Below are 56,343 nucleotides of genomic sequence, written 5' to 3' on the forward strand. Positions count from 1 at the left end.
CGTACAGCACCGAGGTGATCAGCAGGTGCTTGTAGACGTACTCGCCCACGTAGATCACGTCTACCGCGATCCACAGCCACCACGAAGCGACGTGCCGCTTCGCCTGCCACCACTGCGCGACCAGACTGAAGGCGGTCAGCGCCGCGTCCAGCCAGGGCAGCGCGGCGTCGGTGCGGTAGTGCATGAACGCGCCCAGCGCCAGCGCGCCGAGGCCGCCGATGGCCAGGTGCGCGACGGCCTGCCGCCGCGGCAGGGCGGCCACTTCCACACGACCGTCCCCGCCCATGTGCTGCAGCCAGCGCCACCAGCCGTAGCCGATCAGCAGCGCGAAGGCCAGCTGCAGCAGCGCATCGGAGTACAGCTTGGCGTGGACGAACACCCACGCGTAGACCAGCACCGAGACCAGTCCCACCGGCCAGCACCACGGGCGGCGGCGGGTGGTGAGCCAGACGGCCCAGGCGCTGACCAGTGCGGCGGCGAGTTCGATCCGTACCATGCGCCGGCGCTCAGAATGCCACGGTCAGCGAGAGCCGGGCCAGCCGCGGCGCACCCGGGAACAGGTAGCGGTCGCCGCCGGTGCTGCCGGTATCGCGCCAGTAGAAGCGGTCGAACACGTTGTCGACGTTCAGCCGCCAGGTCAGCGAGTGGTCGCGCCACCGGCTCTCGTAGCGCAGTCCGGCGTCGAACACGTGGTAGGCCTGCACCTTGACCGTGCCCTCGGGCGTGGCGGGATTGCTGCCGGCGTAGCGCCAGCCGCCGAGCAGGCTCAGCTGCGGGGCGAACGGCAGGCGGTAATCCAGATAGACGGCCGAACGCAGACGCGGCACGTTGATGACCTGGTGGCCTTCGTAGGCGGGCGTGCCGGTGTCCTGCGTGCGGGCACGGATCAGGTTGATGCTGGCAGTAAGGCGCAGGTCGTCGCTGATGCGGCCGGCGGCGCCGAGCTCCAGCCCGCTGTGCACCTCGCTGCCGCGCTGCACGAAGGTGAAGCCTTCAGGGGTGCTGTCCGGTTGCGCGAACTGGTAGGCCTGACGGATGCGGTACAGCGCGGCATTGAGGCTGAGCGCGTCGCTCCAGTCGTACTTCACGCCGGCCTCAAGCTGGCGCGACAGCATCGGCGCCAGCGTGGTGCCGCCGTTGGAGGTCCAGTACGGCGCCTGCGCGCCCAGCGACAGGCCCTTGCTGTAGCTGAGGTAGGTGGTCAGCGGCGCGATCGGCTGCCACATCAGCGCCGTCTGCGGCAGGAACTTGCTCAGCCGGGTGTCGCGCTGGAGCAGCCCGCTGCCGTCGTAATCGCGTTCGTGCAGGCGCACGAAGCGGCCGCCGCCGAGCAGCTGCCAGTGCTCGCCCAGGTGCAGGCGGTCCAGCGCGAACAGCGAATGCTGCCAACTGGTCAGCGTGCGCGCGGACGGCCCCGGCTGGCTCGGCGAGGGGGCGAAATAGGGCGGGTTGGCCTCGTCGATGTTGGCCGTGCCCACGTAGTCGTAGACATACGGCCGCTGATCGAGGGTGCGGCGGAACGCGCTGGCGCCAAGGCTGATCTCGTGGCCGATGGCGCCGGTGTCGACGCTGCCCTTGAGCACGGCGCGCACCTCGTCGTTGACGCGGGTGTCGCCGGGGCTGCGGAAATCGTAGACGTCGTAGTCGCCGTTCGGCGCGAAGAAATAGCCCGGCGTGGCGCCGCTGGCGCAGGCCGGCGCATAGAAGCAGCCGTAGGCGAAGGCGACGTTGTCGTTGATCCGGCTGCGGCTGTGGCCGGCCGAGAGCTGCACGCTCCAGGCGTCGCCGAAGCGATGGTCGAGGCGCGCGGTGCTGTTGCTGGCCGCGATGCCCACTGGCTGCTGCCACGGCTGGAAGCCGAGCATGCGTGTGCGGCTGGGGTGGGGCGGCAGGGCCGTGCCGCCCAGCAGCTGGTAGCCGGAGACCGAGCGCTGGCCGCTGGTCTGGTAGTCGGTGTCAAGCTGCAGTGTGGTGTCCGCGCTGATCTTCCAGTCCGCCGCCAGCGAGAGGAAGTTGCGCCGGCCGTCGGCGTGCTCGACCCAGGAATGCATGTCCTCGTGCGCGGCGTTCACCCGCACGCCGAAGGCGGGCGACAGCCAGCCGCCGACGTCCACCGCGACGTAGCGCGAGCCGTGCGAGTCGGTGCCGACGGTGGCGCTGCGCACGTCGGCGGGGCGTTTGCTGACGTAGTTGACCAGGCCGCCCGGCGCGACCACGCCGGCTTCGAGTCCGCCCAGGCCCTTGAGGATCTCCACCCGCTGCTTGTCCTCCAGCGGGGTCAGCTGCTCGCCGCTGATGGTCATGTCGTTGAGCCGGTAGCCGGTGGCCAGATCCAGCGTGAAGCCGCGGATGGCGAGGTCCTGGTAGTAGCCGACCGGCGCGTAGTTGTCGCCGAGCGCCGCGTCGGAACGGGCCAGCTCGCTCAGCGTGCGCGGCTGGCGGTCGTCGATCTGGTCGCGGGTGATCACGCTGATCGCGGCCGGCGTGTCGTGCAGCGGCGCGCTGCCGAAGCTGCCAAAGGTGTCGATCTGCGAGCTGTCGGCGCGGTAGCCCTTGGCGCGGTCGGCTTCCACGCGGACGGGCGCCAGCTGCGTCGCTTGCGGCTTGTCGGCGCTGTCGTTGGCGTGGGCGGGCGCGACCGCCGCGAGCAGGGCGAGCAGCAGGGGAGTGCGGGAAAGTGGCATGGTCATCGTCGTCGTCGGTGGGTACGGACGAAGCGACGGCGACCCGGCTGTCGCGAGGACATGCCGGATCTGCAAGCTCCCTACGCCGGTACTAACCGGGTCAGGTTCCAAGGGACTCTCTCAGCCCGGCTACGCCGGGCACCCCCGCTTCAAGAAGCGCCTATTGAACCACGATTCGCCGCAGCATGCTCAGCCGGCGGCGCGGATGGCCTGCAGCAGGGCTTGCCCGGCCGACGTGTGGAACCACGCCGCGTGGCCGCGCAGGAAGGTGTCGTAGGCCACGTCGGCGTTCGCGCGCGAGTGCGTGATGGCGTGGAAGTACTCCACCTCGGACAAGGCGAAATCCACATGCACCAGCGGCAGCAGGTCGGCCAGCAGGTGCAGTTCGGCCGCGCCCAGCGGGCGTTGCCGGCGATAGCCCTCGATCAGCGCACGGGCGATGTCGGGATGGGCGGCATCAAGGCCGCTGTCGAGCGCGAGCCAGGCGATCGCGTTGCGCTCGATCGCGGTGGCGAGGTCGAACAGCGCGACGTTGGCGGCGGCGAGGCCGAAATCGAGCACGGCGCTGATCCGCGCGTCGCTGCCGCCGTCACTCCAGCACAGGTTGGAGACGTGCCAGTCGCCGTGCGTCCACAGTGGCGCCTGCTGCGCCAGTCGTGGCTGGGCGGCGGCGTGCCACGGAGCGAGCAGTTCGGCGAAGTCGCGCGGCCAGTCGCGATCGCGCAGGTAGTCGGCCAGGCCCGCGCGCTGCGGCAGCTGCGCGCGCAGCGCGGCGACGGGATCGGGCGCGGCGATCAGCTCGCTGCGCGCGACCAGGATGTGGGTGTCGCGCTGGGGCGCGCGGTAGTCCGCGGCGGCGTCGTGCAACGTGGCCAGCATGCGGCCGGCGGTGTGGGCATGGTCGAGATCCGGCAGCGGTTCCCACGAGATCGCTTCGCGGTACAGGTCGATGCCGGCGGCCTGTTCGTGCACCTCGTAAACCCAGTCGCCGGATGCCACCGCGGTTTGTCCGTGCGCATCGCGCAACACCGCCGGGAGCGGCATGCCACGGTCGCGCAGGTGTGCGATGAAGCGATGCTCCTCGGCGAGCGTGGCGGCCGAGCGCACGCGGCGGTGATGGCGCTTGACGAAGACGGTGGCGTGCGCCGTCTCGACCAGGCACGCCGCGGACAGCGGGCGTGGGCTGTGCCAGGCGATACCGGTCGGCGCGCCGAGTGGCGGGTAGCTGCGCAGCAGTGCCTCGACCTCGACGATGGCCAGTGGCGGCCAGTCCGGCGGCGTGTTGTCGCCGGCCAGCCCGTGGGCAAGGTGGAGCGGGTCGTTCATGGAATGGCGGGGCGTCCGCAGGCAGGGCAGGCCGTGGATTATCCCCGAAAGGAGCAGGCCTCGCGTCCAGCCGCCGCCGGCATGCGAGATGCCGTCCCTATAATGGCCGACTTTCCCCGCGGTGCCCCGTTCCATGAGCGCGATGTTGCTGCTGTTCGTCTGCCTGATCCTCGGTGCCCTGGTGGCGCGTTATGCGAAATCACCGGCGGGGATCGTGCCGGGCATCAACTGGTGGGTGCTCAACGTGGCGCTGCCGGCGCTGGTGCTGGAACTGATCCCGAAGCTGAAGTTCGATCCGCAGCTGTGGTTTCCGGTGGCGGCGATGTGGCTCACCTTCGGCGGCGCGTGGCTGCTGTTCGGCCTGCTCGGGCCGCGGCTGGGCTGGTCGCGGCAGCGCACGGGGGCGTTGATCCTGGTCTGCGGGCTGGGCAATACGGCGTACATGGGCTATCCGATGATCGAGGCCTTGCACGGCAAGGCGGGCCTGGCGCTGGCGGTGGTGGCCGATCAGATCGGGGCGTTTCCGGTGCTGGCCTCGGCCGGCATCGTGGTGGCTTCGGTCTATTCGGGGCGCACGCTGCAGCTACGCCTGATCGTCCGGCGCATCGTCACGTTTCCGGCGTTCATCGCGCTAGTGGTGGGCATCGTCGCCGGCTTGTGCGGTGGCTGGCCCGCGCTGCTGGATGGCGTGTTCGCGCCGATCGGCGCCACGCTGACGCCGCTGGCGCTGTTCTCGGTCGGCCTGCAGTTCAAGTTCCATCCGGGCCAGCGGCAACTCGGCGCAGCGGGCTGGGGGCTGGGCTGGAAGCTGCTGCTGGCGCCGCTGCTGTGCTGGGCGCTGGGCACCGCCACCGGTGTCGACGGGCTGGTGCTGACCGTCGGCGTGCTGCAGGCGGCGATGGCGCCGATGGTATCGGCGACGATCCTGGCCGACGAGTACGGCCTGGAGCCGGCGCTGGCCAATACCGTGCTGGGTGCCGGCATCGTGCTGTCGTTGCTTACCGTCCCGCTGGGCAACTGGCTGCTGGGCGGCTAGGAACCCTTGCACCGGGCACCCGCTGCACCGAGACTAGCGCAGTCTCATGGGCGGGGGGAGCTCGTGTCATGGCAGGTTTCGAACTGATCAAGCGCATGTTCGGCGATCACGGCGAGCGCCGCGCGGCGCCGCGCAGCGGCGAGCCGAAGGAAGCCTGCATCCTGGTGGTGGACGACTCGCCGACCATCCGCGCGGTACTCGGCAAGATGCTGGCGCAGAACCGTCACGTGGTGCTGAAGGCGGCCGATGGCGAAAGCGCGCTGGAGATCGCGCGCACCGAACGCCCCGACCTGGTCTTCCTCGACATCGTGATGCCCGGCATGAGCGGCTTCGCGGTCCTGCGCGCCTTGCGCCACGACCTGCTGACCCGCGACATTCCGATCGTGATGATCAGCGGCAACCTGCAGGCGACCGAGCAGTTCTACGTGCAGCGTTTCGGCGCCGACGATTTCATGAAGAAGCCGTTCGGCCGCAGCGAAGTATTCGCGCGCATCGACAACCTCACGCGCAGCGGGCGCCTGGTGGTGCGCCAGCGGGCGGAGACGGAAAGGATCCCGGCCGAGCCCGAACCCAGCGCGGCCGAGCACGCCGCCATTCCGGACATCGCGATGCCGGACCCGCACGACATGGTGATGCCACCTGCCGGGCAGGACTGAACGGCGCGCGATCGCGCGATAATCCGCGCGATGAGCCAAGTTTCCGCCCCTCCGACGAATGGCGTGCGCGTCGACGTGTGGCTGTGGGCCGCGCGCTTCTTCAAGACCCGCAGTCTCGCCAGGCAGGCGATCGACGGCGGCCGCATCGACGTCAACGGCGCCGGCTGCAAGCCGGCGAAGACCCTGCACGCCGGCGACCGGCTGAGGATCAGCCGCGGCGAGGAGCGGCTGGAGGTCGGCGTGCTGGCGCTGTCCGAGCGGCGTGGCCCGGCCAGCGTGGCGCAGGCGCTGTACGCTGAGACCGAAGCCAGTCGCGTCGCACGGGAGGCGGTGCGCGAGCAGCACCGCCTGGTCGGTGCAAGCGGTCCGCCGAAGCGCCCGGACAAGCAGGCGCGGCGCGAATTGCGACGGCTCAGAGACAGGCGCTGAGCAGTGCATCGCAGAATGTCGGCCGGATCTGCGGGAATATGCATGCCAATCCAAAGGGTTGGCGCCGCCGACCGACAAGCCCGGGGGCTCGCATGGACGGACATGCACTGATGAATGGCTTCGGTTTCTTCAAGCGCCTGCTGGGTAGCCAGGCGGCTGCCGAACATTGCGTGGAGCCGCAGGCCGCGCTGGGCGCGCGCATGCTGGTGGTGGACGACTCGCCCACGATCTGCGCCGTGCTCGGCAAGATGCTGCGTCAGGACGGCTACGCCGTGCTCAAGGCCACCGACGGCAAGGAGGCGATCGAGCTGGCCCGCAGCGAACGGCCGGCGCTGATCTTCCTGGACATCGTGATGCCGGGGATGAACGGGTTCGCGGTGCTGCGCGCGCTGCGCCACGACCCGCTGACCCGCGACATCCCGATCGTGATGATCAGCGGCAACCCGCAGGCGACCGAGCAGTTCTACGTGCAACGCTTCGGCGCCGACGACTTCATGCAGAAGCCCTTCGACCGCGACGAGGTCTACCTGCGTATCGGCCAGCTAGTAGGCTCCGGACGTCTGGACGGCCGGCTGCCTTCGGCGCCGGTACCCGTCGAGGCGCTGCCGGCGCTGGCCGCGGAACTGTCGGCCGACGAGCTGGCCGACATTCCCGACATCGCAATGCCCGATGCCGAGGTCGCGCCACCCCTGGCCGGCGTGGCCCCGCTGCAGGTGGTTCACGGCATCGGCTGAGCGCCTGCCTCAGAGCGTCATGCCCAGCGCCCTGGCCACGCCCGCCGCGTAGGCCGGATCGGCCTTGGCGAAATGGCCGAGTTGGCGACGGATGATGTTCTCCGGCACGCCCTGCATCGCCGCAGCGATGTTGTCGAACAGCTGCTGTTGCTGCTGCTCGCTCATCAGGCGGAACAGGTCGCCGGGTTGCCGGTAATCGTCGTTGCCGGCGCGGTGGTCGTAGCGATCGGCGTCGCCGGAGATCCGCAGCGGCGGCTCCTTCACCGACGGATCCTCGACCGGGCCGCCGAACGAGTTCGGCTCGTAGTTCACGCTGCCGCCGCCGTTGTCGCCATGGCGCATCGACCCGTCGCGGGCGTAGTTGTGCACCGAGCAGCGCGGCTGGTTCACCGGCAGCTGGTCGTGGTTCGCGCCGAGCCGGTAGCGCGCCGCATCGGCGTAGGAGAACAGGCGGAACTGCAGCACCTTGTCCGGCGAGAAGCCGATGCCGGGCACCACGTTGGCCGGCGAGAAGCTGGACTGCTCGACCTGGGCGAAGTAGTTGTCCGGGTTGCGGTTCAATTCCATCACGCCGACCTCGATCAGCGGATAGTCCTTGTGCGGCCACACCTTGGTCAGGTCGAACGGGTTGTACCAGGTATTCTCCGCATCGGCCTCGGGCATGATCTGCACGTACAGCGTCCACTGCGGGAAATCCTTGCGCTCGATCGCCTCGTACAGGTCGCGCTGGTGCGATTCGCGGTCGTTGCCGATCAGCGTCGCCGCTTCGGCATGGGTGAGGTTCTTGATGCCTTGCCGGGTCTTGAAATGGAACTTCACCCAGTAGCGCTCGCCGGCCTCGTTCCAGAAACTGTAAGTGTGGCTGCCGAAGCCGTGCATGTGGCGCAGCGTGGCCGGGATGCCGCGGTCGCTCATCAGCGTGGTGACCTGGTGCAGCGACTCGGGCGACAGCGACCAGTAGTCCCACATCGCGGTGGGGCTGCGCAGGTTGGTGCGCGGGTCGCGCTTCTGCGTGTGGATGAAGTCGGGGAACTTGTACGGGTCGCGGATGAAGAACACCGGCGTGTTGTTGCCGACCAGGTCCCAGTTGCCTTCTTCCGTGTAGAACTTCAGCGCGAAGCCGCGCACGTCGCGCTCGGCGTCGGCCGCGCCGCGCTCGCCGGCCACGGTGGAGAAGCGCGCCAGCATCGGCGTCTGCGCACCCGGTTTGAATACCTTGGCGCGGGTGTACTTCGTGATGTCGTGGGTGATCGTCAGCGTGCCGAACGCGGCCGAGGCCTTGGCATGGACCACGCGCTCGGGGATGCGCTCGCGGTTGAAGTGCGCGTGTTTCTCGAACAGCGCCACGTCCTGCACCAGCAGCGGGCCGCGCGAGCCGGCGGTGAGGCTGTTCTGGTTGTCGGCCAGCGGTGCACCGGCATCGGTGGTCAGCATCTTGCGGTCCTGGCTCATGGTGGGCTCCTGGAGGGACTTGGGTGTTCGGCCAAACTACGCAGGCATGACGATCAATGGAATTCGAATGTTCCGATGTGGGCGATAGTCCATGGCTATGGATGGGTGGCTGCTGCCTCACTTGGCAGGCCAGCATCGCCGAGGAGGCGTGAGCGCAAGGTGGTGGCCGGCGGCGTTGCACGCCGGCGGAGTCAGCTCGATCGTTTCAGGCGGTACAGCACTTCCAGCGCTTCGCGCGGGCTCAGCGCATCCGGGTCGATCGCTTCCAGCATCCGTTCGGCGGCGGAAGGTTGCGCAGGGGCGAACAGGCCCAGTTGTGGCGAGGACTCGGCGGTCGGCGCGTACGCGCCGGCGTGCTGGTGCATGCCGCGCTCGAGTTCGGCCAGGGTGCGTTTCGCGTCGGCGATCACCGATTTCGGCAGGCCGGCCAGTGCAGCCACCTGCAGGCCGAAGCTGCGGTTCGCCGGGCCTTCCTTCACCGCGTGCATGAACACAAGCTGCTCGCCCTGCTTCTTGTCGTGATATTCCACGGCGTCCAGATGCACGTTGGCGATCGCCGCGAACTCGTTGGCCAGTTCGGTGAGCTCGAAGTAGTGGGTGGCAAACAGCGTGTAGGCACGGCTGTGGCGCGCCAGATGCACGGCGGCGGCGCGGGCCAGCGACAGGCCGTCGTAGGTGCTGGTGCCACGGCCGACCTCGTCCATCAGCACCAGGCTGTCGGCGGTGGCGTTGTGCAGGATGTTGGCCGTCTCGCTCATTTCCACCATGAAGGTGGACTGGCCGCGCGAGAGGTCGTCGCCGGCGCCGATGCGGGTGAAGATGCGGTCGATCGGGCCGATCACCGCGCGCGACGCCGGTACGTAGCTGCCGATGTGCGCGAGCAGCACGATCAGCGCGTTCTGGCGCATGTAGGTGGACTTGCCGCCCATGTTCGGGCCGGTGATCACCAGCATGCGGCGGGTGTCGTCGAGCTTCAGGTCGTTCGGCTCGAACGGCTCGTCACGGACTTTCTCGACCACTGGATGACGGCCGCGCTCGATCGCGATGCCGGGCTCGTCGGTGAGTTGCGGGGCGTTCCAGTCGAGCGCCTCGGCGCGCTCGGCCAGGGTGGCCAGCACGTCCAGCTCGGCCATCGCGGCGGCGGCGGCCTTCAGTGGTTCGAGTTTCTCGGTCAGCGTGTCCAGCAGCGCCTCATACAGCGCGCGCTCGCGCATCAGCGAGCGCTCCTTCGCCGACAGCACCTTGTCCTCGAACGCCTTCAGTTCCTCGGTAATGTAGCGCTCGGCGTTCTTCGTGGTCTGCCGGCGCGTGTAATGCGTGGGCGCCTTGTCCGATTGCGCCTTGGTGATCTCGATGTAGTAGCCGTGCACGCGGTTGTAGCCGACCTTCAGCGTGGTGATGCCGCTGGCGGCCTTCTCGCGTTCCTCCAGCTCGACCAGGTACTGGTCGGCGTGGGTGGACAGGCGGCGCAATTCGTCGAGTTCGGCATCGTAGCCGTCGGCGACCACGCCGCCGTCGCGCTGCAGCACCGGCGGCTGTTCGACCACGGCACGGGCGAGCAAGGCCGCCGTATCCGCGTGGTTGCCGATGCGTTCGACCAGTGCGTGCAGCAATGGGCCGAGGCTTTCTTGAAGAGTGCGGCCATGGATGGCCGCTTTTTGATTTCCGCGATCAGGGATGATCGCACTGGCAACTCCCGCTTCTTGATTTTCGCGATCAGGGACGAGCGCACGAGTGAGCTCAGGGGCGGCCAGCAGGCCGTCCCTGAGCGTAGACAGGTCGCGCGGCCGCGCCGAGCGCAGCGCGACGCGGGCGAGAATGCGCTCCAGGTCGCCGATGCCGCGCAGCGTTTCGCGCAGCATCTCGCCGCGGCGGCTGTCGATCAGCATGCCGATCGCCTGGTGGCGCTGGCGCAGCACCTCGCGCGAGCGCAGTGGCCGGGTCAGCCAGCGCCGCAACGCTCGCGCGCCCATCGGCGTCACCGTCTCGTCGAGCACGCCGAGCAGGGTATGTTCGGTGCGGCCGCTGGGGTGGGTGTCCAGTTCCAGGTTGCGGCGGGTGGCCGCGTCCAGCGCGATCGTCTCGCTGGCGCTTTCCACCGCCATGCCGGTGAGGTGCGGCAGCGCGCTTTTCTGGGTTTCCTCGACGTAGCCGAGCAGGCAACCGGCGGCAGCGACCGCCAGCGGCAGCTTGTCCACGCCGAAGCCGCCGAGGTCGCGGGTGCCGAAGAAGCGGTTCAACCCGCGTTTTGCGGCATCGCCGTCGAAGTGCCACGGCGGGCGCTTGCGCAGGCCGGGCAGGGCACTGACCAGTTTCGGCCACGCCACGTCCTCGCCGACCAGGGTCTCGGCCGGCTGCAGCCGCGCCAGCTCGGCGGCCAGCGCCTCGGCGTTGGGCACTTCGCTGAGCAGGAAACGGCCGCTGGACAGGTCGACCCAGGCCAGCCCGTAGGCGCCGTGCGCACCGGTGGCGATCGCCAGCAGCAGGTTGTCGCGGCGTTCCTCCAGCAGCGCGGCGTCGGTCACCGTGCCGGGCGTGACCACGCGCACCACCTTGCGCTCGACGATGCCCTTGGCCAGCGCCGGGTCGCCCATCTGTTCGCAGATCGCCACCGATTCGCCGAGGCGCACCAGCCGCGCCAGATAATTTTCCGCCGCGTGATACGGCACCCCGGCCATCGGGATTGGCGCGCCGCCCGACTGCCCGCGCTGGGTCAGCGTGATGTCGAGCAGCCGCGCTGCCTTGCGCGCGTCGTCGTAGAACAGCTCGTAGAAATCGCCCATGCGGAAGAACAGCAGCACGTCCGGGTGCGCGGCCTTGGCCGACAGGTACTGCCTCATGGCGGGAGAGTGGGTGGCTAACCGATCAGCGTGCGCCTCTTTGTCATTTTTGTCAATCATTTCAAGATTTTGGCTCTTGCTATTTATGTACTGTTTTGGCGGATTTACATGCTAATAGCATGCTGGGGGCCTGATGGGGTGCGAAATGACGTCCAAGTACCGTCCAAGTCCTCGATTCAAAACCTACTAGACGTCCAAGTTCTTTCCTACGAGAAATCAATGAGATACCTTGAATCATCCGAATTTTCGGAATCGCGCTCAATCTGGGGACATTGAACCATGGAAAAGTTGGGCAACATGGGATGATCAGAGTGGTTGGCTCCGTGCACATCGGATTTCGATCGACCTGGCGGGGCGCTCCATCCCACCTGCCCACCATACGGCGCCACCGACGCGCCCAACCACCGCCCAACCCCGGCGCAAACAGCCATTAGCCCCGTGCGATATCCAAGCAGGGGATAAATCGGCATAGATTGGCGGCGTGAAGAACCCACGTCCTCAGTGTCTCAACACGGCCTGCGCGGCCCACCACGACCCGCTGCCGAACTCCTATCGGAAGAAAGGCTACCGGCGCCCCAAGCACACCCCTCGCGTCGCAGGTCATGCTCAGGTCGTGGTGGCTTGACGGTCTCGATTGACACGCACTGCGAACTCCGGTGACGGCTGCCCCTTCGATTTGGACCGTCGTCCGCGGACTCTGATATAGCGCTTGGGCGAGCTGGCTTCAGCCCTGATGTGGTCTACTGCATTGCGACGGCGCACGTAGTGCGCTGAACGGCGTCCGATTGCGTCAGGCCGGAGAGGCGTTGCATCGCTGCATCATCGGTGTTGATGACTGAAGCGTCCATGGCTTTTGCGAGGGTCCGCGCTTGGCTGCCATGCCCTTGATCGACCAGCACGCAGCCGCGCACCAGGGCGACTTTATCTTGAAGCGGAGTGCGCGTTTCGGTAGGTAGCGGTTTGATCTTAGCGTCGAAGACGTCCAGCAGATGCACGGCTTGGTTCCTGTCGCCCGTGATGCGTGCGATGTCTGCGTACTGCATACCAATCATTATTGTTTCCGGATCGGTACTACGCTCATGCGAGCTCATGCTGGTATAGGCTTTGGCGTAGAACGGAAGCGCTTTGTTGTTGAGGTTCTGGTTCAAATAGATCCAGCCTTGGTAATAGTCGAGATGATTGCTCATGGGGTTGTCCGTTCCCAACACGCGAGCGGAGTCGCGGCGCAGGGAGTCGAGATCACTCTGAGCATCGGCATAATGGTTTGCGGCTATTTCGGCACCAATCAGTGAGTCGCGCACATTCAGGTTCGCCGGATACGCATCGCCGTACTGAGTAGCGACCTGTTTGCGCAGGTTGTTCAGCGCGGTCACGGCCTCGTTGTGTCGACCGGCCAGACTGAGAGCTTGCCCAAGTTCCGCATCAACCTGAATCTTCATGCCCAATTCGGCCTTGGGTTGTCCGGGCAAGTGAAGCTTTTGAACTGCATCATGGGCCTTATTCAGCAGATGAATTGAGTGGGTATATTCGCCCGCCATCATTGCTCGCTCTGCGGCATAGTAATAAGTGCGTGTCTGTAGACCGGGTTCGGATAATTGACCATCGTCTGCCTGCTTGAGCAGCGGCGTTATCACAGCGTCAAATTCCTTCAATCGGCCGAGATAGAGCAGGCCCTGCGATTTCATGATGAGTGCTCGTGTTTTCTCAAACGCAAGCGTGGTGTCGTGTGGATGAGCATCAACCAGTGCGATGATTTTGTCGTTCTGATCGAGGGCATGTTTCCAATTACCTCGTGCTCCATCCACATTGATCAAGGTATTGCGTACGTCGATTTCAAGATCCGGATGTTGAACAAAACTTGAGTGGATCTTCGGTTCGGCTTGGTCCAATGCCTGTTGCAGAGTCAGGGTTTGACTACCGCTTTGCATGGGGTTGCTGGCACCGAGAATGTTGTGCACCAGGAATGCGTTGATGGCTGTGGCTTTGGCGTCCGCTTTTTGAGCCTTGGCCGCCTCGATCTTGGCCTCGTTGGTCGCGGCCAAGGCATGTTTCGTTTCTTGACGCGACCGATGTGCATAGAACAGCGAAACCGCCGTACCAGCGACCAGTACCAGCATGGCGGCGGCGATCCACGGCCGCCGGGCACGCGCCAGTGCGGCGCGTCGCTCGGCCACGGCAATGCGATCCCGCACGCTGGCTTCGAGCGCCGCCTTCTGCCGGCGTTGCTCCAGATGGCGGATGCCTTCAGCCAGCATCGCCACCGACTCCGGACGCCGCGCGGGATCTCCATTGGCCGCCGCCGCGATGTCGGCGCGCAGCAAGGGGTCGGGGATGTCGCTCTCCCATCCGGCGGCGAGTGGTCGGCGGAAGTCGCCCACAATGAGTTGGTACAAGGTGACGCCGAGTGCGTAGATGTCGCTCCTGATGGTGGGCACCTGTCCCGCCATGACTTCCGGTGCCAGGTACAGCGGAGTACCGGTGTCCGACGACAATGCCTGGGTCTGCGTGAGCCCCAGTCGGGTAATGCCCAGATTATCCAGCAGTCCTGGATCGAATACTCGGCTGCTGCCGAAGTCCGCCACGCGCAGGTGCCAATCGCTCGGCTCACCGTAGACCAACAGGTTGGCCGGCTTCAGATCCTTGTGCAACACGCCGACGCCATGCGCGGCCGCCACGGTGTTGGCAGCCTCCACGAAGAGCGCCAGGCGCGTTTCCAGCGGCAGGGCTTCGATCCCACTCCCGCCTTCTTGCCAAGTATCCAGGCTGACGCCGCCATATTCGAATTCAATGAAGTACGGTGCCTGCTCGAAATCCCAGTCGATGACATGGACGAGATCCGGGCGTTTGCCCAACGCCTGCTCCAGCAGCCGCCCAACCGTGACCTCGCGTTTGAGACCGGTCAGGCGAAACCCGTCCAGACTGAACTTGAAGACGCGGGTTTGTCCGGTCTTGGTATGCCGGGCCAGCCACACCTCGCCGTCGCCGCGGCGGGCCAGCGCTTGCTCCAGACGCCAGTTGCCCCGACGGGGAACAAGATCGCCCACCGACAGCCGGCTCGCCTCCGGCACATGCTCGACCACGCGGCGGCTGACCTTGGCGTCCAGGCGATAACCAACCTTGGGCAAGGTGAGTATGAGTTCCTGTTCTTCGTCCCGCAGCGCCTTGCGCAGCTTGCCGATGGCGTTGGTCAACACGGCCTCGACCACGATCCGGCCTTCCCACACCGTGGCCAGCAGTTCCTCCTTGGTCACTGCCTCGCCGGCGTGGCGCAGCAAGTACTGGAGTACATCGAGCGGCTTGCGCTCCAGCTCGACAACCACCCCCTCCATGCTCAGCTGCCAGCGCCCCTCGTCAAATTCCGTCTTGCCGAACGACCACCGGTAAAGCGACGGTGCTTCCGGAACCGCGTGACTCAATGTCATTCCCAACCCCTGTTTCGACAGCACCAACAAAAAACAATTTACAAATCAGCTAGATAAATTTCATTTGAACTTCGTTTGAAAGGCGTGAGGACGTCCGGCGAACAGTCCACGGACTATCGGCGCCACCAGAGACTGCTGGTGCCAACCGACCAAGAGGATTCCCCATGCGAGGAAAGATCATCCACTACAACGGCAACGATGGCAAAGGCCTGATCCTGGCTGGCGAACGCCAGTTCGCCTTCGACATCAGTCAGTGGCGCAGCGACAGCGCCCCCACCGTGAACCAGACCGTGGAGCTTGGGATAGGGGGTGACCAACTTCAGTCCGTGACGCGCGTTACCGATGACGTACTGCTGAAAGAGAAGGCCAGCGTGCTGGCTGGCAAACTGGGCAGCGCGGGTGGCGCAGCCCTGCAGTCGTTGAAGGAAGGCACCCCTGCGGTAGGAGCCAGCGCTTGGCTGACCCGACTGGGCAAACCACTGTTGATCGCACAGGGTCTGTTCGCCATCGGTGCGCTGTTCCTGTCGTATCTGGAAATCAAACTCCCAGGCACAGGCATTAGCAGGGGCTTTTCGCTGACCAGTCTGGCCGGGGCAACTGAAAGCCTGGGTGGGTCAGCCGGCAGCAGCTTCTGGCCCTGGCTGGGCATCCTGTCGATCGGGTTGCCGCTGTTCTGGCGCAACCGCTGGGCCTGGCTGGCGCTGCTGCTGCCACTACTGGCCACGCTCAAGCCGTTGTTCGACATCCGTAGCGCGATAAGCCAGGCCGGCAGCGCGGGGGGCAGCTTGTTGGGCAGCGGCTATGCCCAACAGATGAGCGACCAGATCAGCAACATGCTCAGCCCCGGTGCCGGAGCGGTGCTGTGCCTGCTGGCCGCACTGTTTATCGCCGCCATCGGCCTCAAGCGCGCGCTGTTGTCACCGGCGGGCTAAAGCCCCTGGCGAATGAGAATGAGCGGATCAATTTTGGCCCGAATGGCCAGATCGTTTTTACCATGCTAATGAGGATGGCAATGAACAAGACAACGATCCAAAGCACAGCCCTCGTGGCCGCCATGTTTGTGCTGGCTGCATGTTCGGGCAAGCAGAATGACAGCGCAGCACCGGCCACCAAACCCGCCGTCAGCGATTTGCTGTCACCCGCGGTGCTCCAGAAGGCGGCGGCTCAGGCCAAGCAGAACAGCTTGCCCAAACCGGACTACATCACTCCGGACAGCGCCTACGTGGAAATCACCAAGGGCAACCAGCTGATGTTCCTGTATGCGGCGTTCTCCGGGTTGCCACCCGATTACGACAAAATGGCCAGTGCATTCTCGAGTGAATTCCGCAATACATCGGATGAATTCAAGAAACACGACCTGATGGCGGCCATCAAACCGAAGCTGGATGCCGAAATTGCCAACGCGAAAGCACATCCTTACGTTCTGCTGACCGACGACAACCCCGGCCTGTCCCATTACGACTTCGACAAGAAATCGTTCCAGATAGGCACGGCGGAGTTTCAAAGCGGAGGGTATTTCAGATATTACGACAACGGCAACTATGTCATCACACTGACCAACGGCGAAGCGTTCCAGCAATTGCCCGTTGCAGACGAAGCAAAAGCCAAGACCATTGAATCACTGGTCAGCAAATACCAGTCGATCCACATGAAGATCTTTGCTTTCGTCCAGTCGACGGACGACAGCGGTACGCCAACCGTCCAAGCCACGATCACCAAAATCCAACTTCTCGATTCGCACGGGCAAGTGCTGCTCGAAGTGGCGGGAAAGTAGGGCGAGAGAGTGGTGTGGATGCGCGCAGGCGCGTACACGTTCAGTGGGATCAAACGTATCGGCGATAGCCGATTCATCAAGGGGAATACCATGAAAACCAAGGGCATGATATTGGCCGTCGCCGTGGCGATGCTTGCGGGCTGCTCCAACGCGCCGCCGAGCAACATCGAGATAGGACAAGCGATCTATGAGCAGTATAGCTCTACGCTGACCAATCTCTCGTGCTCCGAGAATACTGATGGAACCAAAGTTTTGAGGAAGTTTTTGAGTATGCCAACAGAAGCGCAGTCACGTGAATACGGCATCAGTGGAATCAAAGCGTTTTTGGGTGGCGGCACTATAGATCAGATTTGGGTGATGACCTGTAGCGACGGTTACAACAAAGACGAATGGGGGTTTTTAGGTGTAGGCAGGGGATCCGACGGAAAGATACACGTATGGCAAGTGCCGCATGCCAAAGGGCGAGTTCAATTCTGAAGTGCACCACCCCAAGCGGTAGAGCGACACGGACGTGTGCACTTCGTAGTTGAATCCGCCAGGCCAAACCATCACAGGGAACAACACCATGAGCACCGCTTTTCAACTGCGGGTGGGGGTACTTGCCCTCGCTTTCACTCTCGCCGGAACCGCCACCGCACAAGATCAACCAGCTCACGCCGGCACCGCCGCCCAACCGTCCACTGGCAGCAAGATTGGCGGTTTCTTCAAGCAGTTCGGACACAGCGTAGGACGGGCAGCCACTCAGATCGGTGGGTCGACGATTCAGTCGATCACGCACACAAATGGCAGGATGCCCCTCTTTGGTAGCGGTGCCGCCAGCACTGCTGCCCGAGGTAATGATGGAATCCATGGAGATGAGCTGGACGGTGGCATGGGCTGGAATCACTTGGTCTTCGACCCGCCGGAGATCGACGGGTACACCCACATCCGCTGGGGCTCAAGCGCCCAGTCGCGCTACAACGTCCGGGGCACATCCGGGGAGGCTACCTGCGATCCCGAGTACATCGGGCTGGCCGTGACGGGCCGCACCATGCCCACCACGCCTAAATCGCTCACCTACTGCCTGGGGCAGGAGCAGATGCTGGATTCATCCGCGACCGAGGACACAGTGCGTAAGCGCATCGCCCAATTGGGAGCCACTCGCAAATATTATTATCGCGGACAAATAGTCGGAATGTTCTGGAACACGCCCGGTCAGCCTCGCCTGACGCCCACCGACCAGGACATCATCATCCAGCTGCTGGGAGGGACGGTGACGGGAATGGTGCAGGGTGACTTTGGACTGAGCTTCAACATTTTTGGTCCCCACTGGTCTTCGGGCGACATGAGGTCGGGACTCTACCCCCATTTACCCGCCCCGACACCTCCAAACGTGATTCCTGAAGCAGCTACTTACAAGCTGGTGGTTGACATTGATCACACCAAGGTCGCCCCTTACCAACTGACCTCGCTGAGTTACATCTTCTTTTCCGTTGGAACCCCGCGGCTACGCTTCAAAGATCGAACGGAAACGATTTACGACCTGCCGGTGCGTATCGACAAGATCGTGTTTGTGGGTGATGGATTCAAGTCAGAGTACGACGAGAAGGAACCCATGCCATGACGTGGATACGCGAAAGCAGAAATAAGGTGTGAAGACAGTGGCGGAGTGAACTTTAATTTGGTGCGGGTCATAGAAAATCGACCCAGGTTTTGGACTTGGATTCGGCTGTCTGACTTTCATCACCTAAACATACATAAAGGAGTGACGAGCCGTGGGATTCTTCATTTTGTTGATCGTGGTCGTGGTGATCATCGTAGTCGTGAAAAAGGGCAAGGGCTGGAGGGACTCCATGCCTGCGCCGCCGGGGTTCAACCCGACTTTCCAATACAAAAACATCATTGCCATCGACGTGAACCAAGAAGTGCTCATGGCCAAGGACGCGTTATCAGGCCGGGTCACTTATACGAAGAAGGCCGACATCCTGCGCTGGAACTCCGTGACTGGGGGCGGGGGTACGGATCAAGCTGCCTTGCAAATCCACGTACGCGACTTGCACAACCCTATGATCCACGTCAGCTTCGGCAGCTTCAGCCCTAAGCAGGGCGAAATTCAGAGGCAGTGGGCTTCCCGCTTGTCCACGTGGGTCAACAACTCCTGACCACCCAGCGTTGGGCGCGTCTCGTCCAAACCAGCCCTGTTCCCGGTGTGGTTGGGGCGGCTTGCAAGTGGACTCGGCCCTGCCTACTCGCCTCCGCTCCTTTCGCCGATGGCCTAACCAGGTGAGGCCATCGTTTCACGGGGCATACTGACAACATCGCCGTCCGTCGTTACTTCCAATCACCGCCCAATGACACCGGGGCCCAGCATGGCCGATCTTCTCTTTCTCGACACCGAGTGGAACAACGATGCCGTGCGTGAGCTGGTCAGCTTGGCCCTGGTCAACGCGGATGCCACCCAATGCTTCTACGCCGAGCGGGCTCCACGCCCCGGAGCGCCGTCATCCTTCGTCAGCAAGGTGGTCTATCCGCTCCTGGACGGTGGCGATGCAGCGCTTTCGGATGAGAGCTTCGGTGAGCAACTGCGGGTGTTCGTGGCATCCTTCGACCATCCACGCATTCACTTCGACGGGGCGATCGACAAGAGGCAGTTGGCGAGGGCGCTGACGGGGTTTGGTGCGTGGAGCGGTGAGGTGCCGGCGTGGGAGCCGGTGCTCGTCACACGCCAAGACGTCCTGGGTGAACTGGAGATCTATTTCGGCTGCAGACCCGAGAGGGCGGCGCGCCGACATCACGCCGCCGTGGACGCTGAGGCATTGCGCGCCGCTTACATCACGATATTTGGTTTGTGAGGTCTTTCCTCTCACGACCAGCGTGAAACCCGGGCTTGGGCGACGCCCAGGTTCTGATTAGCCCGAACTTGGCCCAGCGATCCACCAGCCAACCAACCTTTTCTGGTCAATTCGCACCGCACCGTGGGCCTTGTTCCCGGTGTGGTGGTACGCCATCAGCGCTCCAGCTGTTCTGGATTGCTTGCCCGTCTCAGGTGCAGGCGGCCACGTCGACCCCTAACGCGCCCGTGGACCACTTCACTCCGTTCTCGTCGCGACCAGCGCTGGTCGTCATCTCGGTCCGTTTGTCCGGGACCTTTTGGCTGGTTAATTCCAAGCACCCAGACTTGCTTGAGGAGTCGGCCAAGTGGTGGGCGCTATCCACGCGTTGAGAAGGTTCTGTCGCTGAACTGTGGGTGCATTCGGGCGTTGGCATTTAGACGGCTAAACGGAGTCGAGGTTTGGACGGCGTCCAACCCCGTTTCGGGGGTTGTACCCGGGTCAAAACACCGGTTTTTGACGTCCAAGTTCCGTCCAAGTGGGCTATCCGATGGGTCTGTGTGCCCCGGAACCCGCGCCCCGCTTGGGGTTGTTCACCATACGGACATTCTGCCTCATGAACGGGGTGTGCTTGGTGAGATCGTCTTGGCTCATGCAATGCAAGTCTTGGCGTGGTCGCGCGGAACGGGTAGAACGGTGCCTCTGCGCGTGGCGCACAGTTTCGTCCAAGTCCGGGAGTCTCGCATGGAGTCGTCGTCTGTTCCTACCGATGCCGAGTTGCTGGCACTGGCCGGCGAGGTGGCCAGCGAGGTGCAACGTTGTCGGCTGATGCTGGTGACGGCCGAATCCTGCAGCGGCGGCTGGATTGCCAAGACGCTGACCGACCTGCCGGGCAGCTCGGCCTGGTTCGACGCCGGCGTGGTGACCTACAGCTACGAGGCAAAGGAGGCGCTGCTCGGGGTCAACCCGCGTACGCTGGAGCACACCGGCGCGGTCAGCGAGGAAACCGTGCTGGAGATGGTATCCGGCGCGCTGGCGCGCTTCGGCGCCGGCGTGGCGGTGGCGGTCACCGGCATCGCCGGGCCGTCCGGCGGTACCCCGGACAAGCCGGTCGGCACGGTGTGGATCGGCTGGAAACGCCGCGGCGGCTACGGCCACGCACAACTGTTCCACTTTCCCGGCGACCGCGAGGCGGTGCGGCGGCAGACCGTGGCGGCGGCGCTCATCGGCTTGCGCAAAACGCTGACGGAGTGACGCGCAATCGCCCGCCAGACCGGCTTGACCGATGTGGGATACTGGCCCGGCCGCCGGCGATCCGACCTGATCGCAGCCCGTGAGATCCGATCCGGGCATCATGCCCCCCAATCACAGCCCAACCGGAACACAAGACGATGGATGACAACAAGCGCAAGGCGCTCACCTCCGCCCTCGGCCAGATCGAAAAGCAGTTCGGCAAGGGCGCGGTCATGCGCATGGGCGACCGCGTCAACGAGGCGATCGAGACGATCTCCACCGGCTCGCTGGGGCTGGACATCGCGCTCGGCGTCGGCGGCCTGCCGCGCGGCCGCGTGGTCGAGATCTACGGCCCGGAATCGTCCGGCAAGACCACCATGACGCTGCAGGCGATCGCCAGCTGCCAGCGCGCCGGCGGCACCGCCGCATTCATCGACGCCGAGCATGCGCTCGATCCCACTTACGCCGAAAAGCTCGGCGTCAAGGTCGACGACCTGCTGGTATCGCAGCCGGATACCGGCGAGCAGGCGCTGGAAATCGCCGACATGCTGGTGCGCTCGGGCGCGGTGGACATGGTGGTGGTCGACTCGGTGGCCGCGCTGACTCCGAAGGCCGAGATCGAGGGCGAGATGGGCGACTCCCACGTCGGCCTGCACGCCCGCCTGATGAGCCAGGCGCTGCGCAAGCTCACCGCCAACATCAAGAAATCCGGCTGCCTGGTGATCTTCATCAACCAGATCCGCATGAAGATCGGCGTGATGTTCGGCAGCCCCGAGACCACCACCGGCGGCAACGCGCTGAAGTTCTACGCCTCGGTGCGCCTGGACATCCGCCGCATCGGCGCGGTGAAGAAGGGCGAGGAGATCATCGGTTCGGAAACCCGCGTCAAGGTGGTCAAGAACAAGGTGGCGCCGCCGTTCCGCCAGTGCGAGTTCGAGATCCTGTACGGCGAGGGCACCTCGCGCGAGGGCGAGATCATCGAGCTGGGCGTGGCGCAGAACCTGATCGACAAGTCCGGCGCCTGGTACAGCTACAACGGCGACCGCATCGGCCAGGGCAAGGAGAACGTGCGCCAGTTCCTGCGCGACAACCCGGCGATCGCCAACGAGATCGACAAGCAGCTGCGCGAGCGCCTGCTGGTACCGGTCGGCAAGCCGGCCCCCGCCGCGCCGGAAGAGGCGCTCGAGGAAGTCTGAGCGGTGATCGTTGGTGTTCCCCAGCGGAAGACATGGCCCGGCTCGCCCGGGCCATGTCCGTTTGCGTGGCCATGAAGCGCCCGCCAGGCAAGGACGAACCGGCCAGGCCGAAGCGCAGCGCGTACGACAAGGCGCTGGGCCTGCTGGCGCGCCGCGAGCACTCGCGCAAGGAGCTGAAGACCAAGCTGCGCCAGGGCGGTTACGAGGGCGGCGAAGCGACCGACGCGCTGGAGCGGCTCGGCGAGCAGCACTACCAGGACGACGACCGCTTCGCCGAGGTGCTGCTGCGCAGCCGGATCGCCCAGGGTTACGGCCCGTTGCGTCTGCGTGTGGAGCTGAAAAGCCACGGCCTGGCCGACGCGCGTATCCGCGAGCTGCTGGACGCGGCCGAGGTCGACTGGGTCGCTTCGGCCGCCGCCCAGCTGCGTCGCCGCTACGGTGGCGCGGGTACGGCGGACCCCGCCGAGCGTACCCGGCGGGCGCAATTCCTCTTGCGCCGCGGCTTTGCCGCCGCCACAGTACGAAGTGTTACCCACGCCGATGTGGACGAAGCCGACGATATTTCCTGAAATCCGTCATCCGCAGATGATGGGTTGACGGGTCGGGCGGCCTGGCCGCGGCGTGGCCTTTATCGCCTGCCACCTTTGATCCGCATGAAAACCTCCGACATCCGCTCCGCCTTCCTCGACTACTTCCGCTCCAAGGGCCACACCATCGTGCCGTCCAGCTCGCTGGTGCCGGCCAGCGACCCGACCCTGCTGTTCACCAACTCGGGCATGGTGCAGTTCAAGAACGTGTTCCTGGGCAGCGAGAAACTGTCCTACGTGCGCGCGGCCGACGTGCAGCGCTGCCTGCGCGCCGGCGGCAAGCACAACGACCTGGACGCCGTGGGCTATACCGCGCGCCACCACACCTTCTTCGAGATGCTGGGCAACTGGTCGTTCGGCGACTACTTCAAGCGCGACGCGATCGCCTATGCGTGGGAGTTGCTGACGCAAGTCTTCAAGCTGCCGGCGGACAAGCTGTGGGTGACCATCTACCACACCGACGACGAAGCGTTCGACATCTGGAACAAGCAGGTTGGCGTGCCGGCCGAACGCATTGTGCGCATCGGCGACAACAAGGGCGCGCCATATGCATCCGACAATTTCTGGCAGATGGCCGACACCGGCCCGTGCGGCCCGTGCACCGAGATCTTCTACGACCACGGCGCGGCGATCGCCGGCGGCCCGCCCGGCTCGCCGGACGAGGACGGCGACCGCTACATCGAGATCTGGAACCTGGTGTTCATGCAGTTCGACCGCGCGCCCGACGGCACGCTGAGCCCGTTGCCGGCGCCGTGCGTGGACACCGGCATGGGCCTGGAGCGCCTTGCCGCGGTGCTGCAGCACAAGCATTCGAACTACGAGATCGACCTGTTCGCACACCTGATCCGCGTCGCCGGCGAGCTGACCGGCACGAAGGACCTGGGCAACAAGTCGCTGCGCGTGATCGCCGACCACATCCGCGCCTGCTCCTTCCTGATCGTCGACGGCGTGCTGCCGTCCAACGAAGGCCGCGGCTACGTACTGCGCCGGATCATCCGCCGCGCGCTGCGGCATGGCTGGATGCTCGGCGTGCGCGGCGACTTCTTCTGGAAGATGGTGCAGCCGCTGGTCGAGGAAATGGGCGAGGCCTACCCCGAGTTGCCGGCGAAGCAGGCATTCGTCGAGGACGCGCTGCGCACCGAGGAGCATCGTTTCGGCGAGACGCTGGAACACGGCATGCGCCTGTTCGACGACATCGCCAATAAGAGCCGGGCGGCGAAGTCGGGGGAAACCATTTCCGGCGTCGACGCGTTTCGCCTCTACGACACCTACGGTTTCCCGGTCGACCTCACCGCCGACATCGCGCGCGAGCGCGGGCTGGAGGTCGACATGGCCGGTTTCGAGCAGGCGATGAACGAACAGCGAGCGCGCGCTCGCGCCGCCGGCAAGTTCGAGGCCAAGGGACAGATGCCGGCCGAGCTGGCCAGCGAGCTCAAGCCCACGATTTTCCTTGGTTACGAGGCGCTGCAGAGTGAAGGCAGCAAGGTGCTCGGCATCGTGCGCGGCGGCAAGCAGGTCGATCAGCTGGGCGAAGGCGAGGAGGGCTTGCTGATCCTCGACCGCACGCCGTTCTACGCCGAGTCCGGTGGCCAGGTCGGCGACACCGGCACGCTGTCCAATGCGGCTGGTCGCTTCGAGGTTGCCGATACGCTGAAGATGGGTGGCGTGTTCTTCGGCCACGCCGGCCGCTGGCATGGCGGGCGGCCGCTGCGTACCGGCGACACGGTCGAGGCGCGGGTGGATGCGTCGCGCCGCCAGGCGATCGTGCTCAACCATTCAGCCACTCATCTGCTGCATGCGGCGCTGCGCAAGGTGCTAGGCACGCACGTCGCGCAGAAGGGCTCGCTGGTGGCGCCGGAACGGCTGCGTTTCGATTTCTCGCATCACAAGCCGATGAGCCACGACGAGGTAGCACGGGTCGAGGCCATGGTGAATGCCGAGGTACGCCGCAACGCGGCGGCCGAGGTGCACAACATGGGTTACGACCAGGCGATCGAATTCGGCGCGATGGCGCTGTTCGGCGAGAAGTACGGCGACGAAGTGCGCGTGCTGAAGATGGGTGACTTCTCCACCGAATTGTGCGGCGGCACCCACGTGGGGCGCACCGGCGACATCGGCCTGTTCAAGATCGTCAGCGAGGCCGGCGTGGCTTCCGGCGTGCGCCGCATCGAGGCGGTCACCGGTGCCGGCGCGCTGGCCTGGGTGGTCGACGAGGAGCGTCGCCTGGCCGAGTTCGCGCAGCTGCTTTCCAGCAGCGGCGACGAGGCGGTGGAGAAGCTGCGCCAGCTGTTCGACCGCCAGAAGAAGCTCGAGCGCGAGCTGGAATCGCTGCGCAGCAAGGCGGCAGGTTCGGCCACCGCCGACCTGGCCGGAGCCGCAAAGGATGTCGGTGGCATCAAGGTGGTGGCTGCGCGGCTGGAAGGGCTCGACGCGAAGTCGTTGCGTGACAGCGTGGACCAGCTCAAACAGCAGCTCGGTGACTGCGTGGTGCTGCTGGCCGGCGCGGCCGAGGGCCGCGTCGCGCTGATCGCCGGCGTGCACGGCAGGGCGCTGGAGCGGGTCAAGGCTGGCAACGTGGTGGCCCACGTCGCCAGCCAGATCGACGGCAAGGGTGGTGGCCGACCGGACATGGCCCAAGGGGGCGGCACCGACACTCCGAATTTGCCGGCCATCCTTGCCGCACTGCCGAGTTGGGTCGCGGCCCAATAGGCGACAAGCAGCCGAGCTGAACGCACCGTCCGCCATGCTGGCGGTGCATTGCGCAGGAGATTCCGGCTCAGTTACTATCGGTCCAGTGTCGGCGCGATCGGTAACGGTGGTGTCGCCAGTCAGGACGCTCAGGAGTGTTTTGGCTGTGAGCCGGGAAGGCGGTAGGGCCTTCGGCGGATCAATCGTCGAACTGTGGACAGGCGGGCGCTCAGGGGTGAGGCACCGTCGATTCGCAGGCCTGTGACCAACAGCACTATGGAGTAGCAATCATGTTGATTCTGACCCGCAGGGTCGGTGAAACCCTGATGATCGGCGACGAGGTGACCGTTACCGTTCTTGGCGTGAAAGGCAATCAGGTGCGCATCGGCATCAATGCACCGAAAACCGTGGCCGTCCATCGCGAAGAGATCTATCAGCGGATCAAGGGCGAACACGACGCCGGCAGCACACCTGATGAGTCCGCTGAGCATTGATCCGGTGAATTGAGGCTTTACCTCGACCGCGCCGGTCGGTATCCTTGCCGGCTCCGCAGCAATGCGAAGAAAACCCCGGAGAGATGCCCGAGTGGCCGAAGGGGCTCCCCTGCTAAGGGAGTATAGGGTCAAAAGCCTTATCGAGGGTTCGAATCCCTCTCTCTCCGCCAGATACGCAAAACGCCCCGCACGGGGCGTTTTGCGTATCTGGCGGAGAGAGGTGGTGGACGAACCCTTCGTTCGACAAAATTGTCTGGAACCATTTTGGACAGCCGCAGGCTGGCCCTGGAGCGCGCAGCGCGGNAGGGTGAATCCCATGGATGGGATTCACCATCCCCGCACCCTCCACGTCGCGAGGCGCTCATCGAAGNGGGCGTTTTGCGTATCTGGCGGAGAGAGGTGGTGGACGAACCCTTCGTTCGACAAAATTGTCTGGAACCATTTTGGACAGCCGCAGGCTGGCCCTGGAGCGCGCAGCGCGGCAGGGTGAATCCCATGGATGGGATTCACCATGGATGCGCCGAACAATCCCCGCGCCCTCTACGCCGCGACGCATTCCATTGAAGTGAGCTTTTGCTCGCCGGTGAAGCAGGGCGTGTTTGGCAGGAGGCTGCACCGAGGCTTCGACTCCGCAGCTTCGGCGTTACGTTCAGTCCGGACGGCTGGGGGCAATTCTTGACGCCAAGTCTCTGGCCCGTGCGGGCCTCACCCCACCGCCAATCCGCGCAGCTCCACGCGATCGCCGTCCGCCACCAACACCGACCCTTGCTCGTACCAGTCCCCCAGCACGATCCGCTCGGCCGGTTTCCCGTCCAGCTCGAAACGATGGATGGCCGGGCGGTGCGTATGCCCGTGGATCAGCCGGGTCACGTCCGCCTTGCGCATGGCTTCGGCCACGGCATCAGCATTGACGTCCATGATGCTTTCCATCGTGCTGCCGGTATGCGCCTTGCTGTCCTCGCGCGCCTTGGCGGCGAACGCGCGGCGCGCCTGCAGCGGCATCGCCAGGATCTGCGCCTGCCACTCGGGCGTGCGCACCTGTTGGCGCACGGCCTGGTAGGCGAGGTCGTCGGTGCACAGCACGTCGCCATGCATCAGCAGGGTACGGCGGCCGTGGATGTCGTGCACGGCGCCGTCGTCGAGCAGGGTCAGGCCGGCGCCTGCGGCGAACGCCGAGCCGAGCAGGAAGTCGCGGTTGCCGACCATGAAATACACCGGCACGCCGGCATCGCGCACGGTACGGGTGGCGGCGGCGATGCGCGCAGGCAACTCGGCGTCGTCGTCGTCGCCGATCCAGGCCTCGACCAGGTCGCCGAGGATGTACAGCGCGTCGGCGTGGCGGACTTCGTCGCTGGCCAGGTAGCGCTCGAACAGGTCGGTGATCTGCGGACGGGCGGGGTCCAGGTGCAGGTCGGCGATGAACAGGGTGGCCATCGCAACGTCAGCCCTTGCCGGCGGGCTTGGCGGCTTTCCTGTCCGGTCTGGCGGCGGGCTTGGTGGTCGCCGACGCGGCCGTGGCCGGTGCTGCCGCACTGGCGGCAGGGGCCGGGGCTTCCTCGCCGACCACGTGGGCGGCCTCGATCAGCACCAGCGGGTTCGGTACGTCGCCGGCGAACGGACCCAGTGGACGGGTGGGCAGCGCGGCGATCTTGTCGACCACCTCCATACCCTTGATGACTTTGCCGAACACGGTATAGCCCCAGGTCAGCCCGCTCTGGTTGCCGACGAAGTCCAGCCGGCGGTTGTCGACCAGGTTGAAGAAGAACTGCGCGGTGCCGGAGTTCGGGTCGGCGCCGCGGGCGACGGCGACGGTGCCACGCAGGTTGGACAGGCCGTTGTCCGCCTCGCTGGCGACGGCCGATCGCGTGCGCTTGGGTTGCAGGTCGCGGGTGTACAGGCCGCCCTGCACCAGGTAGCCGGGGATGGCCCGGTGCAGCAGGGTGCCGTCGTAGAAGCCGTCGCGCACGTACTGCAGGAAGTTGGCTACGCTCTTCGGCGCCTTGTCCGGGTACAGCTCCAGCGTGATGTCGCCCTGCGAGGTGCGCAGCACGACCTGTGGCGGTGGCGTGGCGGGGGTGGCTGGCGCCGGCCTGGCGGTCTGCGCCGCCAGCGTCGGCGGCAGGATCAGGAGCAGCGTGGCGAGCAGGCATTTCAACATGGGCATCAGTATGGTCTGGGTGTCCGGAGATGATACGCGGCCGCGGCAAAAGCGGGCTGGTCGGCGCGGTCAGCTGCTGGAGATGTCCAGCTTGATGCCCAGTTCGGCCATCGGTGCCTGTTCCTGCTGCAGGTCGGCCTCGCTGAGCGGGTGCTGCTCGAACCAGGCCAGCGGCAGGGTCAGCCGCAGCGACTTGCTGCTGGCGGCGAGCTTCATCTGCGGCAGCGACTCGGCGCGACGCGCGCGGCGGAACAGCACCGCCAGGCGCAGCAGCGCGGTGCTGTAGCGGGCCAGCTGGCGGTAGCGCTGCGGCAGGGTGGCGACCACCGCCTTGTCCGGCTTGCGCCGGTGCATCTCGACCACCGCCGCCAGCAGCTGCTGTTCCTGCCGCGAGAAGCCGGCCAGGTCGGCGTGGCGCAGGATGTAGGCGCCGTGGTGGTGGTGCTGGCTGTGCGCGATGGCCAGGCCGATCTCGTGCACGCGCGAGGCCCACGACAGCCACTCGCGGGCATCGGCGTCCAGTTTCCAGGCGTGCGCGACCTGGTCGAACAGCATCAGGGCGGTCGACTCGACCCGGCGCGCCTGGGCACGATCCACGCCGTAGCGGGTAGCCAGCGCGTCGATGCTGGCGGTGCGCGGATCGCTGCCGCCGGCGCGGCCGAGCAGGTCCCACAGCAGGCCTTCGCGCATCGAGCTTTCGCACACGCGCAACCGCTCGATGCCGAGCGCGGCGAATGCCGCCTCGAAAATCACCACGCCGCCGGCGATCACCGGCGCACGCTCTTCGACCAGGCCGGGCAGCTTCAGCGTGCCGATCTGGCCGTGCTCGATCAGCGCGTCGCTCAATAAGGCGAGCGAGGCCGGGGTGATGCCGTCGTCGGAGAACTTCATCGCCTGCACCACCGCGCCGATCGACTTGGCGGTGCCGGAGGAGCCGTAGGCGTCCTGCCAACCCGATTCGCGGTAGTCCTCGGCGAACTGCTGCAGCAGCACGCCGATCTCGCTGCGCGCGCGCTGCCAGCGCTTGCGGGTGAGCTTGCCGCCGGGGAAGAAGCGCAAGGTCGAGGCGATGCAGCCGGCCTGCACGCTTTCGGTGTGCAGCGGTGCCAGCCCGCGCCCGATGATGAACTCGGTGCTGCCGCCACCGACGTCGATCACCAGCCGCGGTTCGCGCGAAGCGGGCAGGTCGTGGGCCGCGCCGAGGAAGATCAGGCGGCCTTCCTCGCGCCCGGAGACCACCTCGATCGGGTGGCCGAGCGCGGCCTCGGCGGTGGTCAGGAAGGTCTGCGGCGAGGCCAGCCGGCGCACCGTGTTGGTGGCCACCGCGCGCACCCGCATCGACGGCAGGCCGGCGATGCGCTGACCGAAACGGGCCAGGCAGGCCATCGCGCGGGCGCGCCGCTCGGCGTCCAGGGTGCCGTCGGCACGCAGGCCGGCGGCCATCCGCACGGTATCGCGCAGGCGATCGATCACGCGCGGCTCGCCATGCTCCATGCGCGCCACCACCAGGTGGAAGCTGTTCGAGCCCATGTCCACGGCGGCGATCAGTTCGCCGTCGCGGATCGGTGTCTGTTCGGCTGGACTCACGCCCGGGCTCCCGCGACGGCAAAGCGCGAATTCTCGCACGCAGGTGCGGCATGGGGAAAACGATGGCTCATGCGGTGCGCCGGTTCACTTGCAGTAACGCTCGAGCAGGCCCTGCTGCGCGCTGTACGGCGGGTCGTCACCGGGTTCGGCGCGGGTGTAGCGGCCGTCGCTGCCGAGCAGCCACGCCTGGGTGTTGTCGGCCAGACCGTTGGCCAGAGTCTCCTCGAACACGCGTGCGGCCAGTTCGGGGTCGAGGATCGGGAACGCCACCTCGATCCGCCGCATCAGGTTGCGTTCCATCCAGTCGGCGCTGGCGCAGTAGATCTCGGGGTCGCCGTCGTTGGCGAACCAGTACACCCGGCTGTGTTCGAGGAAGCGCCCCACGATCGAGCGCACGCGGATGCGCTCGGAAATGCCGGGCAGGCCGGGGCGCAACGTGCAGGCGCCGCGCACGATCAGGTCGATCTCCACGCCGGCCGTCGAGGCGCGGTACAGCGCCTCGATCACGCGCGCCTCGTTCAGCGCATTGAACTTGGCCACGATGCGGGCGGGGCGCCCGGCTCGCGCGTGCGCGGTCTCGCGCTCGATCTTCGCCAGCACGCTGGGGTACAGCGTGAACGGTGAATGCAGCAGCCGCTTCAGTTCGATGATCGGACCCAGCCCGGACAGCTGCTGGAACACCTTGTGCAGGTCCTCGCCGATCTCCGGGTTCGCCGTCATCAGGCCGATGTCGGTGTACATGCGGCTGTTGGCCTGGTGGTAGTTGCCGGTGGACAGGTGCACGTAGCGGCGCAGCGCCTCGCCCTCGCGGCGCACGATCAGCATCATCTTGGCGTGGGTCTTGTAGCCGACCACGCCGTAGACCACCTGCACGCCGGCCTCCTGCAGGCGCGTGGCGAGGCGGATGTTGGCCTCCTCGTCGAAGCGCGCGCGCAGCTCGATCACCACGGTGACGTCCTTGCCGTGGCGCGCGGCTTCCACCAGCAGGTCGACCAGCGGGGTGTCTTCGCCGGCGCGGTACAGGGTCTGCTTGATCGCCAGCACCTGCGCGTCGGCAGTGGCCTGGCGCAGCAGGTCGATCACCGCGTTGAAGCTCTGGTACGGGTGGTGCAGCAGCACGTCGTGCTGGCCGATCACGTCGAACTTGTTGCGGCTGCTCTCCAGCGCCGGCGGCAGCTGCGGGTTGAAGCGCGGGAACTTCAGCTCCGGCCGGTCCAGCCAGTCGTAGATCAGCCCGGCGCGGATGATGTTGACGGGGCCGTCGCAGCGGTAGACGTCGGCGTCGTCCAGTTCGAAGTTCCGGGTCAGCATCGCGGTGATCGCCTGCGGGCAATCGTTGGCGATCTCCAGCCGCACCGGCCGCGCGTAGCCGCGCCCGACCAGTTCCTCGCTGAGCGCCAGGGCGAGGTTCTCCACCTCGGCCTCCTCGACGATCAGCTCGCTGTTGCGGGTGACCCGGAACTGGTACGAGCCGACCACCTTGAGGCCGGGAAACATCAGGTCGACGAAGGCCTGCAGCAGTTCGGCCAGGAACACGAAATGCTCGCCGGGGCCGCTGACCTCGGCCGGCACACGAATGATTCGCGGCAGCGAGCGCGGCGCGCGCACCAGCGCCATGTGGCCTTCGTGGCCGAACGCGTCGCGGCCGCGCAACACCACCGCGATGTTCAGCGTCTTGTTGAGGATGCGCGGGAACGGATGCGCCGGATCCAGTCCCAGCGGCGACAGCACCGGCAGCACCTCGTGCTCGAAGTAGCCGCGCAGCCAGCGGTGCTGGCGCGGACTCCAGCGTTTGCGGGTGAGGATGTGGATCTGCTCGGCATCGAGTTGCGGGCCGATCTGCTCCTGCCAGGCGGCGTAGACCTCGGTGACCAGGTCCAGCACGCGGCTGCGGATACGCGTCAGCAACTCGCCGGAGGGAATGCCATCCGGCCCCGGCGCGGCCGAACCGTAGGCGTGGTGGTGCTTGAGCATCGCCACCCGCACCTCGAAGAACTCGTCGAGGTTGTTCGCCACGATGCTCAGGTAGCGCAACCGCTCCAGCAGCGGCACGGCGGCATCGCGGGCCATCGCCAGCACGCGGAAATTGAACTCCAGCGCGGCCAGCTCCCGGCTGAGGTACAGGCCGGGAGTGCTCAGATCGGTGGCGTCGGGCGGGGTGGGTGAGGGTTGGGCCATGCCGCATTCTGGCGCATGGCCTGGGCCATTGCATGCGGCGCCGCCGCGGCCCGGGAGGGTGTTCAAAATTCCCGGGCCGACTTTGAAGCGGCGCTCAGCTTTCGTCGCTGCCGCCGGGAGCGAGCAATCGCGCCGGGCCGAAATGGCAGGAGAAGGTGGAGCCGACGCCCGGCGCGCTTTCGATCTTCAGCTGTGCCTGGTGCAGGTTCAGCACGTGCTTGACGATCGACAGGCCCAGCCCGGTACCGCCGCTTTCGCGCGAGCGGCTGGAGGAGACCCGGTAGAAGCGTTCGGTGAGCCGGGCCAGGTGCGAGGCGGGGATGCCGAAGCCGGTATCGGTGACCGAGTACACCGCGCCGTCGGGCACGCGCTGCCAGCGGATCGTGATGCTGCCGCCGGCCGGGGTGTAGCGCACCGCGTTGCTGGCCAGGTTCGACAGCGCGCTGTGCAGATCCTTCGGCGAGCCGAGCAGGTCCGCCTCGGCGGTGGATTCCAGCACGATGCGATGGCGGCCCTGGCTGAGCGCCTCGGCTTCCTTGCGCACGGTGGCCAGCAGCGCCGCCATCGGCACGCGTTCGTCGGCCACTTCGTGCTGGGTTTCCAGCCGCGACAGGGTCAGCAGGTCTTCCACGATCTGCCCCATCCGTTTCGACTGCGTGCGCATCTCGCCCAGCACCGGCGCCAGTTCGGGCACGTCCTCCGGATCGAGCAGTTCGAGGTAGCCGTGGATCACCGTCAGCGGCGTGCGCAACTCGTGCGACACGTTCGCCACGAAGTCGCGGCGCACCTGTTCGAGCCGGTTCAGGTGGCTGATGTCGTGCGCCAGCAGCAGCTGTTCGTGATCGCCGAACGGCAGCAGGCTGACGTTGAGCTGGCTGTCCGCCCGGCCGGGGGCGGCGGCGTCGGTGAGCGGCTCGCGCGCGCCGTCGCGCAGCCAGCCGGCCAGTTCCGAGCCGGCCAGCCGCTGCTGCAGCGACGCGCCGCGGTCGTCCGGCCGGCGCAGCCCGAGCAGGTTCTCGGCGGCGTGGTTGAACCAGCGGATCTGTTGCTGGCGGTCGAGCAGCACCACCGCATCCGGCAGCTGCCCGGCGGCGTTGCGAAGATCGCGCAGGGAGGAGGCAATGCGGCGGGAACGCGTCATGAAACGGTCATGCTGGAGAGGGCTGACGGCGGTCGGTGCAGCCATCATGGCCCGCGCTTGATGACGGATCCGGGTCAGCAGCAAGACGACTTCGGCCACCGCGACCACGGCGATGCCTGTCGCCAAGCGGCCGTCGGCGAGCCAGCCCAGCGCAGCGCCGGTGCACAGCGCCGCGGCGAGCGCCGCGGGCAGTTTCCAGGATGGCGTGGTGGGCGGGGTCATGCTGGCGCCAGAGTATGGAAGGCGGGCCAGCATCGGCAATAGCCGCGGATACCGCAAGCTTGCCCGCGCCGGCTCAGGTGCTGGTCGAGAAGCGGTAGCCGGTGCCGCGCACGGTCTGCACCAGTTCGTCCAGCTTCCACGGCTCCAGCGTCTTGCGCAGGCGGCGGATGTGCACGTCCACGGTGCGCTCCTCCACGTACACGCTGCCGCCCCAGACGTGGTCGAGCAGCTGCGTGCGCGAGTAGACGCGCTCGGGATGGGTCATGAAAAAATACAGCAGGCGGTATTCGGTGGGACCGATCGGCACCGGCTCGTCGCCGGCGAACACCCGGTGCGCCGGGCCGTCGATGCGCAGGCCGCCCAGCTCGACCACGCCGGAGCCGTCGTCGCCCTGGCTGCGCCTGAGCACGGCCTTGATCCGGGCAACCAGCTCGCGGGTGGAAAAGGGTTTCACCACGTAGTCGTCGACGCCGGCCTCGAGGCCGTTGACGCGATCCATTTCCTCGCCGCGGGCGGTGAGCATGATGATCGGGATCTCGCGGCTGAGCTCTTCCTTGCGCAGGCGCCGGGCCAGTTCGAGGCCGCTCATGCCCGGCAGCATCCAGTCGAGCAGGATCAGGTCGGGCACCTGCTCGGCCAGCGCCAGCTGGGCGGCACGGGCATCGGCCGCCTGGATCGCATCCATGCCGGCCTTGCGCAGGGCGAAGGCGATCATCTCGCGGATCGAGGTTTCGTCTTCAACGATCAGGATGCGTTTGTGCACGCCGTGGTCTGCCTTGGCTTGTGACGGACATATTGCAGCGGATGGATGTTACGTGTCGATGACACGGAGCCCGCATCTATTGCCGGGAACCGTCGTCCGGGCTGTCCTCGGTCTTGATCTTGCGCTTGTGCAGTTCCAGTACCAGCGGGGTCAGCTCGGCGATGCGCGCCTGGATGCGCACCCGCGCGTAGTAGTCCAGGTCGTCGCGCCTGAGCAGCCGCTTGAGCTGCTCCATCGCATCGTACGGACGGCCGGAATAGTAACTGGCGTCGGCAAAGGCCTCGCCGGCGCGCACGCTGTCGCCGGCCTTGTCGCTGGCGCGGGCGTAGGTGCTGTAGATCTCCGGCTCGCTGGCATTGTCCAGCAGTGGCCGCAGCAGGTCGGCGGCGAGGCGGGCCTGCTGCTGGTCGCCCCCGGCGGTGAGCGCCTTGGCGTAGGCGAGCGCGACGGCGCGATTGCGCGGGGACTGGGTGTTGAGCCCGGCGTACGCCGCCAGCGCCGCGGTGCGCTGCCCGGCTTGCAGGCGGGCGTCGGCCAGCGCCAGCTTCAGGATCAGGCTCTCGGGGTGGGATTGCAGCAGCGGCTGCAGCTGCTCGACGGCCGCGGCGCCGCGACCGCTGCGGGTGAGCGCCAGCGCGTAGCCGTAGCGGTTCGCCGGGATGTCGAAGTCCGGCCGGGTCTGCAGGTTGGCGCTGTAGTAGGTGGCCAGCTTGGTCGCATCGCCGGCCAGCACGCGCACGCGCTCGCGCATCAGGGCGTAGCTGTCCAGGTGGCCGCGGGCGGGCGGCTGGAACAACGTGGTGGGATCCTTCACGAACGCGATCGGTGCGGTGCTTTTCTCCCACTGCAGCTTGTCCATGAGGGTGGCGGCGGGGCGCAGCTTCTGCGCGGCGATCAGCGCGCCGGCGCGTGCTTTCGCGTCGCTGATGCGCATCGTCGTCACCGGGTGCGTCTGCAGCAGGGCCGGCACGTCCTCGCCGCCGGCGCCGGCGCTCATCACGTCCTGCATGCGCTGGAAGAAGCCGGCCATCGCGTTCGGGTCGAAGCCGGCCTTGGCCAGGGTCTGGATGCCGACGCGGTCGGCCTCGATCTCGTCCTTGCGGGTGAAGTTGATCGACTTCTGCGCGATCAGGCCCTGGCCACCGGCCAGCACCGCCATTGGCGCGTCGCCGCTCTTGCTGCCGGCGCCGGCGGCGATCGCGCCGAGCAGCACCAGCGCCATCAGCGGCGCGTCCTTCTTCGAATCCTCGAATGCGCGCTGCAGGTGGTTCTGGGTGATGTGGCCGATCTCGTGCGCGACCACGCCGGCCAGTTCGCTCTCGTCGCGGGTGATCGTCATCAGCCCGGCGTTCACCGCGATGTAGCCGCCGGGGGCGGCGAACGCGTTGATCTCCTGGTCCTTGACGACGAAGAACGCGAAGTGGTCCTTCGGCTTGTCGCTGCTGGCGACCAGCCGGTAGCCGAGGTCGTTGATGTAGTCGTCCAGCAGCGGGTCGTCCACCACCATGTCCAGCGCGCGCATCTGGCGCAGCATGGAAGCGCCGTAGTCCTGCGCTTCCTGCGGCGAGATCAGCGCGTTCGCCGAGCTGCCCAGGTCGGGCAGGCGCACGTCCTGCTGGGCGCCGGCGGTGCAGGCCAGCCCGGCGGTGATCAGCGCCGTCAGCAGGCGCGGTGCGAGTGGTCGTGGTGCCATGCTCATCAGGTGGGTGACAATAGCATTGAGACCGTGGCCGGCCGCGTCGGTTCCGCTTGAGCTGCCGGCGTGCGGCCCCATATGAGGGTGGCCTTTCCCCAAGTTGCGGAGTGTCGTGATGTCGAAGATCGAGGTCTATTCCACCGCGGTATGCCCGTACTGCGTGGCGGCGAAGAACCTGCTCAAGTCCAAGGGGCTGGAGTGGACCGAGGTGCGCGTCGACACCGACCCGGCGCAGCGCGACGCGATGCTGGCGCGCAGCGGCGGCCGCCGCACGGTGCCGCAGATCTTCATCAACGACCGGCACGTGGGCGGCTACGACGACCTGGTGGCGGCCGACCGCAGCGGCAAGCTGAGCGAGCTGCTGGGGCAGGCCGCATGAGCGACAAGCTTGCCGAGTTCACCGCGTTCCGCCAGCGCATGAACGAGCGCATCCTGGCCGAGGACAACCAGGTCGTGCGGCGCTTCTTCGCGCTGGACACGCAGACCTACAAGGCCGGCGCGCTCGACGTGAAGACCAAGGAGATGCTGGGCCTGGTCGCCTCGCTGGTGCTGCGCTGCGACGACTGCATCAGCTACCACGTGGCCCAGTGCAAGGACGCCGGCGTGCAGCGCGACGAGTTCTTCGAGGTGTTCAGCGTGGGCCTGGTGGTAGGCGGCTCGATCGTGATCCCGCACCTGCGCCGTGCGGTGGACCTGCTCGACCAACTGGAGTCGGGTGCCGCGAACGATGCGGCCGCCTGTGCCGACCACGCCCCGGCATAGCCGGCGTCCGTCTGCGGTTTTTTGCAATGCTGCGTGCGAGTATTTTCAACGCCTTGCGGGGCGCCTGCCCTGTTCGCACCGGGGCCGATCGGCGATAATCGTCCGGTTTCGGTGCGTGCGCATCCCCATGCGCGCGCACTGCCCGCAGCATTCCGTTCCAAGGAGTTACCCCCATGAGCAAGACGATTGCCGTGATCCCCGGCGACGGCATCGGCCCGGAGATCATGACTGCCACGCTGCGCGTGCTCGACGCGCTGGACTGCGGTCTTTCCTACGACTTCGTCGACGCCGGCATGGTCGCGCTGGAGAAGCACGGCGACCTGCTGCCGAAGGCCACGCTGGACAAGATCGCCGAGCACAAGGTGGCGCTGAAAGGCCCGCTGACCACGCCGATCGGCGGCGGCTTCACCTCGGTCAACGTGACCCTGCGCCGCCACTTCGACCTGTACGCGAACGTGCGCCCGGCGGTGAGCTTCCCCGGCACCAAGTCGCGCTACGAGAACATCGACATCATCACCGTGCGCGAGAACACCGAGGGCGCGTACCGTTCCGAGGGACAGACCCTGTCCGCCGACGGCGAGATCGCCGAGTCGGTCGCGCGCAACACGCGCAAGGGCAGCAGCCGGATCGTGCGCTATGCGTTCGAACTGGCGGTGAAGAAGGGCCGCAAGAAAGTCACCGCGGTGCACAAGGCGAACATCCTGAAGACCAGCTCGGGCCTGTTCCTCAACGTGGCGCGCGAGATCGCCAAGGAGTACCCGCAGATCGAGTTCAACGAGATGATCGTGGACAACACCTGCATGCAGCTGGTGATGAACCCGTACCAGTTCGACGTGATCGTCACCACCAACCTGTTCGGCGACATCCTCTCCGACCTGTGCGCCGGCCTGGTCGGCGGCCTCGGCCTGGCGCCGGGCGACAACATCGGCGAGCGCGCGGCGATCTTCGAGGCGGTGCACGGCTCGGCGCCGGACATTGCGGGCAAGGGCATCGCCAATCCGTGCGCGCTGCTGCTGGCCGCGGCCGACATGCTCGATTACCTGGACATGGTGGCCAAGGGCGACCGGTTGCGCCAGGCAATCCGCGACACCATGACCCACGACCGCGACAGCGTGACGCCGGACCTGGGTGGCAAGGGCAACACCAGCAGCTTCGCCGACGCGATCGTGAAGCGCCTCGCGGCCTGATCCGCGCCCTCGTTGAAGAAGAAGCCGCGGGCATGCCGCGGCTTCTTCTTCGAGACGCAGCCGGAGCCTGCCGTTACCCGCGCGTCAGTGCTTCGCCGGCCGATAGCTGCCCGGCTCGGCGCGCGACGGGATGGCGATACGGTTCCAGCCGTTGATCACGATCACCGCCATGTTGAGGTCGATCAGTTCTTCCGCGCTGAACTGGGCGCGGACTTCGTCGTAGACCTCGTCGGGCACGCCGTGGATCGGGTCGAGCCGGGTCACCGCCTCGCACCAGGCCAGCGCGGCGCGTTCGCGCGGGCTGTAGAACGGCGCTTCGCGCCAAGCCTGCAGCAGGTACAGGCGCTGCTCGGTCTCGCCGGCGGCGCGGGCGTCCTTGCTGTGCATGTCCAGGCAGTAGGCGCAGCCGTTGAGCTGCGAGGCGCGCATCAGCACCAGCTCGATCAGGCTCGGTTCGAGGCCGCAGTTCTTGACATATTCGCTCAGCGCGAGCAGCGGCTTGATGGCGTCGGGGCGTTTGGTGACATCGAAACGGGGCATGGGGTTTTCCTTGCAGTGCGGCCGTGATTGGCCATTCAATGCAAGGACGTGGATGCCGCCGATTTCGTGACAGCCGCCAGTCGGGCGAGCTTGCCGGGATGGCGCAACGCGTGCACCGCGGTGATGCGCTCGCCGTCGTCGTCGATCCAGCTGGCCGAGATCAGCGTGTCGCCGTGCCAGCCGAACAGCGCCGGCATGCCATTGAGCTGATGGATCTCATAGCGCACACCGCCGTGGCGCTGTTGCTGCAGCGCGATCTGCATGTACAACCGGGCCAGCCGCTCGGCGCCGTGCAGCGGGTGCAGGGTGGCCCGCGCCAGGCCGCCGCCGTCGGAGACGCTCATGGCGTCTTCGGCAAACAGGGCGCGCAGCGTAGGCATGTCGGGCTGCTGCAGCGCCTGCATGAAGCGTTCGAGCAGGCGCCGCTGGGTGTCGATGTTCGGCATCGCCTGGCGCGGTCGATCCTCGCGCAGCCGCTGTTTCGCCCGATGCACGCGCTGGCGGCAGGCGTCCTCGCTGATCTCCAGCATCGCGGCCGTCTCGGCGTGGCTGTAATCGAACACCTCGCGCAGCAGGAAGGCGGCGCGCTCCTCCGCGCTCAGCCGCTCCAGCAGCAACAGGAAGGTGAGGGTGAGGCTTTCGGCGCGCTCCAGTTGCGCTTCGGGCTGGTCGGCATCGACGGTCAGCGGCTCCGGCAGCCACGGTCCGGCGTAGTGCGCGCGCTCGGTCTTGGCGCGGCGCAGGCGGTCCAGCGCGATGCGCGTGGTCACGGTGACCAGCCACGCCTCCGGATCGTCCAGCGCGTCGGTATCCTGCGCGTGCCAGCGCAGCCAGGCGTCGTGCAGCACGTCCTCGGCGTCGCTGGGCGTGCCGAGCATGCGGTAGGCCAGGCCGAACAGGCGCTGGCGGTGTTGCTGGAACAGGGCGGTTTGCGGGTCCATGGGATGCTCCGGAGGTCGACCCAGCCAGGACGCGCCACGCCCGCAAAACGTGACAGTTCAGCGGAACAGCGGCCAGGGCGCCAGGAAAACCAGCCACATCAGCAGCACGATGCCGGCGTACTTGCCGGCCTTGTACAGCTTCTTGTGCCGTCGCTTGAACGCCGCCTTCCAGTGGTGCAGGGCGCCCTTGTGCTGGCTCCATGCGTACAGGCGATTGATGGCGCCGGTCTTCTCCGTGCCGGCGTCGCTGTTGGGCGAGGCGGTGATCCGGCCCATGAAGGCGCCGACGCGATGGTTGACCGCGCTCATCCAGAGCGTGCGCAGCGGGCGTTCCACGTCGGCGAACAGGATCACCCGGGTCTGGTCGGTCTTGTTCTCCACCCAGTGCACGTAGGTCTCGTCGAACACCACGTCCTTGCCGTCGCCCCAGGCGTGTTCCTCGCCGTCGACGAAGATGCGGCAGTCGCGCGAGTTCGGCGTGATCAGGCCAAGGTGATAGCGCAATGAACCGGCGAACGGATCGCGATGGGGATTGAGGCGGCTGTTCGGCGCCAGCGTGGCGAACATCGCCGCCTTGATGCCGGGAATGGCGTTGAGCAGCGCGACCGTCTTCGGGCACAGTGCCTCGGCCGAGGCCAGCGGCTCACCGTACCACTTCAGGTAGAAGCGCTTCCAACCCTGCTTGATGAAGCTGTTGAAGCTGGCGTCGTCGTTCTTCGTGGTGCCGCGGATGTGGCCGGCTTCGGTCAGCTGCAATGCTTCGTCGCGGATGGTCTGCCAGTTCGCCTGCAGCAGGTCCAGTTCGGGAAAGCCGCGACGATCGAGGATCGGTTTGGCCGGCACTGCCGAGAACGCATACATCAGCAGGTTGTACGGTGCGAACACGGCCGAGTGGTCAACCAGTTGGCGATCGAAGCGCAGCCGTACGCGGCCGCGCAGGTGCACCAGCAGCACGCACAGCACGAAGAAGGCGAACAGGACCAGCAGGATCAGGCGGGGGGTGAGGATCATGACGACGCGGGCAGCGGGAGACTATCGAGAGCTGCATTCTACCCGGATGCGGCGCCCTGGCTTCGGCCGGGGCGCTTGCCTGTTCATCCTTAGCGGTCGGTGCCAGCTGCAAGAGCGACTCCCGCCTTCGCGGGAGTGACGATGTGGCGAATTCGTGTTTCTTCCGAATCCCGGATCCCGGCCCTATAGCGCCTCGGCCGCAAAATCCGCCAGCCGTGAACGCTCGCCCCGGCGCAGGGTGACGTGCGCGGAGTGCTCCCAGTTCTTGAAGCGGTCGACCGCGTAGGTGAGGCCGGAGGTGGTCTCGGTGAGGTAGGGCGTGTCGATCTGCTCCACGTTGCCGAGGCAGACGATCTTGGTGCCGGGGCCGGCGCGGGTGATCAGGGTTTTCATCTGCTTCGGAGTGAGGTTCTGCGCCTCGTCGATGATCAGGTAGCGGCTCAGGAAGGTTCGCCCGCGCATGAAGTTCAGCGAGCGGATCTTGATGCGCGAGGCGAGCAGGTCGTTGGTGGCCTGGCGGCCCCAACTGCCGCCGTCCTCGGGGTTGGCCAGGACTTCGAGGTTGTCGGTCAGCGCGCCCATCCACGGCGTCATTTTCTCTTCCTCGGTGCCGGGCAGGAAGCCGATGTCCTCGCCGACCGAGACGGTGGCGCGGGTCATGATGATCTCGCGGTAGCGCTGCTGGTCCATCACCTGGGCCAGGCCGGCAGCCAGCGCCAGCAGGGTCTTGCCGGTGCCGGCGTTGCCGAGCAGGGTGACGAAGTCGATGTCCGGATCCATCAGCGCGTTGAGCGCGAAGTTCTGCTCGCGGTTGCGCGCGCCGATGCCCCACACGTGGTGGTTGGCGTGCGAGTGGTCGTCCAGCAGCACCAGCGTGGCGCTGACCTCGTCCAGGTGCAGCACGCGCAGCTCGATCGCGTTCTCGCCGGGCAGGTACAGGCATTCGTTCGGGTACCAGGTTTCCTCCTCGCGCCGCTTCACCTCGTAGAACGTGCGACCGCGCTCGGTCCACGAGCGCACCTCAGGGTGCAGCTCCCAGAAATCCTCCGGCAAGGCGGTCGAGCCGGTGTAGAGCAGGGAGAAATCGTCCAGCGCGCGGTCGTTCTCGTAGTCCTCGGCGACCAGCCCGTTGATGCTGGCCTTGATCCTGAGGTTGATGTCCTTGGTGACCAGGATGACGTCGCGGCCCGGGTTCTGGTCGCGCAGCTCGATTACCGCCGCCAGGATCTGGTTGTCCGCCTTGGCATGGCCGTTGCTGCTGGTGCGGTGCTGGAAATACAGCCGGCCGACCGAGGTGCCACGCTTGAGCTTGACGCCCTGCGGGTTGCTCAGTTCCAGGCCGTCGGCGAGCTCGTGCTGCTTGCCGCGTTCGATCAGCTCGTTGAGGAAGCGACTGGCCTGGCGGCCGTTGCGCGAGACTTCCGAGGCGCCCTTCTTCTTCTCGTCCAGTTCCTCCAGCACGGTCATCGGGATGAAGACGTCGTGTTCCTCGAAGCGGAACAGCGAGGTCGGGTCATGCAGCAGGACGTTGGTGTCGAGAGCGTAGATGCGCTTGCTTCCGGTCATGCGGAAGTGTCCTCGCTGGTGGGTGGAGGGAGTCGGCGGATGGAGGCCATGCGCGGCGGGGCGCTCACTGGGCGGGAATGGCGTCGAGCACGGCCTGGGCATGGCCGGGTACCTTCACGCCGCGCCACTCGCGCGCCAGCTTGCCGTCGGGGTCGATCAGGAAGGTGCTGCGCACGATGCCCAGGTGGCGCTTGCCGTAGAGCACCTTCTCGTGGATCACGTCGAACGCGCGGCACCAGCTTTCGTCGGCGTCGGATACCAGCGGGAACGGCAGCTTCTGCTTCGCGGCGAAGTTGGCGTGCGACTTCGGCGAATCGCGCGAGACGCCGATGATCTGCGCATGGCGCTTCTTGAACTTCGGGTGGAGGTCGCGGAAGTCCTTCGCCTCGCTGGTGCAGCCTGGGGTGGAGTCCTTGGGGTAGAAGTACAGCACCACCCATTGGCCCTTGAGATCGGCGAGCTTCAGGGTACTGCCGTCGCCGGTGGTGCCGCTGAGGGCGGGGGCCTTCTTTCCGATGTCTGGCATGGTCTCTCCGGAAACCCGACGGGGTTTCGCCGGTGTGCGTGGCAGAGACTAGCGCGATGGCTGTGGCGGATGACAGCCTTGTCAGGCCTGTCGCACAGGCGCATCCTAGAACTTCACCGGGTCCATGATTGCGTCGAGGTTCAGGCCGTCGCACAGTTCCAGGAAGTCGTCGCGCAGCGCGGCGATGTGGATTTCCGCCGGGATGCCGATGGTGAACTGGGCCTGGAACATCTCCGCCCCGGTCTGCATCGCCTGGTAGCGGGTGGAGTTCAGCTGCTCGACGCTGATTCCGTGCTGGCTGAAGAAGTCCACGATGCGCGCCACGATGCCGGGCCGGTCGGCCGCCACCACTTCCACCAGGTAGGGCAGCAGGTGCGAGCTGTTCTGGCGCGGGCCGGTACGGTAATGCACCAGGCGCATGCTCTCGTCGCGGCCCAGCTTGGCCAGCGCGGTTTCCAGCTTGGCCAGCGCGTCCCAGGTGCCGGTAGCCAGCAGCATCAGCGAGATTTCCGTGCCGATGGTGGACACGCGCGACTCGGACAGGTTGCAGCCGGCGTCGGCGATGCGCTTGGCCAGCGCCAGCAGCGGCGATTTGGTCGTCGGGGTAAGCGCGTGGATCAGCAACTGGTTGTCGTTGCCCGAGCGCGTGGAAGCGGAAGAGGGGCCGGGGGAGGATTTCAAGAGGGTCTGCCTGTGGACGTCAGCCCGCGCGATGCGGAGCCATGAGACTACTCCGGTCGAGCTTACTTGCCCGCCTCGCGAGGCGGCAAGTAACATGCGGGGCTTGCCTTGTAGCGGAATCGTGTCTTGAACATTCGCGGAAGCATCTGCGCGCTGGCCACCCCGTTCACCGCTGACGGCGGGCTCGATCTGGATGCTTTCGGTCGACTGCTCGATCACCAGCTGGCCGGCGGTACCCAGGCGCTGGTGGTGGCTGGCTCCACCGGCGAGGCGCACATGCTGGAGCACGACGAGTTCGACCGCCTGCTGGCGTTCGCGCTCGAGCGCGTGGCCGGGCGGGTGCCGGTGATCGCCGGCACCGGCGAGGCCGGCACCGCCAAGACGGTGGCGCTGACCCGCCGCGCGCAGGCGCTGGGCGCCGACGCGGCGCTGGTGGTGACACCGTATTACGTGCGCCCGACCCAGGAAGGCCTGTGCCGACATTTCCTGGAAGTGGCTGAGCACGGCGGCCTGCCGGTGCTGCTGTACAACGTGCCGACCCGCACCGGCTGCGACCTGCTGCCGTCGACCGTGGCCGCGCTGCGCGAGCATCCGGCGATCGTCGGCATCAAGGAGGCGCGCGGCGATCGCGAGCGGATGTCGGCACTGGCGGAACTTGTGCGCGAGGATTTCGTCTATCTGTCCGGCGACGACGGCAGTGCCGGCGAGGCGATGCTGGCTGGTGCGGCCGGCACCGTCTCGGTGGTGGCCAATCTGGTGCCGCAGGCGTTCCGCGCCTTGTGCGATGCGGCCACCGCTGGCGATCAGGCGGCGACGGCGCGGTGCCATGCGGCGCTGGAGCCGCTGGTACAGGCGCTCAACTGTGCGCCCAACCCGATCGCGGTCAAGGCCGGCCTGCCCCTGCTGGGGCTGGGCTTGGCCCTGCCGAGGTTGCCGCTGGTGGAATTGAACGACGGGCCGGATCGCGCCCGATTGCACCAAGCGCTGTCCAGTCTGGCATCCTTGGCGACTGCGGCCGGTTGACGGTTGCCCGACTTACTCACGGAATCCGATTACATGAAGAAAACCTCGCTCCTCGTGGCCCTGCCGGCCGTGGCCCTCGCTGGCCTGCTGCTCTCCGGTTGCGGTGTGTTCCGTTCGCACAAGGCGTGGGACAAGGCCGTGCAGGAGGCTCCGCTGGAGATTCCGCCGAGCCTCGACCGGCCCTCGACCAGCGAAGCGCTGGTGATCCCGCCGCCGGGTGCGAATCAGCCGACCGCCAGTGGCGCCACCGCGCGCGTCGGTTCGGTTGGCGGCCAGATCAGCGATGGCTTCGTGCTGGCCGACAGCGTCGACAATGCCTATCGCCGGGTCGGCCAGGTACTGGAAAGCGGCAGTCTGGGCGAGCTGGTGGGTCACGACGATGCCACGCACAGCTACACGCTGAATGTTTCCGACGCGATGGTGCAGCAGAAGAAGAAAGGCTTCTTCGGCCGCCTGTTCGGGCGCGACAAGAGCGACTCCCTGGCCGCCCCAGGTGCCGGCTCGCACCAGGTGCAGATCAGCGTGAACGGCAGCGGCACCGCGGCCAGCGAAATACGCGCCGAAGGCAATGCCGCGGCCGTGGGCAAGGTCGTCGATGCGTTGAAGTCGCGCCTGGGCGGCTGATCGGCGGAGCGCAGACATGCAAAAAAGAACGCCGCCCCGAGGGCGGCGTTCTTTTTTGCAGAGGGGCATCAGCGCTGCAGCAGTGCGAGCTTGTCCGGCTTGCCTTCCCACTCCCTGGCATCGGGCAGCGCATCCTTGCGTTCGGTGATCACCGGCCAGCTCTTGGCCAGCTCCGCGTTCAGCGCGACGAATCCTTCCTGTCCGGCTGGCACGTCGTCTTCCGGATAGATGGCGTTGATCGGACACTCCGGCTCGCATAGCGTGCAGTCGATGCACTCGTCCGGATCGATCGCCAGGAAATTCGGGCCTTCATGGAAGGCGTCGACCGGGCAGACCTCGACGCAGTCGGTGTACTTGCACTTGATGCAGTTGTCGATGACAACGAAAGTCATGGGCGGCTCTGCTCTGAGAGAAGCGAATCGGAGCGCTCTTGTGAAGAGTGCGGCCATGGATGGCCGCCTTTAGTCTAGCCAACGGCCAAGCAATGTGGCTCGTCGAAGCTCTTCCAGATGCGGCGATCATGGACGATCGCACAGGTGATGAAAAGTGCGGCCGTTAATGGCCGCTTCTGATCCGGCCAGTGGCGCCGAGCTGTACGTTGGCACTGGCCGGCCCAACTGGAGCAATCACGGAAGATTGCAAAAGCAATGGCGCTCCCTACGAGGTTCGAACTCGTGTTCCCGCCTTGAGAGGGCGGTGTCCTGGGCCACTAGACGAAGGGAGCGTTAACTTGCGAGGCGCGCTAGTATAGCGGAATTGTTTCGCCCGGCAATGCTCGGCAGCCATCGGCTTGCGCGGTTCGAGACAGGCCCCGTCGGCGCAGAGGTTCCGCGCCCCTGCGGGACGGTTCGCGGTGCTGCGCGCCGCGATATATTGCAACCCACGGGCAGCTCGCCCCGCAAGGATTCCGACCGCTTGAATCTCGAATCGAGGACCGACGCCACGCCGACGCTGCGGGTCATTCCGCGCGACCAGCACATCATCTCGCGCAAGAACATCAGCAAGTCGGCGTTGCGCGTGCTGTACCGCCTCAACGAGGCCGGCTACGCCGCCTACCTGGTCGGCGGCGCGGTGCGCGACCTGCTGCTGGGGCTGCGCCCGAAGGACTTCGACGTGGCCACCAACGCCACGCCGGACGAGGTGAAGAAGCTGTTCCGCAACTGCCGCCTGATCGGCCGCCGCTTCCGGCTCGCGCACGTGGTGTTCGGCCCGGAGATCATCGAGGTGGCCACTTTCCGCGGCACTGGCGAGGAAGGTGGCGAGGGCGACCGCCACATCATCGACGGCCGCATCGTGCGCGACAACATCTGGGGCACCATCGAGGAAGACGCGCTACGCCGCGACTTTCGCGTCAACGCGATGTATTACGACATCAGCGACTTCTCGGTGCGCGACTATGTCGGCGGCATGCGGGATCTCGAAGACCGCATGCTGCGGCTGATCGGCGACCCGGACACCCGCTACCACGAGGACCCGGTGCGCATGCTGCGCGCGGCGCGACTGGCGGCGAAGCTCGGCATGCACATCGATGCCGCCGCGATGGAGCCGTTCGAGACGCTGGGGCCGCTGCTGGCCGATGCGGCGCCGGCACGGCTGTTCGACGAGTCGCTGAAGATGTTCCTCTCCGGCCACGGCCTGAAGAGTTTCCGCGTGCTGGAGCAATGCGGCCTGCTGAAATTCCTGTTCCCGGCGACCGCGCGCGCGCTCAAGCGCGGCGACGAGGCGCTGCGTGCGCTGGTCGAGCACGGCCTGGCGAACACCGACGCGCGGATCGCCGAGGGCAAGTCGGTGACCCCGGCGTTCCTGTTTGCGGTGCTGCTGTGGGGCGAGGTGCGCGATGTGGCGCACCAGCTGATCGGTCGCGGCGTCGAGGGCAACGAGGCGTGGTCGCGCGCCGCGGCGCAGGTGGTCGGCGAGCAGTGCCAGCGGGTCGCGATCCCGCGCCGGTTCACCTTCACCATGGAGGAGATCTGGTCGCTGCAGCCGCGCTTTGAACAGGTCCAGCGCAAGCGGGTGTTCCGCCTGATGGCGCACCCGCGGTTTCGCGCGGCGTTCGACTTCCTGCTGTTGCGCGGCGACGAATCGCCGGCAATGCGCGAGCTGGGCCAGTGGTGGGCGCATGCGCAGCAACTGCCGCCGGATGTGCTGGCCGCCGCGCTGCCGGCCGGCGGCGGCAGCGATCACGTGGTGGCGGCGCCGGTGGCCGCCAGGCCGCCGTGCGCGCGCCGGCGGCGACGCCGGCCGGCCGACAAGTCCGGTTCCGCGTGACCCTGGCCTACGTCGCGCTGGGCAGCAATCTCGGCAATCCTCGGCAACAGCTGCTCGATGCCATGGACGCGCTGGCGAAACTGCCTGACACCCGCCTGCTGCAGCGCTCGCCGCTGTACCGCACGCCGCCGTGGGGCGTGCTGGAACAGCCACCCTTCATCAACGCGGCGGTGGAACTGGATACCGCGCTGTCGCCGCATGCCCTGCTGGACGCCTTGCTGGCGATCGAGCAGCGCGCCGGCCGCGTGCGCGGCGAGCGCAACGGGCCGCGCACGCTGGATCTGGACCTGCTGCATGTCGACGGCGCGCGACTCGACGACCCGCGACTGACCCTGCCGCATCCGCGCATGGCTGAACGAGCGTTCGTGCTGTTGCCCTTGCGCGACATTGCGCCCACGCTGCGCCCGTCCGGCCAGGCCACGGTGGCGGAGCTGCTCGCCCGCCTTGATCTGACCGGCTGTGAACGCGTGGCTTGAGCCATCACCGTGGCGCGCTGGATAATCGGCGGCCAACCTCATTCCAGGAATTGCCGTGTACGTGCAGAACGCCAGTGTCCCCGACCGCAAGCCGGTGACCGTGCCCGGCCTGCTTGCGATGAAGGCGCAGGGACGGCGCATCGTGATGCTCACCGCCTACGACGCCAGTTTCGCGTGGCAGCTGGAGGCGGCTGGCATCGACATCGCCTTGGTCGGCGATTCGCTCGGCATGGTGATCCAGGGACACGCCAGCACGCTGCCGGTGACGCTGGAGCACATGGTCTACCACACCGCCGCGGTGGCGCGCGGGCTGTCGGCCACGATGCTGGTGACCGACCTGCCGTTCATGGCCGATCGCGACGTGGCGCATGCGCTGGAGGCGGGCGCTCGGCTGGTCGGCGAGGCCGGCGCCGCGATGGTGAAGATCGAGGGGGCCGCGCCGCATGTGCTGGAGGCGATCGCGGCGCTCACCGCGCGCGCGATCCCGGTCTGCGCCCACCTCGGGCTCACTCCGCAGTCGGTGCACAAGTTCGGCGGTTTCAGGATCCAGGGCCGCGAGCAGGCGGCGGCCGAGCGCGTGCTGGCCGAGGCGCTGGCGGTGCAGGCGGCCGGGGCGGACCTGCTGGTGATGGAAGGCGTGCCGGTCGAGCTGGGCCAGCGGGTGACCGCGGCGCTGACGATCCCGGTGATTGGCATCGGCGCCGGCCCGCATTGCGACGGCCAGGTGCTGGTGATCCACGACATGCTCGGCATCACCCCGGGCAAGCGGCCGAAGTTCAGCAAGGATTTCCTGGCCGGGCGCGATTCGGTCGGCGCGGCGATCGCCGCTTACGCCGAGGACGTGCGCAGCGGCGCCTTCCCGGCCCCCGAGCATTGCTTCAACTGAGCTGAGCGAGCCTGCCCATGCAGACCGTACAAGACGTCCCGGCGCTGCGCGCCGCGATTCGCGGCTGGCGCACGCAGGGCCAGACGGTGGGCTTCGTGCCGACCATGGGCAACCTGCATGCCGGCCACCAGTCGCTGATCAAACTGGCGCGCGCGCGCGCCGAACGGGTGGTGGCCAGCGTGTTCGTCAACCCCACCCAGTTCGGGCCGAACGAGGATTACGACCGCTACCCGCGCACCCTGGTGCAGGATCAGGCGGCATTGGCCGAGCAGGATTGCGACCTGCTATTTGCGCCGGACGTGGCCACGATGTATCCATTCGGCCCCGCACACAGCGTCAGCGTGCGCGTGCCGCAGATCACCGACACGCTGGAAGGCGCGCACCGTCCCGGGCATTTCGACGGCATGGCCACCGTGGTGTGCAAGCTGTTCAACCTGGTGCAGCCGGACCTGGCGGTGTTCGGCCAAAAGGACTTCCAGCAGCTGAAGGTGGTCGAGCGGATGGTGCGCGACCTGGGGTTGCCGGTGAAGGTGGTGGCAGCGCCCATCCTGCGCGCCGACGACGGCCTGGCGCTGAGCTCGCGCAACCAGTACCTGGGTGCCGAGGAACGCGCGCGTGCGCCGCTGATCCACGACACCCTGCAGAAGATGCGCGAACTGCTGGCGCAGGGCCACCCGTGGCAGGCCGTCGAGCAGACCGCCGCCGCGCGCCTCGAACGCGCGGGTTTCGTTGCCGATTACGTGGCGATCCGCCGTGCCGAAGACCTGGCCGAGCCGGCCGAGGGCGAGCGCGAAGGGCTGGTGGCGCTGGTGGCGGCCCGCCTGGGCGGCACCCGGCTGATCGACAACTTGCGGCTGGACTGAGCCGGCCGCATATCGAGCCCGTGCCGCTTGATGTTGCGGCGCAGCGTCATCGGTTCGATAATCGCCGACTTTGCAGGCTGTCCCTGCCGGAAAGAACGTCATGCACCTGAACATGCTCAAGGCCAAGATCCACCGCGCCACGGTGACCCACGCCGAGCTGCACTACGAAGGCTCGATCGCGATCGACGGTCTGCTGCTGGATGCCTCCGGCATCCGCGAGTACGAACAGATCCACGCCTGGAACGTCAACAGCGGCCAGCGCTTCGTCACCTACGCGCTGCGCGCCGAGGAAGGCTCGGGCATCATCTCGGTCAACGGCAGCGCCGCGCGCAGTGCGCAGGCCGGCGACATCGTCATCATCGCCGCGTTCGCGCAGCTGAGCGAGGCGGAGCTGGAGCAGTATCAGCCGACCTGCGTCTACATCGCACCGGGTCCGGGCAACCGCATCAGCCACACCAACCGTTCCATCCCCAAGCAGATGGCCGCGGCCTGAACCTTCAACTGCGCTGCTTTGCCAGCGCCCACGCCACATGCTCGCGCACGACCGCCGACGGGTGGTTGGCGCGGGCGGCGAGCGCCGCGATCACCGCTGCTGACTTCGGCGCGTTGCCCAGCGCCACCGCGATGTTGCGCAGCCAGCCCTCGTAGCCGGTGCGGCGGATCGCCATGCCTTCGGTGCGCTTGAGGAATTCCTCCTCGCTCCACGCAAACAGCTCGACCAGCTTGGCGCCGTCCAGGCTGTGCCGCGGCGCGAAATCCGGCTCGGCGGTCATCTGTGCGAACTTGTTCCACGGGCAGACCAGCTGGCAGTCGTCGCAGCCGAAGATGCGATTGCCCATCGGCGTGCGCAGCTCTTCCGGAATGCTGCCCTTCAGCTCGATGGTGAGATACGAGATGCAGCGCTTCGCGTCGAGCCGGTACGGCCCCAGGATCGCCTGGGTCGGGCATACCTCGATGCAGCGCGTGCAGCTGCCGCAATGCGCGCTGGCCGGCTCGTCCACCGGCAACGGCAGGTCGGTGTACAGCTCGCCGAGGAAGAAGTACGAGCCGGCGTGGCGGTTGATCAGCACGGTGTGCTTGCCGATCCAGCCCAGCCCCGCGTTGCGCGCCAGCGCCTTTTCCAGCACCGGCGCGGAATCGACGTAGGCGCGATAACCGAAGTCGCCGACCACGCCGTGGATGCGCTCGGCCAGCTTCTGCAGGCGCTGGCGCATCAGCTTGTGGTAGTCGCGGCCTAGCGCGTAGCGCGACACGTAGCCGGCCTCGGCGTCGCCCAGCACGTCCCAGGCGTTCGCGGTGCCGGGCGGGATGTAATCCATGCGTACCGAGATCACCCGCTGCGTGCCCGGCTCCAGTTCGGCCGGGCGGGTGCGCTTGGTGCCGTGGCGGGCCATGTATTCCATCTCGCCGTGATGGTCGCCATCGAGCCAGCGCTGCAGGTGCTGTTCGTCCTCGCCCAGGTCGGTGCCGCTGATGCCGGCGTCGGCGAAACCCAGCTCGATCGCCCAGCGCTTGATGTCGCGGGCGAGCGTGGCGTAATCGGGTGGGGCCTGGATGTCGGTGCCGGACATCCATCTATTGTAGATGCGGCGCATGCCTATAATCCGCGCATGCCTGCTCACCCGTACAGCCGCCATCTGCACACCGTCGAACAGTTGCGCGCGATGGAGCGTGCGGCGTTGTCGGCGCTGGGCATCTCCGGCCCCGAGCTGATGCGTCGCGCGGCCAGCGCCGCTCTGAACAGCCTGCGCCGGCACTGGCCGCAGCTGCAGCAGTTGTGCATTCACTGCGGCCCCGGCAACAACGGCGGCGACGGCTTCCTGCTCGGCGTGCTGGCGCGCGAGGCCGGCCTGCAGGTCGAGCTGGTGGCACTGACCGCTGCCTCGCCCGGGGACGCCGCGGCGGCACGCGCGGCGTGGGAAGCGGGTGGCGGTCGGGTGCGGTTGTGGGATGCGCAGAGCGAGTTGCCCGATGCCGAGCTGCACGTGGACGCGTTGTACGGTATCGGTCTGCATCGCGCGCCGGAGCCGGCAGCGGCGCAGCTGATCGAGGCGATCAACGACAGCGCCTGCCCGGTGCTGGCGCTGGACGTGCCCAGCGGGCTGGATGCGGATACCGGCAGCTGTCCCGGCGCGGCGATCCGCGCGCAGGTCACGGTGACCTTCGTCGCCGGCAAGCGCGGGCTGCATACCGGTCGCGCGGTCGACCAGGTAGGCGTGCTCGAACTGGCCACCCTGGGCGTGCCGGACAGCGTCCATGCCGACATGCTGCCCGACGCGCGGTTGCTGGTTGCCGAAGCCTTGCCGCCGCGCGCCCGCTACGCGAACAAGGGCAGCTACGGCCATGTGCTGGTGATCGGTGGCGAATACGGCATGGCCGGCGCGGTACGCCTGGCCGGCGAGTCGGCGTTGCGCGCCGGCGCCGGCCTGGTCAGCGTGGCGACCCGCGCCGACCACGTGTTCGCACTGAATGCGGCGCGGCCGGAACTGATGGCGCACGGGGTGGATGGACCGCAGGCGCTGGCGCCGCTGCTCGAACGGGCCAGCGTGCTGGCGCTGGGGCCGGGCCTGGGGCAGGCCGCCTGGGGCCACGCACTATGGCTGACCGCGCTGGACGCGGGCAAGCCGCTGGTGCTCGACGCCGACGGCCTGAACCTGCTGGCCCGCGAGCCGCGCCGGTTCGGTGCGCCGACCGTGCTGACGCCGCACCCGGGCGAGGCGGCACGCTTGCTGGAGGTGTCCACCGCTGCCGTGGAGCGCGACCGTTTCGCCGCGGTGCGCGAATTGGCGCGACGCTACGCCGCGGTCGTCGTGCTGAAAGGCGCCGGCAGCCTGATCGCCGATCCGGATGGACGTCTGGACGTCTGTCCGTGGGGTAACCCCGGCATGGCCTCGGGCGGCATGGGCGACCTGCTCACCGGCATCGTGGCGGCCCTGCTGGCGCAGGGTTGCGGCGCCTGGCAGGCGGCTTGCCTCGGCGTCGGCTTGCATGCGCGGGCCGGCGATCGTGCCGCCCAGCAGGGCGAGCGCGGCTTGCTGGCCGGCGACCTGCTGGCTCCCCTGCGTGCCCTCGGCAACGGCATGACGGGCTATGAGCATGATTGAATCCATCGATACCGACCTGGCCTGGGCATTGCCCGACGAGGCAGCCACGGCGGCGCTGGCCGCGCGCCTGGCCGATCTGCTGGACGACGGCCTGGTGCTGTACCTGCATGGCCCGCTGGGCGCCGGCAAGACCAGTTTCGCGCGCGCCCTGCTGACCGCGCTGGACGTGGGCGAGCGGGTCAAGAGCCCCACCTACAGCCTGATCGAAGGCTATGCGACGCGTGATCGCCCAGCCTGGCACCTGGACCTCTACCGGATCGCCGACCCCGGTGAACTGGAATGGCTGGGCCTCGATGCGCTGGCCGAGCCGGCCGCGCTGGTGCTGGTGGAATGGCCCGAGCGCGGCGCCGGGGCGCTGCCGGCAGCCGACCTTGACGTACGTCTGGATTATGTCGGCCAGGGGCGTCGGGTGTCGTTGCGCGCGCGTACCGCCCGCGGCGAGCGGCTGCTGGCGCGGCTGGCCAAGTCCTGATTTTCCCTGAAAAAAATTGCCGACGGCGGGGCAGGCAAGGATTCGTTACGGATGTGCCACTTGCACCCCATAACTTGACGCAGCGTGATGAATGATGCGCAGGTTATGGATATTCAAGGGAAAGTATCTTGCATTCCTCGCAAGGCTGCGTTTCAATGCCGCGTCATGAGGGGTCAGCTGAACAACCGGTGCGGATGGGCTGTCGTCGCGATCCTGGCGGCGCTGCCGCTGTGTGCGGCGCAGGCAGCGGAACTGGAAGGCGCGCGGGCCTGGGCCGGCCCCGAATACACCCGCGTGGTGCTCGACGCCTCCGGCCCGCTGCGTTACTCGATCAGCCAGAAGGATGGCCAGGTCGTGGTGGACCTGCCCGGCAGCCGGGCGGCCCGCGGTTTTTCCAGCCCGGCCGCCCAAGGCCTGTATCGCGGCATGAGCCACGCCCGGGTCGGCGACGGCCTGCAGCTGACCGCGAAGGTCGACCCGGCCAGCCACCTGAAGAGTTTCGTGCTGAAGCCGGCCAGCGGCACGGCCTACCGGCTGGTACTGGACCTGTATCCGGCCGGTGACGGTGCCGGCATCGCCGCCGCTGCGGCGCCGCACCGTGCCGCCGCACCGGCGGCCGTCACCAAGACGCCGGCGGTGCTTCCGTCGTACAGCAACCCCACGCACAGCCGCCGGGTGGCGGCCGAGCAGGCGGCGGCGATGCTCGATGGCCAGCGCCAGGTGGTGGTGGCGATCGATGCCGGCCACGGCGGCAAGGACCAGGGCGCGCATGGTCCCGGCGGCACGCTGGAGAAAAACGTCACGCTGGCGGTGGCGCGCGAACTGGCGGCGCAGATCAACCGCCAGCCCGGCATGAAGGCCGTGCTGACCCGCGACAGCGACTTCTTCATCCCGCTCACGCAGCGTTATCGGATTGCCCGCGAACACAATGCGGACCTGTTCGTGTCGATTCACGCGGACGCATTCACCAGCGACGACGCCCGTGGTTCGTCGGTGTGGGTACTGTCGCCGCGCGGCAAGACCAGCGAGGCCGCGCGCTGGCTGGCCGACCGCGAGAACCGCGCCGACCTGATCGGCGGCACCACCCTGGACGACAAGGACGACAGCCTGGCCAAGGTGCTGCTCGACCTGCAGCAGGGTTGGGCGATGCAGGCCAGCGACGTGGTCGCTGGCAACGTGCTGAAGGCACTGGCCCAGTTGGGACCGACCCACCGCGGCTATGTCGAGCGCGCGAATTTCGTGGTGTTGCGTTCGCCGGACGTGCCCTCGATCCTGGTCGAGACCGCGTTCATCAGCAATCCCGCCGAGGAGCGCAAGCTGCGTGATCCGGCGCACCAGAAGAAGCTCGCCGAGGCGGTGATGGGCGGCGTGCGGAATTATTTCGAATCCACGCCGCCGCCCGGCACCTGGTTCGCGGCCGAGGCTGCGCGTCGCAATGGCGTGCAACTGGCTTCCGGTGCGACTGCCGGCGCAGGCAAGGTGGCGGCGTCGGCCAGCCGGTCTGTGGCTCGTGCGCAGGAGCCCGCGCACGACGTGCACAAGGTCGGCCACGGCGAGAGCCTGGGCAGCATCGCGCGGCAGTATGGCGTCAGCGTCAGCGCATTGAAGAACGCCAACCGGATCAACAGCAACACGGTGCGCGCAGGCACCACGCTGACCATCCCCGCCGGCTGATCCCGGCTGCGCCAGCGGCCTGGCCGGCGATCGCTGCTAAAGTTCGCGGATGACCGTCATCCGCCCGCTTCCCCCCGAGCTCATCAACCAGATCGCCGCCGGTGAAGTCATCGAGCGCCCGTCCTCGGTGGTCAAGGAACTGGTCGAGAACAGCCTCGACGCCGGCGCCACCCGCATCGAGGTGGAGATCGAGGCCGGCGGCGCGCGGCTGATCCGCGTGCGCGACGACGGCGACGGCATCCATGCCGACGAACTGCCGCTGGCGGTGGCCTCGCATGCGACCAGCAAGATCGGCAGTTTCGACGACCTGGAACATGTCGCCAGCATGGGCTTCCGCGGCGAGGCGCTGGCCTCGGTATCGTCGGTGGCGCGCTTCGCGCTGACCTCGCGCGTGCGCGACCAGGACGCCGCCTTCCGCATCGAGGTCGATGGCGGCGGGCTGCAGGCGGCGCGTCCGGCGCAGCATCCGCAAGGCACCAGTGTCGAGGTGCGCGACCTGTTCTACAACGTGCCGGCGCGCAAGAAGTTCATGCGCGCCGAACGCACCGAATTCGCGCATATCGACGACCTGCTGAAATCGCTGGCGCTGGCGCGCAGCTCGGTGGAGTTCCGGCTCAGTCACAACGGCAAGCCGGTGCGTATCTGGAAGGCGGCGTGCGACGAACAGGCGCAGCTGGTGCGCGTGGCCGGGGTGCTCGGCGAGGAGTTCCCGGCGCAGAGCCTGCGCATCGACCACGCCGCGGCGGGCCTGCACCTGTCCGGCTGGGTCGGTCTGCCCACCGCGTCGCGCGCGCAGGCCGACGCGCAATATTTCTACGTCAACGGCCGGCTGGTGCGCGACCGCATCGTCACCCACGCGGTGCGCCAGGCCTACGCCGACGTGCTGTTCCACGGTCGTCACGCCGCGTTCGTGCTGTATCTGGAACTGGATCCGGCCGGGGTCGACGTGAACGTGCATCCGGCCAAGCACGAGGTGCGTTTCCGCGAGCAGCGGCTGGTGCACGACTTCCTGTTCCGCACCCTGCACGAGGCGCTGGCGCAGACACGTGCGGGGCAGGTGGCCTCGCCGGTGCAGGCGGAGGACGGCCACCTGCGCCTGGCCAGCGCCAGCGCTTCGCCGCCGCCCGGCATGCCGGCGGTCGCCGCGGCGTCGGCCTGGCTCGGGCGTGCCGGGCAGAGCCGGCTGGCGCTGGGCGTGCGCGAGGCTCCGCTGGCCGACTACGCCGCCCTGCTGGGCGAGTCGCCGCGCATGGCCGGCACCGCACCGATGCCGGCCGCCGACGACGCCGAATCGCCGCCGCTGGGCTACGCCATCGCGCAGCTGAAGAGCATCTACGTGCTGGCCGAGAATGCGCACGGCCTGGTGCTGGTGGACATGCACGCGGCGCACGAGCGGATCACCTACGAGAAGCTGAAGTCCGGCCGCGTCACCAGCAACCTGCGCTCGCAGGTGCTGCTGGTGCCGCTGTCGATCGCGGTCAGCGCGAAGGAGGCGGCGGCCGCCGAGGAACATGCCGAGGCGCTGGCCGAGTGGGGGCTGGAATTGTCGCGCAGCGGCCCGGCGACGATCGTGGTGCGGCGCATTCCCGCGCTGCTGGAAGGCGCCGACGTGGGCCAGCTCAGCCGTGACGTGTTGTCCGAACTGGCCCAGCACGGCAGCTCGCGCCGGCTGCAGGAGCTGGAGAACGAACTGCTCTCCACCATGGCCTGCCATGGCTCGGTGCGTGCGGGCCGGCGCCTGACCATCCCCGAGATGAATGCGCTGCTGCGCGAGATGGAGGCGACCGAGCGCTCCGGGCAGTGCAATCATGGGCGTCCGACTTGGGTCCAGCTGAGTCTGGCCGAGCTCGACAAGTTGTTCATGCGCGGCCGTTGACGCGCCTTCAAGAAAACATTGCCGGAGATCTTGATGATACGTACCAGCCTGTTTGTTGCCGCCGCCATCCTGGGAGTCGCCACCGTGCCAGCCGCCACCATCGACAACTACAAGCAAAGCATCGAGCAGTGGCGTGCCGGGCGGATCGAGCGGCTCACCGCGGCGGACGGCTGGCTGAGCCTGATCGGGCTGGAGTGGTTGAAGGAAGGCGTGAACCGCGTCGGCAGCGCCGCCGATAACGACATCGTGCTGGGCACCGGGCCGGCTCACCTGGGCGTGGTCACGCTGGCGCACGACGGCAGCGTGCGCATGGTGCTGGACAAGCACAATGGCGCGACGATCGACGGCAAGGCCGTGGCCGAAGCGCCGCTGGTGGATGACGCCCACGTTGCCGGCGACGCTGCGCCGACGCGGGTGGCGTTCGGCAGCGCGAGCTTCTACGTGATCGACCGCGACGGCCGCAAGGGGCTGCGGGTCAAGGACACGGAAGCGCCATCGCGCAAGCACTTCGCCGGCATCGACGCGTTCCCGGTCGACCCGTCGTGGCGGATCGAGGCGACCTGGCTGCCGGCGGCACCGGGCGAGACGCTGGAGATGGGCACGGTGATCGGCACCGTCGACAAGTACCCGGTGCCGGGCAAGCTGGAGTTCACCCGCGACGGCAAGCGCTTCGAGATTCTGCCGGTGATCGAGGTGCCGGGCGACGCGCAATACTTCATCGTGTTCGCCGACCGCACCAGCGGCAGGGAAACCTACG

The 56,343-nt window shown here is 67.1% G+C and carries 51 protein-coding genes, 2 tRNA genes and 1 riboswitch (2 of these 54 running past the window's edge); of the genes, 31 read left to right on the forward strand and 22 right to left on the reverse strand.

The genetic code is table 11. The features are described from left to right. The 3 genes from pnuC to RHOOR92_RS0109290 form a co-directional block, all read right to left on the reverse strand. On the reverse strand, positions 1-496 hold the 5' portion of the coding sequence (gene pnuC, locus RHOOR92_RS0109280; RefSeq protein WP_015448243.1) for a nicotinamide riboside transporter PnuC. Its footprint begins 92 nt before the window's first position; only the first 496 of its 588 coding nucleotides appear in the window; its start codon is at positions 494-496; its stop codon lies off the left edge, out of view. A 10-nt stretch (positions 497-506) separates the two neighbouring features. After that, entirely contained in the window at positions 507-2,690 is a 2,184-nt protein-coding gene (locus RHOOR92_RS0109285; RefSeq protein ID WP_027490115.1) for a TonB-dependent siderophore receptor, read from the reverse strand. A 54-nt stretch (positions 2,691-2,744) separates the two neighbouring features. Next, positions 2,745-2,840, reverse strand: a riboswitch (TPP riboswitch). A gap of 33 nt (positions 2,841-2,873) precedes the next feature. Further along, positions 2,874-4,010 carry a phosphotransferase gene (locus RHOOR92_RS0109290; RefSeq protein WP_027484709.1) on the reverse strand — a complete coding sequence of 379 codons (1,137 nt, stop codon included), beginning with the start codon at positions 4,008-4,010 and terminating at the stop codon, positions 2,874-2,876. A gap of 142 nt (positions 4,011-4,152) precedes the next feature. Between RHOOR92_RS0109290 and RHOOR92_RS0109295 the strand changes: the two genes are divergently transcribed. The 4 genes from RHOOR92_RS0109295 to RHOOR92_RS0109310 all read left to right on the forward strand — a co-directional run bounded on the left by RHOOR92_RS0109295 (position 4,153) and on the right by RHOOR92_RS0109310 (position 6,865). Continuing rightward, complete coding sequence (locus RHOOR92_RS0109295; RefSeq protein ID WP_037115198.1) at positions 4,153-5,046, forward strand: AEC family transporter; 894 nt, start codon at positions 4,153-4,155, stop codon at positions 5,044-5,046. A 68-nt stretch (positions 5,047-5,114) separates the two neighbouring features. Further along, positions 5,115-5,702 (forward strand): response regulator, encoded by a 588-nt coding sequence (locus RHOOR92_RS0109300; RefSeq protein WP_015448239.1) that lies wholly within the window; start codon positions 5,115-5,117, stop codon positions 5,700-5,702. 30 nt (positions 5,703-5,732) lie between these two features. After that, positions 5,733-6,131: an RNA-binding S4 domain-containing protein gene (locus RHOOR92_RS0109305; protein ID WP_027484707.1), complete on the forward strand. Its 399-nt coding sequence runs from the start codon at positions 5,733-5,735 to the stop codon at positions 6,129-6,131. A gap of 92 nt (positions 6,132-6,223) precedes the next feature. After that, positions 6,224-6,865 carry a response regulator gene (locus RHOOR92_RS0109310; RefSeq protein WP_027484706.1) on the forward strand — a complete coding sequence of 214 codons (642 nt, stop codon included), beginning with the start codon at positions 6,224-6,226 and terminating at the stop codon, positions 6,863-6,865. 9 nt (positions 6,866-6,874) lie between these two features. Here RHOOR92_RS0109310 and RHOOR92_RS0109315 read toward each other — a convergent pair whose 3' ends face one another. The 3 genes from RHOOR92_RS0109315 to RHOOR92_RS0109325 all read right to left on the reverse strand — a co-directional run bounded on the left by RHOOR92_RS0109315 (position 6,875) and on the right by RHOOR92_RS0109325 (position 14,579). Continuing rightward, complete coding sequence (locus tag RHOOR92_RS0109315) at positions 6,875-8,317, reverse strand: catalase (RefSeq protein ID WP_027490116.1); 1,443 nt, start codon at positions 8,315-8,317, stop codon at positions 6,875-6,877. 191 nt (positions 8,318-8,508) lie between these two features. Beyond that, positions 8,509-11,157 (reverse strand): DNA mismatch repair protein MutS, encoded by a 2,649-nt coding sequence (gene mutS, locus RHOOR92_RS0109320; RefSeq protein WP_051281175.1) that lies wholly within the window; start codon positions 11,155-11,157, stop codon positions 8,509-8,511. Between the two features lie 740 nt (positions 11,158-11,897). Beyond that, positions 11,898-14,579: a winged helix-turn-helix domain-containing protein gene (locus RHOOR92_RS0109325; protein WP_027490118.1), complete on the reverse strand. Its 2,682-nt coding sequence runs from the start codon at positions 14,577-14,579 to the stop codon at positions 11,898-11,900. Positions 14,580-14,743: 164 nt separating this feature from the next. Between RHOOR92_RS0109325 and RHOOR92_RS0109330 the strand changes: the two genes are divergently transcribed. From RHOOR92_RS0109330 to RHOOR92_RS0109380, 12 genes are all read left to right on the forward strand, one after another. Further along, positions 14,744-15,511, forward strand: a complete 768-nt coding sequence (locus tag RHOOR92_RS0109330) for a hypothetical protein (protein ID WP_007507985.1) — start codon at positions 14,744-14,746, stop codon at positions 15,509-15,511. Between the two features lie 80 nt (positions 15,512-15,591). Further along, entirely contained in the window at positions 15,592-16,353 is a 762-nt protein-coding gene (locus tag RHOOR92_RS0109335) for a DUF4852 domain-containing protein (protein ID WP_007507987.1), read from the forward strand. A gap of 90 nt (positions 16,354-16,443) precedes the next feature. Beyond that, positions 16,444-16,830, forward strand: coding sequence for a hypothetical protein (locus RHOOR92_RS19590; RefSeq protein WP_155950217.1), 387 nt, complete (start codon positions 16,444-16,446; stop codon positions 16,828-16,830). Between the two features lie 88 nt (positions 16,831-16,918). Further along, positions 16,919-17,956, forward strand: coding sequence for a hypothetical protein (locus RHOOR92_RS0109340; protein ID WP_231378360.1), 1,038 nt, complete (start codon positions 16,919-16,921; stop codon positions 17,954-17,956). A 151-nt stretch (positions 17,957-18,107) separates the two neighbouring features. Continuing rightward, positions 18,108-18,494, forward strand: coding sequence for a hypothetical protein (locus tag RHOOR92_RS0109345; protein WP_007507990.1), 387 nt, complete (start codon positions 18,108-18,110; stop codon positions 18,492-18,494). Between the two features lie 207 nt (positions 18,495-18,701). Then, complete coding sequence (locus RHOOR92_RS0109350) at positions 18,702-19,184, forward strand: hypothetical protein (RefSeq protein ID WP_007507992.1); 483 nt, start codon at positions 18,702-18,704, stop codon at positions 19,182-19,184. A 723-nt stretch (positions 19,185-19,907) separates the two neighbouring features. Beyond that, positions 19,908-20,417: a CinA family protein gene (locus RHOOR92_RS0109355; RefSeq protein ID WP_015448235.1), complete on the forward strand. Its 510-nt coding sequence runs from the start codon at positions 19,908-19,910 to the stop codon at positions 20,415-20,417. Positions 20,418-20,554: 137 nt separating this feature from the next. Next, positions 20,555-21,592: a recombinase RecA gene (gene recA / locus RHOOR92_RS0109360; protein ID WP_007507996.1), complete on the forward strand. Its 1,038-nt coding sequence runs from the start codon at positions 20,555-20,557 to the stop codon at positions 21,590-21,592. A gap of 32 nt (positions 21,593-21,624) precedes the next feature. Beyond that, positions 21,625-22,161, forward strand: coding sequence for a regulatory protein RecX (locus RHOOR92_RS0109365; RefSeq protein ID WP_015448234.1), 537 nt, complete (start codon positions 21,625-21,627; stop codon positions 22,159-22,161). A gap of 84 nt (positions 22,162-22,245) precedes the next feature. Continuing rightward, positions 22,246-24,888, forward strand: a complete 2,643-nt coding sequence (gene alaS, locus RHOOR92_RS0109370; protein WP_027490120.1) for an alanine--tRNA ligase — start codon at positions 22,246-22,248, stop codon at positions 24,886-24,888. 269 nt (positions 24,889-25,157) lie between these two features. Then, positions 25,158-25,361 carry a carbon storage regulator CsrA gene (gene csrA, locus RHOOR92_RS0109375; protein WP_007508001.1) on the forward strand — a complete coding sequence of 68 codons (204 nt, stop codon included), beginning with the start codon at positions 25,158-25,160 and terminating at the stop codon, positions 25,359-25,361. 77 nt (positions 25,362-25,438) lie between these two features. After that, positions 25,439-25,531 (forward strand) — tRNA-Ser (locus RHOOR92_RS0109380). A gap of 535 nt (positions 25,532-26,066) precedes the next feature. Here RHOOR92_RS0109380 and RHOOR92_RS0109385 read toward each other — a convergent pair. The 7 genes from RHOOR92_RS0109385 to RHOOR92_RS0109415 all read right to left on the reverse strand — a co-directional run bounded on the left by RHOOR92_RS0109385 (position 26,067) and on the right by RHOOR92_RS0109415 (position 35,109). Further along, positions 26,067-26,795 (reverse strand): UDP-2,3-diacylglucosamine diphosphatase, encoded by a 729-nt coding sequence (locus RHOOR92_RS0109385; protein ID WP_027490121.1) that lies wholly within the window; start codon positions 26,793-26,795, stop codon positions 26,067-26,069. Between the two features lie 7 nt (positions 26,796-26,802). After that, the gene (locus tag RHOOR92_RS0109390) at positions 26,803-27,519 is read right to left on the reverse strand and encodes a peptidylprolyl isomerase (protein WP_015448217.1); all 717 of its coding nucleotides are present in this window, start codon (positions 27,517-27,519) and stop codon (positions 26,803-26,805) included. Positions 27,520-27,588: 69 nt separating this feature from the next. After that, positions 27,589-29,106, reverse strand: coding sequence for a Ppx/GppA phosphatase family protein (locus RHOOR92_RS0109395; protein ID WP_007508007.1), 1,518 nt, complete (start codon positions 29,104-29,106; stop codon positions 27,589-27,591). Between the two features lie 84 nt (positions 29,107-29,190). Then, positions 29,191-31,284, reverse strand: coding sequence for a polyphosphate kinase 1 (ppk1, locus tag RHOOR92_RS0109400; protein ID WP_007508009.1), 2,094 nt, complete (start codon positions 31,282-31,284; stop codon positions 29,191-29,193). 94 nt (positions 31,285-31,378) lie between these two features. Next, positions 31,379-32,647: a phosphate regulon sensor histidine kinase PhoR gene (phoR, locus tag RHOOR92_RS0109405; RefSeq protein WP_007508011.1), complete on the reverse strand. Its 1,269-nt coding sequence runs from the start codon at positions 32,645-32,647 to the stop codon at positions 31,379-31,381. A gap of 73 nt (positions 32,648-32,720) precedes the next feature. Further along, positions 32,721-33,410: a phosphate regulon transcriptional regulator PhoB gene (phoB, locus tag RHOOR92_RS0109410; protein WP_007508013.1), complete on the reverse strand. Its 690-nt coding sequence runs from the start codon at positions 33,408-33,410 to the stop codon at positions 32,721-32,723. 76 nt (positions 33,411-33,486) lie between these two features. Further along, positions 33,487-35,109, reverse strand: coding sequence for a M48 family metalloprotease (locus RHOOR92_RS0109415; RefSeq protein WP_027490122.1), 1,623 nt, complete (start codon positions 35,107-35,109; stop codon positions 33,487-33,489). 112 nt (positions 35,110-35,221) lie between these two features. Here RHOOR92_RS0109415 and grxC point away from each other — a divergent pair, with 112 nt between their 5' ends. The 3 genes from grxC to RHOOR92_RS0109430 all read left to right on the forward strand — a co-directional run bounded on the left by grxC (position 35,222) and on the right by RHOOR92_RS0109430 (position 37,055). Then, the gene (grxC, locus tag RHOOR92_RS0109420; RefSeq protein ID WP_007508018.1) at positions 35,222-35,485 is read left to right on the forward strand and encodes a glutaredoxin 3; all 264 of its coding nucleotides are present in this window, start codon (positions 35,222-35,224) and stop codon (positions 35,483-35,485) included. Further along, positions 35,482-35,868, forward strand: coding sequence for a carboxymuconolactone decarboxylase family protein (locus tag RHOOR92_RS0109425; RefSeq protein ID WP_007508020.1), 387 nt, complete (start codon positions 35,482-35,484; stop codon positions 35,866-35,868). Before grxC ends, RHOOR92_RS0109425 begins: the two co-directional genes overlap by 4 nt. Before the next feature lie 173 nt (positions 35,869-36,041). Beyond that, positions 36,042-37,055 carry an isocitrate dehydrogenase gene (locus RHOOR92_RS0109430; RefSeq protein ID WP_007508022.1) on the forward strand — a complete coding sequence of 338 codons (1,014 nt, stop codon included), beginning with the start codon at positions 36,042-36,044 and terminating at the stop codon, positions 37,053-37,055. Between the two features lie 84 nt (positions 37,056-37,139). Here the strand turns inward: RHOOR92_RS0109430 and RHOOR92_RS0109435 are convergent, their stop codons facing one another. The 6 genes from RHOOR92_RS0109435 to RHOOR92_RS0109460 all read right to left on the reverse strand — a co-directional run bounded on the left by RHOOR92_RS0109435 (position 37,140) and on the right by RHOOR92_RS0109460 (position 42,320). After that, entirely contained in the window at positions 37,140-37,595 is a 456-nt protein-coding gene (locus tag RHOOR92_RS0109435) for a carboxymuconolactone decarboxylase family protein (RefSeq protein WP_007508024.1), read from the reverse strand. Positions 37,596-37,630: 35 nt separating this feature from the next. Next, on the reverse strand, positions 37,631-38,536 hold the full coding sequence (gene sigJ, locus RHOOR92_RS0109440) for an RNA polymerase sigma factor SigJ (RefSeq protein WP_027490123.1): 906 nt from the start codon (positions 38,534-38,536) through the stop codon (positions 37,631-37,633). Positions 38,537-38,593: 57 nt separating this feature from the next. Then, a complete protein-coding gene (locus RHOOR92_RS0109445; protein ID WP_275113344.1) occupies positions 38,594-39,529 on the reverse strand; it encodes an aspartyl/asparaginyl beta-hydroxylase domain-containing protein in 936 nt (311 codons plus the stop codon). A gap of 201 nt (positions 39,530-39,730) precedes the next feature. Beyond that, positions 39,731-41,113: a PhoH family protein gene (locus tag RHOOR92_RS0109450; protein ID WP_007508031.1), complete on the reverse strand. Its 1,383-nt coding sequence runs from the start codon at positions 41,111-41,113 to the stop codon at positions 39,731-39,733. A 64-nt stretch (positions 41,114-41,177) separates the two neighbouring features. Beyond that, positions 41,178-41,639, reverse strand: coding sequence for a peroxiredoxin (locus RHOOR92_RS0109455; RefSeq protein ID WP_027490125.1), 462 nt, complete (start codon positions 41,637-41,639; stop codon positions 41,178-41,180). A gap of 105 nt (positions 41,640-41,744) precedes the next feature. Beyond that, positions 41,745-42,320 (reverse strand): glycine cleavage system protein R, encoded by a 576-nt coding sequence (locus tag RHOOR92_RS0109460; protein WP_027490126.1) that lies wholly within the window; start codon positions 42,318-42,320, stop codon positions 41,745-41,747. Positions 42,321-42,446: 126 nt separating this feature from the next. Between RHOOR92_RS0109460 and dapA the strand changes: the two genes are divergently transcribed. Together dapA and RHOOR92_RS0109470 are read left to right on the forward strand one after the other, a co-directional pair. Next, the gene (gene dapA / locus RHOOR92_RS0109465; protein WP_007508037.1) at positions 42,447-43,343 is read left to right on the forward strand and encodes a 4-hydroxy-tetrahydrodipicolinate synthase; all 897 of its coding nucleotides are present in this window, start codon (positions 42,447-42,449) and stop codon (positions 43,341-43,343) included. 33 nt (positions 43,344-43,376) lie between these two features. Next, complete coding sequence (locus RHOOR92_RS0109470; protein WP_027490127.1) at positions 43,377-43,967, forward strand: hypothetical protein; 591 nt, start codon at positions 43,377-43,379, stop codon at positions 43,965-43,967. 68 nt (positions 43,968-44,035) lie between these two features. Here RHOOR92_RS0109470 and fdxA read toward each other — a convergent pair whose 3' ends face one another. Beyond that, positions 44,036-44,359 (reverse strand): ferredoxin FdxA, encoded by a 324-nt coding sequence (fdxA, locus tag RHOOR92_RS0109475; protein ID WP_007508040.1) that lies wholly within the window; start codon positions 44,357-44,359, stop codon positions 44,036-44,038. A 256-nt stretch (positions 44,360-44,615) separates the two neighbouring features. Continuing rightward, a tRNA-Glu gene (locus tag RHOOR92_RS0109480) sits at positions 44,616-44,691 on the reverse strand. A 191-nt stretch (positions 44,692-44,882) separates the two neighbouring features. Between RHOOR92_RS0109480 and pcnB the strand changes: the two genes are divergently transcribed. The 5 genes from pcnB to panD all read left to right on the forward strand — a co-directional run bounded on the left by pcnB (position 44,883) and on the right by panD (position 48,953). Next, on the forward strand, positions 44,883-46,235 hold the full coding sequence (gene pcnB, locus RHOOR92_RS0109485; RefSeq protein WP_027490128.1) for a polynucleotide adenylyltransferase PcnB: 1,353 nt from the start codon (positions 44,883-44,885) through the stop codon (positions 46,233-46,235). Then, complete coding sequence (folK, locus tag RHOOR92_RS0109490; RefSeq protein ID WP_027490129.1) at positions 46,232-46,711, forward strand: 2-amino-4-hydroxy-6-hydroxymethyldihydropteridine diphosphokinase; 480 nt, start codon at positions 46,232-46,234, stop codon at positions 46,709-46,711. Before pcnB ends, folK begins: the two co-directional genes overlap by 4 nt. Before the next feature lie 55 nt (positions 46,712-46,766). Next, positions 46,767-47,597 carry a 3-methyl-2-oxobutanoate hydroxymethyltransferase gene (gene panB / locus RHOOR92_RS0109495; RefSeq protein WP_027490130.1) on the forward strand — a complete coding sequence of 277 codons (831 nt, stop codon included), beginning with the start codon at positions 46,767-46,769 and terminating at the stop codon, positions 47,595-47,597. A 17-nt stretch (positions 47,598-47,614) separates the two neighbouring features. Continuing rightward, positions 47,615-48,460, forward strand: a complete 846-nt coding sequence (gene panC / locus RHOOR92_RS0109500) for a pantoate--beta-alanine ligase (protein ID WP_027490131.1) — start codon at positions 47,615-47,617, stop codon at positions 48,458-48,460. A 100-nt stretch (positions 48,461-48,560) separates the two neighbouring features. Continuing rightward, positions 48,561-48,953 carry an aspartate 1-decarboxylase gene (gene panD / locus RHOOR92_RS0109505; protein WP_007508045.1) on the forward strand — a complete coding sequence of 131 codons (393 nt, stop codon included), beginning with the start codon at positions 48,561-48,563 and terminating at the stop codon, positions 48,951-48,953. Between the two features lie 4 nt (positions 48,954-48,957). Here the strand turns inward: panD and queG are convergent, their stop codons facing one another. Then, positions 48,958-50,055, reverse strand: a complete 1,098-nt coding sequence (gene queG / locus RHOOR92_RS0109510; protein WP_027484688.1) for a tRNA epoxyqueuosine(34) reductase QueG — start codon at positions 50,053-50,055, stop codon at positions 48,958-48,960. Between the two features lie 15 nt (positions 50,056-50,070). Between queG and RHOOR92_RS0109515 the strand changes: the two genes are divergently transcribed. The 5 genes from RHOOR92_RS0109515 to RHOOR92_RS0109535 form a co-directional block, all read left to right on the forward strand. After that, positions 50,071-51,564, forward strand: a complete 1,494-nt coding sequence (locus RHOOR92_RS0109515) for a bifunctional ADP-dependent NAD(P)H-hydrate dehydratase/NAD(P)H-hydrate epimerase (RefSeq protein WP_027490132.1) — start codon at positions 50,071-50,073, stop codon at positions 51,562-51,564. Then, entirely contained in the window at positions 51,551-52,036 is a 486-nt protein-coding gene (gene tsaE / locus RHOOR92_RS0109520; RefSeq protein WP_037115206.1) for a tRNA (adenosine(37)-N6)-threonylcarbamoyltransferase complex ATPase subunit type 1 TsaE, read from the forward strand. Before RHOOR92_RS0109515 ends, tsaE begins: the two co-directional genes overlap by 14 nt. Positions 52,037-52,201: 165 nt before the next feature. Continuing rightward, on the forward strand, positions 52,202-53,710 hold the full coding sequence (locus RHOOR92_RS0109525) for an N-acetylmuramoyl-L-alanine amidase (protein ID WP_007508049.1): 1,509 nt from the start codon (positions 52,202-52,204) through the stop codon (positions 53,708-53,710). 49 nt (positions 53,711-53,759) lie between these two features. Continuing rightward, positions 53,760-55,586: a DNA mismatch repair endonuclease MutL gene (gene mutL / locus RHOOR92_RS0109530; RefSeq protein WP_027490134.1), complete on the forward strand. Its 1,827-nt coding sequence runs from the start codon at positions 53,760-53,762 to the stop codon at positions 55,584-55,586. Between the two features lie 33 nt (positions 55,587-55,619). Beyond that, positions 55,620-56,343: the 5' portion of a DUF1684 domain-containing protein gene (locus RHOOR92_RS0109535; RefSeq protein WP_027490135.1), read on the forward strand. 182 nt of this gene lie beyond the right edge of the window; only the first 724 of its 906 coding nucleotides appear in the window; the start codon lies at positions 55,620-55,622; the stop codon falls past the right edge of the window.

The organism is Rhodanobacter sp. OR92 (genome assembly GCF_000427545.1).
Classification (GTDB): domain Bacteria; phylum Pseudomonadota; class Gammaproteobacteria; order Xanthomonadales; family Rhodanobacteraceae; genus Rhodanobacter; species Rhodanobacter denitrificans.

Coding starts and splice junctions, on each gene's coding strand:
- RHOOR92_RS0109285 (WP_027490115.1), bottom strand. CDS start 2,690: ATGACCATGCCACTTTCCCGCACTCCCCTGCTGCTCGCCCTGCTCGCG.
- RHOOR92_RS0109290 (WP_027484709.1), bottom strand. CDS start 4,010: ATGAACGACCCGCTCCACCTTGCCCACGGGCTGGCCGGCGACAACACG.
- RHOOR92_RS0109295 (WP_037115198.1), top strand. CDS start 4,153: ATGTTGCTGCTGTTCGTCTGCCTGATCCTCGGTGCCCTGGTGGCGCGT.
- RHOOR92_RS0109300 (WP_015448239.1), top strand. CDS start 5,115: ATGGCAGGTTTCGAACTGATCAAGCGCATGTTCGGCGATCACGGCGAG.
- RHOOR92_RS0109305 (WP_027484707.1), top strand. CDS start 5,733: ATGAGCCAAGTTTCCGCCCCTCCGACGAATGGCGTGCGCGTCGACGTG.
- RHOOR92_RS0109310 (WP_027484706.1), top strand. CDS start 6,224: ATGGACGGACATGCACTGATGAATGGCTTCGGTTTCTTCAAGCGCCTG.
- RHOOR92_RS0109315 (WP_027490116.1), bottom strand. CDS start 8,317: ATGAGCCAGGACCGCAAGATGCTGACCACCGATGCCGGTGCACCGCTG.
- mutS (WP_051281175.1), bottom strand. CDS start 11,157: ATGAGGCAGTACCTGTCGGCCAAGGCCGCGCACCCGGACGTGCTGCTG.
- RHOOR92_RS0109325 (WP_027490118.1), bottom strand. CDS start 14,579: ATGACATTGAGTCACGCGGTTCCGGAAGCACCGTCGCTTTACCGGTGG.
- RHOOR92_RS0109330 (WP_007507985.1), top strand. CDS start 14,744: ATGCGAGGAAAGATCATCCACTACAACGGCAACGATGGCAAAGGCCTG.
- RHOOR92_RS0109335 (WP_007507987.1), top strand. CDS start 15,592: ATGAACAAGACAACGATCCAAAGCACAGCCCTCGTGGCCGCCATGTTT.
- RHOOR92_RS19590 (WP_155950217.1), top strand. CDS start 16,444: ATGAAAACCAAGGGCATGATATTGGCCGTCGCCGTGGCGATGCTTGCG.
- RHOOR92_RS0109340 (WP_231378360.1), top strand. CDS start 16,919: ATGAGCACCGCTTTTCAACTGCGGGTGGGGGTACTTGCCCTCGCTTTC.
- RHOOR92_RS0109350 (WP_007507992.1), top strand. CDS start 18,702: ATGGCCGATCTTCTCTTTCTCGACACCGAGTGGAACAACGATGCCGTG.
- RHOOR92_RS0109355 (WP_015448235.1), top strand. CDS start 19,908: ATGGAGTCGTCGTCTGTTCCTACCGATGCCGAGTTGCTGGCACTGGCC.
- recA (WP_007507996.1), top strand. CDS start 20,555: ATGGATGACAACAAGCGCAAGGCGCTCACCTCCGCCCTCGGCCAGATC.
- RHOOR92_RS0109365 (WP_015448234.1), top strand. CDS start 21,625: ATGGCCCGGCTCGCCCGGGCCATGTCCGTTTGCGTGGCCATGAAGCGC.
- alaS (WP_027490120.1), top strand. CDS start 22,246: ATGAAAACCTCCGACATCCGCTCCGCCTTCCTCGACTACTTCCGCTCC.
- csrA (WP_007508001.1), top strand. CDS start 25,158: ATGTTGATTCTGACCCGCAGGGTCGGTGAAACCCTGATGATCGGCGAC.
- RHOOR92_RS0109385 (WP_027490121.1), bottom strand. CDS start 26,795: ATGGCCACCCTGTTCATCGCCGACCTGCACCTGGACCCCGCCCGTCCG.
- RHOOR92_RS0109390 (WP_015448217.1), bottom strand. CDS start 27,519: ATGTTGAAATGCCTGCTCGCCACGCTGCTCCTGATCCTGCCGCCGACG.
- ppk1 (WP_007508009.1), bottom strand. CDS start 31,284: ATGGCCCAACCCTCACCCACCCCGCCCGACGCCACCGATCTGAGCACT.
- phoR (WP_007508011.1), bottom strand. CDS start 32,647: ATGACCCCGCCCACCACGCCATCCTGGAAACTGCCCGCGGCGCTCGCC.
- RHOOR92_RS0109415 (WP_027490122.1), bottom strand. CDS start 35,109: ATGAGCATGGCACCACGACCACTCGCACCGCGCCTGCTGACGGCGCTG.
- grxC (WP_007508018.1), top strand. CDS start 35,222: ATGTCGAAGATCGAGGTCTATTCCACCGCGGTATGCCCGTACTGCGTG.
- RHOOR92_RS0109425 (WP_007508020.1), top strand. CDS start 35,482: ATGAGCGACAAGCTTGCCGAGTTCACCGCGTTCCGCCAGCGCATGAAC.
- RHOOR92_RS0109430 (WP_007508022.1), top strand. CDS start 36,042: ATGAGCAAGACGATTGCCGTGATCCCCGGCGACGGCATCGGCCCGGAG.
- RHOOR92_RS0109435 (WP_007508024.1), bottom strand. CDS start 37,595: ATGCCCCGTTTCGATGTCACCAAACGCCCCGACGCCATCAAGCCGCTG.
- sigJ (WP_027490123.1), bottom strand. CDS start 38,536: ATGGACCCGCAAACCGCCCTGTTCCAGCAACACCGCCAGCGCCTGTTC.
- RHOOR92_RS0109450 (WP_007508031.1), bottom strand. CDS start 41,113: ATGACCGGAAGCAAGCGCATCTACGCTCTCGACACCAACGTCCTGCTG.
- RHOOR92_RS0109455 (WP_027490125.1), bottom strand. CDS start 41,639: ATGCCAGACATCGGAAAGAAGGCCCCCGCCCTCAGCGGCACCACCGGC.
- RHOOR92_RS0109470 (WP_027490127.1), top strand. CDS start 43,377: ATGAAGAAAACCTCGCTCCTCGTGGCCCTGCCGGCCGTGGCCCTCGCT.
- fdxA (WP_007508040.1), bottom strand. CDS start 44,359: ATGACTTTCGTTGTCATCGACAACTGCATCAAGTGCAAGTACACCGAC.
- panC (WP_027490131.1), top strand. CDS start 47,615: ATGCAGACCGTACAAGACGTCCCGGCGCTGCGCGCCGCGATTCGCGGC.
- panD (WP_007508045.1), top strand. CDS start 48,561: ATGCACCTGAACATGCTCAAGGCCAAGATCCACCGCGCCACGGTGACC.
- queG (WP_027484688.1), bottom strand. CDS start 50,055: ATGCGCCGCATCTACAATAGATGGATGTCCGGCACCGACATCCAGGCC.
- RHOOR92_RS0109515 (WP_027490132.1), top strand. CDS start 50,071: ATGCCTGCTCACCCGTACAGCCGCCATCTGCACACCGTCGAACAGTTG.
- tsaE (WP_037115206.1), top strand. CDS start 51,551: ATGAGCATGATTGAATCCATCGATACCGACCTGGCCTGGGCATTGCCC.
- RHOOR92_RS0109525 (WP_007508049.1), top strand. CDS start 52,202: ATGAGGGGTCAGCTGAACAACCGGTGCGGATGGGCTGTCGTCGCGATC.
- mutL (WP_027490134.1), top strand. CDS start 53,760: ATGACCGTCATCCGCCCGCTTCCCCCCGAGCTCATCAACCAGATCGCC.